Origin of the sequence: Pseudomonas sp. EL_65y_Pfl2_R96 (assembly GCF_963970905.1) — a bacterium.
Taxonomy (GTDB): Bacteria; Pseudomonadota; Gammaproteobacteria; order Pseudomonadales; family Pseudomonadaceae; genus Aquipseudomonas.
Map to the genome: position 1 here is coordinate 1 of NZ_CAXAQH010000039.1, position 52,666 is coordinate 52,666.

The following is a 52,666-nucleotide window of genomic DNA, read 5'->3' on the forward strand; positions in this document are numbered from 1 at the left end:
TGTCAGGCGACATCAATGTTGACTGTGCCGCCGCCTTCGCGAGCAAGCCCGCTCCCACAGGTTCAACGTCGGCCCAACAACAGCCCGACCACCAGACCGAATCCGGCGGAGATGGCCACGGTTTGCCAAGGATGACCGCCGATGTAGATTTCGGTGGCGTCGACCGCAGGTTGGGTCCGGTCACGAACACTGGAGACTGAACTTCGGGCCTGCTGGAGTTTCTGGGCGATTTGTCCGCGAAGGGTGTCAGCTTCTTCACCGACCAGTGAAGCGCTGCTTTTCAGCAGTTTTTCCGACTCTTCGATCAGGGCCTGAAGTTCGCTGAAGACTTGATCCTTGATTTGATCCTCGGCGACTTGATCGACGGTTTTTCGGGCCATTGGAGTACTCCTTGCAGGTGAATGGACAGTGAACAATGGAGTCTGACGCGGCTGAAAAAGTTGCAGCCATTTTGCGTGGTGACTCAACCCTGAAGAAAAATCCAGCACAGGACATTTCCTCCTACAGTGTAAGATGTCGCCTATTTTACGCAGCAGGTAACTCCCATGAGCTTCAATCTGGCCGACAAACCCCTTGCCGAGCGCGCGGCGCTTGAAGATGAAAAATCCCGTCTGTTCGAACTCTGGCAAAACAACCTGGGCAAAGCCAAGGGCGAAGCCGCGCGGTTGTTCGGTGAACGCGCCAAGCGCAAAGGCAAATGGGCCGAGTGGGTGCGCTCCGAACTCGACGGTATGTCGCCCCCGGAGTTCGCGAATATGGTGCGCAGTGAAGTCAATCGCCTGATGGCCGCTAAATAAGTTTCTACCTGACACTACTCGGCTCCTACGGGTGGGAAAAGATCGCGACAATCGCCTCGCGCACTTTCAACACCACCGGGTCGAGCTGCGTACTGGTGCGCCAGCCCAGTTCGATCGGGTAACGCGGCAGCGCTAAAGGGCAGGGCAGTAGCACCAGCCCGCTGAGCGCGGCGATACTTTGGGCCGCATGGGCCGGAATGGTCGCCACCGCCTGACTGCCTTTGAGCAGATACGGCAACGCGGCAAAGTGCGTGGTCGATGCGCAGACCCGCCGACTCAATCCCAACGCCGCCAGACCTTCATCGGTAATCCCGATAAAACCGCCCGATGACACCAGAATGTGCTCGCGGGCGACGAAGTCCTCAAGGCTGAGGGTCTGCTGCCCCTCGGCCAAGCTGAGGGGATCCGCCAGGCAGAGATAACCCCCTTCACCCAGCACTTGACGACTGAGCAAACGCTCGGCAAACCCGCCTGCCGTGATTGCCAGATCAATGCTGCGCTCCATCAAGGCCTGGGCGACGATCTGGCTATGGGTCTGGCGAAAGATCAGCCGCAGTTTCGGCGCACAGCGAGCGATCTCTTCGATCAATCGGCGGCCGTAGGCGATTTCGAAATCATCCGACAAACCCACCGTCACTGAGCGTCCGTCGTAATGGTGGGCCGCCGGATCGACCATCGCCAGGCTCTGCCGGCATTTGTTCAGTGCATCGCTGAGCACCGGTTTCAGCTGATTGGCCTTGAGCGTCGGCGCAAGACCTCGACCCGTGCGCACGAATAACTGATCGCCATACACTTCTCGCAATCGGCGCAACGCCGCGCTGACCGCCGATTGCGTCACACCCAGACGCAGCGCGGCACGGCTGGCGCTGGATTCCTCATGCAGGGCTTCGAAGACTTTGAGCAGATTGAGATCGACGCAGGCGATATTCATTTGATTCATATCATTCAGCAGTGAGCAGGGCTTTATTCATGATCCTGTGGCGCCGGAGAATGAGCAACACCTCATTACTGACGGAGTTACCGCGATGCCCAAGTCCATCGTTGCTGCACTGCAAATCGGTGCCTTGCCCGGCGGCAAGGCCGACACCCTGGAACAGATTCTTGCCTGGGAAAACGCCATTATCGAATCCGGCGCCGCACTGGTGGTCATGCCTGAAGCATTGCTCGGCGGCTACCCCAAAGGCGAGGGCTTCGGTACACAACTGGGTTATCGACTGCCGGAAGGTCGTGAAGCGTTTGCGCGGTATTTCGCCAACGCCATCGACGTGCCCGGTGTCGAGACCGAGGCCCTGGACGGTTTGTCGGCCCGCACCGGGGCCAATCTGGTGATCGGTGTGATCGAACGCGCGGGCAGCACCTTGTACTGCACCGCGTTGTACTTCGATCCGCAGGCCGGGCTGGTCGCCAAACACCGCAAGCTGATGCCCACCGGCACCGAGCGATTGATCTGGGGCCAGGGCGATGGCTCGACTCTGCCGGTCATCGACAGCCAGGTCGGGCGAATCGGCGCGGTGGTGTGCTGGGAAAACATGATGCCGTTGCTGCGTACTGCGATGTACGCCAAAGGCGTGGAAGTCTGGTGCGCGCCGACCGTGGACGAGCGGGAAATGTGGCAGGTCAGCATGCGCCACATCGCCCATGAAGGCCGCTGCTTTGTGGTCAGCGCCTGTCAGGTGCAAGACTCACCGCAAGCCTTGGGCGTGGACATCGCCAACTGGCCGGCGCAGCGCCCGTTGATTGCCGGTGGCAGTGTGATTGTCGGCCCCATGGGCGACATTCTCGCCGGGCCGCTGCGTGGCGAGGCGGGTTTGCTCACCGCTGAAATCGACACCGATGACCTGATCCGCGCCCGATACGACTACGACGTGGTCGGGCACTACGCGCGCCCGGATGTGTTTGAGTTAACGGTGGATGAGCGAGCCAAACCGGGCGTGCGGTTCAACACATAAATCTGGTGGGGGCGTGATTGTCGTCTAGTCTCTAGGCGTTTATACCCCCGTCAATGGATGGACTGCCCATGAGTGTGTTACTCGGCCCGATTCTGCAGTTTCGTGGCATCAACAGTAGTGTCTATAACGTGTCGGCTCTGGTGGTTCTACCCTTGGGCGGGTCATCGCCCAGCGTGAAGGTGCCCAAGGGTGTCACTGCCGGCAAACCGTTGGCCACCGCCGATATCCCGCTGCTCAATCCTCAGCACCGCGTCTGGCGCATTGATTTCAAAGCACCGCAAGACAAAGCCGTTGCCACCACTTACACGATCAACATAGAGGGGGCAGAGGCCAACTTTGTCGTTCCGGCCAAGGGCCAGTCGCCGCGCATCGCGTATGTGTCGTGCAACGGCTTCTCGGACCCCAAGGACATGGAGAAGGTGGACAGGAACAACGAGCGTTGGGAGCACATGTGGGGCGTTCATCAAAGCAAGCCCTATCACCTGCTGTTGATGGGTGGCGATCAGCTTTACAGCGACGACATGCGCAGCAGCGTGTCGTCCATGAAAGCATGGTTTGCCAAACCTTTCGCCGATCGTCAAAAGGCCGTCTACACCAAGGTGATCGAAGCAGATCTGGACAAGTTTTTCGCCAGGCTCTACCTGGAGTGCTGGAAACAGCCTGAGGTCGCGAAGCTATTCAGCGCCATCCCGACGGTGATGATGTGGGATGACCATGACATCATCGACGGCTGGGGTTCCTACGATGAGATGCTGCATTCAAGTCCGGTGTTCCAGGGGCTGTTTGCCACGGCCAAACGCTATTTCAGGATTTTCCAGCAGCAACTGATCCAGACCCATCCGCACCTCAAACCGTCCGCTGATACGCATCCCTGCGCGATTCCGGGTACCGCCGACGGCTTTCACCTGGGGTTCACCGGCCTGGGCGAGTTGGCATTGTTGGTTCCCGACCTGCGCAGCGAACGCGCGCCGGACTTGACGACTCCAAGGGCTCAACAGACCCGGGTGATTTCGCCCCTCAGTTGGGATGCGATTTATGCCTGGCTGGACAAGGTCAAGGCGCACAAGCACCTGTTGCTGATGTCGAGTATTCCCGTGGGTTACCTTGATTTGCAGGCGGCCGAAAAGGCGCTGGACCTGATGTCGGGGCAACAGGAGCTCGAGGACGATTTGCGCGACCACTGGCGAAGCCAGCCCCACCGAGACGAACGCAAGCGGCTGATCATGCGGCTGCTGGATTTCGCCAATGCCGAGTCATGCAAGGTCACGCTGGTGTCCGGTGATGTTCATGTGGCTGGGGCCTGTGTGATCGAATCGAAGTTGTCCCGGCATAACGTCGATGGTGCAGGAACGATCTACCAATTGATTTCGACCGGGGTCGTGCATCCTTCGCCGCCGGTGCTGGCGGTGCAATTTCTGGAGTCCATTGGCGGGCACCAGGAACAGATCGACTACGCCATCACCGGAACCATGTTGCCCATCGGCACAAGGGGACGTTACCTGATTGCCGCTCGAAACTGGCTGGCGATAGAGCCGGATGAGGGCGGCAACGGCAAAACCCGACTGTGGGCCAACTGGCACATAGAAGGTCTCAAGCATTGTGTGACGCAGGTGATCTACCCCGTTACATAACGGGGCGTTACCAGGTGCCGGAGGTCGAACCCGGCAGGCTGAGCTTGCCGCGATCGACAAAACGCAGGGTACCGAACGCGCCGCCAGCCAGCTTGCCGCGCAGTACGTAGGGCAGATTGTCCAGGGTCTGCGTCTGACTCAACCCCAGGGTCTGGCGCAGCACCGTGAACGCCGAAATGCTCACCGGCACCACTAACACTGCTTCGGAGAACCGTGGGATCGAGCCCGACTGGTTGCTGACGCCGGAGGCGAGTGGTCGGCCGTTGACTTCCAGGTCCAGCGCCACGCCGTTGTAGGCGATCGCGGTTTCGTTGGGGTTTTGCACGCGCAGTTTTACCGCGAAACGCACTTCCAGTTCCTGGCTTTGCAGCGGCTCGATACCGACCACGTTTATGTGCAGCGGATCGCGACTGGGGAACAGGGCGCAGGCGCTGAGGGAGAGCAGCAGGAAGGACAGGACGATTAATCTGCGCATGGACAGGCTCTCGGGCAGGAAGATATTCAGCACGATAGCGCACAACGCACGGACAGTGATTGGCGATTCGAAGATGGTGTGCCGCGCCTTTGGCAACTCGCGCAACACTTCAGGCACCGCAGCGCCCCCCAGGCCCATCGGCCGTCGAGGCCGTAAATCGGGGCTAAACGGTACAGAGGGGCATACACAAAACCTGTGGCGAGGGAGCTTGCTCCCGTTCGGCTGCGCAGCAGCCGCAAACCCGGAGATGCTGTGTCTGTATGCGGCTAAACACAAGATCGATCGGTAACGCGCAAACCAAAATGTGGGAGCGGGCTTGCTCGCGAAGGCGGAGTGTCAGCCAATATAAGTGTGAGATGTTAAACCGCTTTCGCGAGCAAGCCCGCTCGCACATTTGAGCTGTGTCAGGCTCTTGGAGCGAGATCACTCCTGCCAGTTTCTGGCAGCAGCCTCTGCTAAGCTCCGGCGACTTTTCAGGAAAGAGCCTGCCGACCGTGTCACGAACCACTCGTTTACTGACCTTGTTACAAGTGCTGCGGGGCAAAAGTCGTCCGGTGACTGCCGCGACATTGGCCAGCGAACTGGAGATTTCCGAGCGCACGCTGTACCGCGACATCGCGGAACTCACCGCGCTCGGCGCGCCGATCTTTGGCGAAGCGGGGATCGGTTATGTGTTGCGCAGCGGTTTGTTTCTACCGCCCTTGATGCTCAATGCCGATGAAACCGAAGCCATTGTGCTCGGTTTGCGTTACGTGGATCAGCGTGGCGATGAGGTCTTGAGCAAAGCCGCGGCCGATGCCCTGGCAAAAATCGCCGCGGTGCTCGACCCGACGGCCCAGGACGCCTTGCGCAACCCGACGGTGTTGCCGGGCCCACCGGGTTGTGGCTACCCGCAAAATGCCGTGCCCTTGAATGTGTTTCGCCAGGCCATCCGCGATCAGGCCAAGCTGCACATCGATTACGCGGACGCCAATCAGGTGCCCAGTCAGCGGCTGATCTGGCCACTGGCCCTGGGGTTTCTCAACGAGGTGCGGATCATTGTCGCCTGGTGTGAGTTACGCAGCGCCTATCGCACGTTTCGCACCGACCGGATCTCGGCCGCCACTGAACAGGGCGAACGTTATCCGGGGCGGCGCAGCGACCTGTTGCGCACCTGGCGCAAGCAGATGCAACTGGACGAAGCCGGGCGTTTCACTCCTGACAAGAACTGACACAGGCTTGTTTTAGCATGGCTCCAGAATCAACTCACAAGGAGCCGTAAACATGTCCAGTCCAGCCTCTTCACTGGCCCCTGCCATCGCCGCCTACATTGCTGCCGCCAATGCTCGCGACACGTCGAGGGTCACCAGTTTTTTCGCTGAGAATGCCAATGTGTTCGATGAGGGGCAGCATCAAGTCGGCACGCAAGCCATTGCTCAATGGATGCAAGACACCGCACAACGTTACCAACCCCGGGTCGAGGTGCTCGACGTTCAGCTGCGCACCGGCAAAGTGCTGGTCCACAACCTGATCTCCGGCACCTTTCCCGGTAGCCCGCTGGAACTGCGCTACACGTTCCGCCTCAATGAGCAGGGCAAGATCGCCCGGCTGGACATCTCTCTGTAACCCGCTCCCACATGAATTGCGATTTGCCTATACTGCCGCGCATGAATGTCGACTCTCCCTTAAGCGCCTGGCAACACGCCATCGAGCAGAAGGGCTTCGTCCAGGACGAAGCCCAGGAACACGCCGTGTGGGCGCTGCAAAAATGCCACGAAGCCTTGCATGAAGGCCGTACGCCGATCACCGGCGTGTACCTCTGGGGGCCGGTCGGGCGGGGCAAGACCTGGTTGATGGATCAGTTCTACCAAACCCTGCGCGTCCCGGCTCGGCGTCAGCATTTTCATCACTTCATGGGCTGGGTCCATCAGCGTTCCTTTCAATTGACCGGCACCGCCGACCCGTTGAACACGCTGGCGCGCGAATTGAGCCAGGAAGTACGGGTGCTGTGTTTCGATGAGCTGTTCGTCAACGACATCGGTGACGCGATCATTCTCGGGCGTCTGTTTCAGGTGATGTTCGAGCAGGGCGTGGTAGTGGTGTGTACCTCCAACCAACCACCGGATCAGCTGTACGCCGACGGCTTCAACCGCGACCGATTCCTGCCGGCCATTGTTGCGATCAAGCAACACATGCAGGTCATTGCGGTGGATGGCGGGGAAGATCATCGTCTGCACCCTGGCGCCGGTGTGCAGCGTTACTGGGTGAACGTGCCGGGTCAGCCCGGCGCCCTCGGCGAAGTGTTCAAGGCCTTGACCGTCGGCCAGTCGCTGTCCAGCGATCCGGTGAAGATCGGCTACCGTTCGGTCAGTGTCATGCAGGCCAGTCAAACCGTGCTCTGGTGCCGCTACGCCGAACTCTGCGAGCAGCCTTTTGCCGCCATGGACTTCATGGCCCTGTGCGACACCTTCACCGCTATTGTGCTGAGTGAGGTACCCAACCTCAGCGCGCAAAAGCGTGAAGGGCGCATCGCCCGTGGCACTGAAGACGGTGTCGAGCGAGTGGCGGCGGGGGATCGCGAGTTGCCCCAGTTGTCGGTGCATGACGACGGCGTGCGGCGGTTCATCGCCCTGGTGGACGAATGCTATGACCGCAAGGTGCCGCTGTACCTCGAGGCGCAGGTGCCGATGGAGGCGTTGTACACCGAGGGCTATCTGGAATTCCCGTTCCGCCGCACCCTCAGCCGTTTGCAGGAAATGCAGCTAAAACGTTTTGCCCAGACTTGATGCCCGGGAGGAGGTGCAACGGGGCGAGAGGATCCGGTTGTCGGCACCCCGGCGCTCGCGATAAGGTCGCAGGACCTTTCAGTGCGCAAGAGGCGAGCTGGGGCAACTTTATGTGTGATCGAGGGTGGAAATGGAATCCGCAGAAATTCTAGTGCTTCAGGCCAGCTACTCGAACCCGGTGCATGCCGAGGCGATTTGTCTTGTATTGAACCACTACGCCGAAGACCCGATGGGCGGCGGTCACCCGTTACCCGTCGATAGATTGCAACAACTGCCGGGGGAGCTGGCCAAACGTCCCCATGCCTTCAGCGTACTGGCGTTTGTCGGCGGTGAGCCGGCAGGGCTGGTCAATTGCTTCGAAGGCTTTTCGACCTTTGCCTGTCGGCCATTGGTCAACGTGCACGATGTGGTTGTGGTGTCGAAGTTTCGCGGGTTGGGGCTGAGTCAGAAGATGCTGCACAAGGTCGAGGACATCGCACGCCAGCGCGGCTGCTGCAAAATCACCCTGGAAGTGCTGGAAGGCAATCCAGTGGCTCAGGCGTCTTATGGCAAATTCGGTTTTTCGCCAGGCATGTTCGACCCGGCGCACGGCCGGATGCTGTTCTGGACCAAAGCGCTTTAGTCCGCAATCCGCAATCTCTGTGGGAGCGAGCCTGCTCGCGAAAGCAGTGGGTCAGGCAACATCAATGTTGACTGTACCGGCGTCTTCGCGAGCAGGCTCGCTCCCACAGGTTCTGCCCCCCCTCAAAAACTACTGCTGAACGACCGCCGGAGCGACAGGCGCGCCCTTGGGTTTCATCAGGCTGAAATCGATCAACGGCCGCTGCTCACGCTCATAAGGGTTGCCGATCATCAATGGCCGAGGCTTGAAGCTGTCGCTGACCAGGCTTTTGCTGCGGTCCAGTTCATCAAAGCTCAGGCCGGCCAGATCAGCCCAAGTGTGAATCAGCTGGGAACTGCTGTACGGCCGACCCAGGTCAGCGGCGAAACTCCAGTCATGGTTTTCACGCCATTTCGGCGAAGCCCAGGCCATGAATGGAATGGTGTACATCGGCGCGGTCGGCTTGTTCTCGTTGCGGCCCAGGGTGTTGTGGTCAGCGGAGTCGAAGACGTCTTCGCCGTGGTCGGAGAGGTACAGCAGGAAACCGTTCGGATCAGCCTTGGCGTAGTCCTTGATCAGACTCGACACCACGAAATCGTTGTACAGCACTGCGTTGTCATAGCTGTTGTACGTCGGCACCTGATCGTCACGCACGCCGTCCGGAACGCCTTTGCGGTCGGTGAACTTGTTGAACGTCGACGGATAACGGTACTGGTAACTCATGTGCGTGCCGAGCAAATGCACGACGATCAGTTTGCGTGGCGCTGCATCGGCCAGCGCCTTGTTGAACGGCTCGATCACATCGCCATCGTACTGGGCGGCGTTCTGGTTGCGGTTGTTGTTCAGGTACACCTGTTCGTCGGCCTGCTCGGAGAAGGTCGTGAGCATGGTGTTGCGTTTGGTCATGGTCTGCTGATTGGTGATCCAGAAAGTCTTGTAGCCCGCCTGCTTCATCATGCTGACCAATGACGGCGTCGTCAGGTAGAGGTCCGGATTTTCTTCGTCAGCGAACGTCAGCACCTGCTGCAACGCTTCGATGGTGTAGGGGCGTGGGGTAATGACGTTATCGAAAACCGCCAGTTGGTCCTTGAGCTTGTCCAGTTCCGGGGTGGTTTCCCGAGGGTAGCCGTACAGGCTCATGCGCTGACGGTTGGTGGACTCGCCGATCACCAGCACCAGGGTCGCCGGCTGGTTGGCCATCGAGTCGGTGAGGTTCTTGAGGGGCGGGATCTTGCTGGCGCTGTCGAGCATATCTTGCATGCCGACCAGGGTCTCGAGGTAACGGTGATAGGCCACGGCCATTTGCCACGGCACCGCGGGCTCGATGCGGGTTTCGAATTTCTCGAAGCCGTCCGCCAGGCTGCCGGTGCGCGCGGTCTGCTTGATCAGCGGGTAACCGATCACGGCCAGCAGAATCGCCGTCGCTGCAATCAGCGCCTGGGCGCGTGGCAGGTACACCGGACGCAAGCGGGTCCAAAGGAAATACGCGAACGCGGTGTGGGCGAGGAACGCCAGCACCATCCACCAGGCAAAATACTGGGTCATGTACTCGCCGGCTTCAGACACGTTCGATTCGAACATGATGAAGATGACGCTCTGGGAAAATTCCTGCTGATAAATGAAGAAATAACCCAGGCTGGCCATCGAACAGGCCCACAGCACCATGCCGATCAGCGCGGACATCACACGGGTTTGTTTGGGAAACAACAGCATCGGCGCCAGCCAGACGGCACTCATCACAAAGGCCTGGCGGAACCCGCTAAAACCGGAGGTGCCCGTCAGTTGAATCAGCAGTTGGGTGATGCCGGAAAAATACCAGAAGAACAGAAATAACCAGAGAAATCCTGCCCAGTCGAAACCATTCGCAGACGTTTTGCTGCGTTTAAACAAAGCCATTCAACACTCCCGCCGGATGATCACTTCGGCCGTCGGCACTCTCCCTGTCGCAGACGAACAAACGCCGCCCGGATACCGAGCGGCCACAATGAGCCGGAGTATCAACAAGCAGATGTGAAAACTTTGTGAGTTGCCGGAGCTGGCAGGTTTCAGCAGATCGGAAACAGCGGCGGCCGTTTCCGATTCAAGCGAGGGGATCAGGCGTGGGGAGCACGTTGGGTGACGGGCAAGGGCTGAGCCTGATTGCCTTGGGTCAGCAGGCGCAATTGCGCGACTTCCCGTTTCAACTGATCGCGCTCGTCTTTCAACTGGCGCAGTTCATCGCGACGGATCGTGACGTAAAGGGTTTGTGCTGGCAGTGCTGTATGTACGGTGCCCATTGCTCACCTCGCAAATGGCGGTATCAACTGTAAGTCTGCTCCCGAAATCGGGTGCTCACTTACTATCGGCGCCGATTTTGATTTCTTTTGCTCCTGAAGGGAACTTTTTTATTTTTCATGGTCGCTGTGTCTTCGGTGCGATTCCCGACGTTATCAATCAGGATCGGGCACAATGCCCGGAAACTTCATCCCGCCGCTCTGGACTAACCTTCACTAGTCGCGTTGGGCTATAACCTTTGACACACTTTATTCGTAGTAGGGAGCATCAGTACATGCAACTCGGGATTATTGGACTGGGCCGCATGGGCGGCAATATTGCGCGGCGCCTGATGCTCAACGGCCACACCACCGTTGTTTACGACCGCAATACCGCCTTTGTCGACACCCTGGCCGAAGAAGGCGCCACCGGCGTCGCCGATTTGCCAGCCCTGGTCGCCGGCCTGACCAAACCGCGTGCAGTGTGGGTCATGCTGCCCGCCGGCGCACCGACCGAAGACACCATCGACACCCTGAGCACCTTGCTTGAAGCCGGCGATACCATCATCGACGGCGGTAACACCTTCTATAAGGACGACATCCGTCGGGCCAAAACCCTGTCGGAAAAAGGCCTGCACTACATCGACGTCGGCACCTCCGGTGGTGTCTGGGGCCTGGAGCGTGGTTATTGCATGATGATCGGCGGCGATGCCGAGACCGTTAAGCGTCTCGATCCGCTGTTCGAAACCCTGGCCCCGGGCCTGGGCGACATTCCTCGCACCAAGGACCGCAAGTCCGATGACGATCGTGCCGAGCGCGGTTACATCCACGCAGGCCCCGCCGGCGCCGGGCATTTCGTGAAGATGATCCATAACGGCATTGAATACGGAATGATGCAGGCCTTCGCCGAAGGCTTCGACATTCTCAAGACCAAGGCCAGCACCAATCTGCCCGAAGATCAGCGCTTCGACCTGAACGTTGCCGACATCGCTGAAGTCTGGCGTCGTGGCAGCGTAGTGTCTTCCTGGCTGCTCGACCTGACCGCCGACGCCCTGGCGAGCGATCCGAAACTCGACGGCTATTCAGGCTCCGTGGCTGACAGTGGTGAAGGCCGCTGGACCATCGAGGCCGCCATGGAGCAATCGGTGCCCGTACCTGTGCTGTCGAACTCGCTGTTCTCCCGCTACCGTTCGCGCGGACAAGGCACCTTTGGCGACAAGATTCTCTCGGCCCAGCGCTTCGGCTTCGGCGGCCATGTGGAGACTGCGAAAAAATGACCCACGTGATCCGCAGGAAATCCAAGGCAGAACCCGCACCGCCCACCACGCTGTTTCTGTTCGGTGCCCATGGTGATCTGGTCAAGCGCCTGCTGATGCCGGCGCTGTATAACCTGAGTCGCGACGGTTTGCTGGGGAATGGACTGCGGATCATCGGCGTTGATCACAACGCCATCAGTGACGAAGCCTTCGCCAAAAAGCTCGAAGATTTCATTCGGGCGGAAGTGGCGGCCAAGGTCGGCAAGGGCGATCACGCCCTTGATCCGGCGTTGTGGGCCAAATTGGCCAAACACATCAGCTACGTCCAGGGCGACTTTCTGGATGAACGCACCTATGACGCGCTGGCGGCGAAAATCGCCGCCAGCGGCACCGGCAACGCGATTTTCTACCTGGCCACCGCACCGCGCTTTTTCAGCGAAGTGGTGCGGCGTCTCGGCGCTGCCGGATTACTGCAAGAAACCCCCGACGCGTTCAGAAGGGTGGTGGTCGAAAAGCCTTTCGGCTCCGACCTGTACACCGCCGAAGCCTTGAACGCGTGCTTGCTCAACGTGATGACGGAAAAGCAGATCTACCGGATCGATCACTATCTGGGCAAGGAAACCGTGCAGAACATTCTGGTCAGCCGGTTCTCCAACAGCCTGTTCGAAGCCTTCTGGAACAACCATTACATCGACCACGTACAAATCACCGCCGCCGAAACCGTCGGCGTGGAAACCCGTGGCAGTTTTTATGAAGTCACAGGCGCCCTGCGGGACATGGTGCCCAATCACCTGTTCCAATTGTTGGCGATGGTGGCCATGGAACCACCAGCCGCCTTTGGCGCCGATGCGGTACGCGGCGAAAAAGCCAAAGTCATCGGCGCGATCCGCCCCTGGTCGACCGAGGAAGCGCGCGCCAACTCGGTGCGTGGCCAATACACCGCCGGCGAGATCGATGGCAATCCGCTGCCCGGTTATCGTCAGGAAACTAACGTAGCACCCGACAGCACCACCGAAACCTATGTCGCGCTCAAAGTGATGATCGACAACTGGCGCTGGGTCGGCGTGCCGTTCTACCTGCGCACCGGCAAGCGCATGAGCGTGCGCGACACCGAGATCGTCATTTGCTTCAAACCGGCGCCGTATGCGCAGTTCCGCGATACCGAGGTCGAAGAGTTGCAGCCAACCTATCTGCGGATCCAGATCCAGCCCAACGAGGGCATGTGGTTCGACTTGCTGGCCAAACGGCCGGGGCCGGCGTTGAACATGGCCAATATCGAGCTGGGTTTTGCCTACAAGGATTTCTTTGAAATGCAGCCGTCCACCGGCTACGAAACCTTGATCTACGATTGCCTGACCGGCGATCAGACGCTGTTCCAGCGTGCCGACAACATCGAGAACGGCTGGCGCGCCGTGCAGCCGTTCCTCGACGCCTGGCAGCAGGACACGACGTTGCAGAGCTATGCGGCCGGCGAAGACGGGCCACAGAGCGCTGACGAGCTGCTGACCCGCGACGGTCGCGTCTGGCATAGCCTCGGATGAGTGACGTCACGCAACAACCCATCCGTTTTCTGCTCAGTGACATGGACGGCACGTTGTTGCTGCCCGATCACAGCCTCAGTCAGCGCACGATCGAGGCGGTCCGCGCCTTGCGCGAGGCCGGCGTACTGTTCAGCCTGGCCACCGGGCGTCCGCCCAAAGCCATGTTGCAGCAGATCGAAGCCCTGGGCGTCGATCTGCCGACGGCGGCCTTCAATGGCGGCACGATCGTCAACCCGGACGGCAGTGTGCTGGTTGCGCATTATTTGCCGGCAACCGCAGCGCTGACAGCATTGACGCTGTTTGCCGATCAGCCGGACATTGAAGTCTGGGTGTTCAGTGGCGGTGACTGGCTGTTAAAGGATTCGAACGGTCCGATGGTCCCGCGAGAGCAGCACGGCCTGGGGTATCCGCCGGTGGTGGTCGAGACATTTGAGCCTTACCTGGCCCGCATCGACAAGATCGTCGCCGCCAGCAACAACACCGAACTGCTGATCGAACTGGAAGCGCAGTTGCTGCCCAATGTCGAAGGGCAGGCGCAGGTGTCGCGTTCACAACCGGTCTATCTGGACGTGACCGCAATGCAGGCCAACAAGGGCGAGGCGCTGGCGACACTGGCCGAGTTTCTCGGTGTACCGCTGGAACAGACCGCTGCCCTCGGTGACGGCGGCAATGACCCGGCGATGTTTCATCGGGCTGGGTTGTCGATTGCCATGGGGCAGGCGGAAGAAGCGGTGAAGCGTCAGGCCGATGTGGTGACCGGGGCCAATACCGAAGACGGCGCGGCCCTGGCGATCGAGCGATACATCCTCAAACACTGAACACACAACAGACTGTAGGAGCTGTTACAACCAGTAGCTCACCGCGTACCAACCAAGAATCCCCATCACCACGGTGTAAGGCAGCGCCATCCACACCATCCGCCCGTACGACAAGCGAATCAGCGGTGCAATCGCCGAGGTCAGCAGGAACAGGAACGCCGCCTGGCCATTGGGCGTCGCCACGCTCGGCAGATTCGTTCCGGTGTTGATCGCAATCGCCAGGGCTTCAAAGTGCTCGCGGCTCATGTGGCCGGAGATGAACGCCTGCTTCACTTCGGTGATGTAAATGGTCGCCACGAACACGTTGTCGCTGATGGCCGACAGCAAGCCATTGGCAATAAACAACATGCCCGGTTGTTGATCGGCCGGCAGTGCCAGCACCCACTGGATCAGCGGCGTGAACAGTTGCTGATCGTGAATCACCGCCACGACTGCGAAAAACACCACCAGCAGCGCGGTGAATGGCATGGCGTCCTTGAAGGCGTTGCCGAGGCGGTGCTCGTCGGTGATGCCGGTAAACGCGGTGATCAGCACGATCACCATCAAACCGATCAGGCCGACTTCGGCAATGTGAAACGCCAGCCCGGCAATCAGAATCAGCGCTGCCGCCCCTTGCACCAGCAACGCAGCGCGCTGACGCGAAGTACGCTCTGCGTTGTCTTCGGCGGCGTAGTTGGCCAGTACCGTACGCACGTTGTCCGGCAGCAGCGTGCCGTAGCCAAACCAGCGCAGTTTCTCCAGCAGTACGCAGGTCACCAGGCCCGCTGCCAGCACCGGCAACGACACCGGAGCGATCTTCAGAAAGAACTCGGCGAAGTGCCAACCCATTTCATGGCCGATCAGCAGGTTCTGCGGCTCGCCGACCAGCGTGCACACACCGCCCAACGCAGTGCCGACCGCGCCGTGCATCAGCAGGCTGCGCAGGAAGGCGCGGAACTGTTCGAGGTCGGCATGGTGGAGAGTGGGCAAGTGCTGGTCATCGCAGAATGAGCTGTCATGACGCGGATCGCTGCCCGAGGCGACGCGGTGATACACCGAATAAAACCCCACGGCCGCACTGATGATTACGGCGGTCACGGTCAAGGCATCGAGAAACGCCGACAGAAACGCTGACAGGAAGCAGAACATCAACGCCAGCAGCGCCTTGGAGCGAACCCCCAGCAGCAGGCGCGAGAACAGAAACAACAGCAGGTCTTTCATGAAGTAAATCCCCGCCACCATGAACATCAGCAGCAGGATCACCGGGAAGTTGTGCACCAACTCGTCATAGAGCGCCTGGGGCGTGGTCATTTTCAGCAGCAGTGCTTCGACCAGCAGCAACCCACCGGGCATCAGCGGGTAACACTTGAGCGCCATGGCCAGGGTGAAGATGAACTCCAACACCAACAGCCAACCGGCCGCCACCGGGCCGATCGTCCACAACACCAGAGCGTTGAGAATCAGGAAACCGACAATGCTCGCCTTGTACCAGCGGGGTGAGTGCCCGAGAAAGTTGTGCGCGAAGGCTTGGGCCATTGAGCCGGACATCGGCTACTCCTTGTATTAAGAAGCGCGCAACTTGCCGTAAGCGCAAGGGAAGATCAAGTCCAAGAATAAGATGTCGGCCTAGTGTTGATAACGCGCGACGACCGCGCGGTAGTTTCCGTCCAGCGAATGGCCGCCGACGACGATGCAACCGTCGGCCTGCACGGCCAATGAAGTGGCGGTGTCCGGACCGCGACTCAGGCGTGTGCGAACCCAGCCAAGGCCATTGGCGAAGCTGCGGTCCAACGGCCCATTGGGTAAATACCGGGCGAGAATGAAGTCGGCTTCGACCCCGCCGACCGTCGCACCGACGGTCAGCACGCGGCCGTCCGGCTGTACCTGGGCGGCGGTCCACTGGCAGCCGCTGTGGCCAACCTGCAACAGTTTTGGCTGGCCACGATTGCAGCGAATGTCGGGTCGGCCGTTACTGTGAACGTTTAATGCGAGGCAGTGCATCGGGTCACGACTGCTGCCAAAACACTGCAAATGACCCTTTTCGTGCTGGACGATCTGGCAGACCTGAGCGCTGTGGCCCTGTACTTTGAAGGTCATGAAACCCTCCACGGCGAAACCGTCGTCCAGCCGGCCATCGGTGTGATAGCGCGCCAGCAAACCCTCCTCGGGAAAATTCATCGATCCGCCGACCAGGATTCGGCCATCGCGCTGCACCATCAGGCTGTTGAGCCAGGTGTTCATCAGCAAGTGCCGGACCATGACGAAACCGCGTCCGTTGAAGGTGCTGTCCAGCGAGCCGTCGGCGTTGAGCCGTATCAGCATGCCGACGTGATCGGCCAGTTCGAAGCGATGATTGGCCAGCAGCAGGATTCGACCGTCGTCCTGCACACAGGCATCACAGGCTTCGGTGCCCGGTACACCGGGCGGCAACCAGGCGTCGCGAGCGCCCTGGGAAAGATTCCCCGGCAGGCGCACCACGCAGCGGCCATGCTCACCAAAACCCTGGACAGGGCAGCCTTGCGGATCAAACATCGCCAGGGCGGGCAGCGTACGGTGAGCATTTTCGTAGTGCAGACCGGCCACCAGAATGTGCCCGTCGGCCAGCACCCGCACCGTGCCCGCCATAGCCTCGTAGCCGTGGGCGAACTGCCCGATGACGCTGCCTTGTTTGCCGAATGCCAGATCCGCCGAACCGTCCTCAAGCAGGCGGGCCAGTCCAAAGCGGCTGCCACCCGGCGTGCCGACCTTTGCCGCTACCAGCAAGCGGCCGGCGTGGTCAATCGCGACGCCATTGGCCATGCTGGAAGTACTGCCGGCGAAATACACTTGAGTCTTGCCGGTGCCAGCGAAACGCGTATCAAGTTGCCCTGCACCATGGACGGTTGCAGGTAAGGCAAAAGCAGTCTGGAGTGACATGCACGCATCTCCTTGCCAGTCGTCCTTGTCCGGGTGCCCGGAGGGTGACTGCATGAGCAGAACATTCAATCCCTGAATGCGCTGATGCACAACTGCCATTACTCTCGGGAGGCAGGGCGTTTTGTGCCAGAACAGTGTCTTTTCGAACCACTGACAAGCCTGCCAAGTAATCTGACGAGTTAGAAGATGAAACGGATGGGTGGGTGACTGTAAAAAACGTCAACTAAGGGGGGAAGAGGGGACGCGGATTACCGAGCGGTAATCCGCGAAAACGCTTAGTGCGGCATGGACCACGATTGCAGCGTGTAACCTTCCTCGCTCAGCTCGGCGCGGGCTTGTTCCAGCAAGTGTGCGAGTTGCTCTGGATCGGAATAGGCGCTGCTTGGAATTTGTTTGCGGCTGATGCGAGTGTTAGTGCGATCGATGACGGTCAGGCTGAGCTCGCCATTACCGTCTTGTGGTGCCCATGCCACGCATTGAAAGGGTTGGAATGCGCGGTCGGCAATCAAAAGAGCTTCGTTGATACGGAGCGGGGCGTTCATGGGATCTTCTCTCTGTATGCCCAATCAAGTGATGTGCCGTCGGTTGGGCTTACCGTTCGGCTGGTTACTTGTACTGATGCCCGCAACCGGGGGTTGGGTCACACACAATCAAAAGAATTTTCAACTTTCTTTCATGGCTTCGATATTCAGACTGTTTCTGAAAGCTGAATGAAAGGTTCAAGTCGTTAGGCAACTAACCAAATAAATACTTATAACTAATAGGCCAATAACCCTATAAGCAATCGATACAAGCCCGCGTCAATATTTTGCTAGTGTTACAGCCAAGTCCGCCAAATGACTGTTTTTGATAATATTTCCTAATAATTTGGCGCCAAGGAACAGTCATGATCGAAGCGCCTGCCTTACGACGTCTGTTAGTAGTGGATCCTTGCGACGACTGTCACCGTTTGCTGCCGGGTTTACGCGCTGTGGGTTGGGATGTTGACAGCTGTACCCTGGAAAACGCCGCCGAACGAACCTGTGACGTCGGCCTGTTGCGTTTGCAGCCCTTTCATCTGGAGCGCCCGGAGGCCGTCAAGGAACTGATCACCCGTAGCGGTACCGAATGGATCGCCGTGCTTAATCAGGAAGTCCTGCGAATGCAGAATGTCGGGGACTTCGTCTGTGAATGGTTTTTTGACTTTCATACCTTGCCGTTCGATGTCTCACGGGTTCAGGTCACTCTGGGGCGAGCGTTCGGCATGGCGCGCCTGCGCGGCCAGGGCACGGTTCATATCGATCAGCCTGAACACGAACTGCTCGGCGACAGCAAACCGATTCGCGAATTGCGCAAACTGTTGAGCAAACTGGCGCCCACCGAATCTCCGGTGCTGATCCGCGGCGAAAGCGGGACCGGCAAGGAAATGGTCGCCCGAGCCCTGCATCGACTGTCCCAGCGTCACAGCAACCCGTTCGTGGCGATCAACTGCGGCGCGATCCCCGAGCACTTGATCCAGTCCGAACTGTTTGGTCACGAGAAGGGGGCTTTTACCGGTGCCCATCAGCGCAAGGTCGGGCGGATCGAAGCGGCCAACGGCGGAACGCTGTTTCTCGATGAAATCGGTGATCTCCCCCTGGAATTGCAAGCCAATCTGCTGCGCTTTCTGCAGGAAAAACACATCGAGCGTGTCGGCGGGCATCAGCCTATTGCGGTGGATGTGCGGGTATTGGCGGCGACACACGTCGATCTTGAGGAGGCCATTGAGAAGAAACGCTTTCGCGAAGATTTGTACTACCGCTTGAACGTCCTGCAAGTGGTCACCGTGCCGCTGCGTGAGCGTCATGGCGATCTCTTGATGCTGGCCAACCACTTTTCCCACTTTTACAGCCATGAAACCGGTCGTCGTCCTCGCAGTTTCAGCGAAGACGCGCTGATCGCCATGGGCAAGCATGACTGGCCGGGCAATGTCCGCGAATTGGCCAACCGGGTACGTCGTGGGCTGGTATTGGCCGAAGGGCGGCAGATCGAGGCGCGAGACCTGGGGTTGATCAGTCAACACGCCACTGCTACGCCGATGGGCACCCTTGAAGACTACAAGACCCGCGCCGAGCGTCAGGCGCTATGCGATGTGTTGAACCGGCACAGTGACAATCTGAGCGTCGCCGCCAGAGTCCTGGGCGTATCGCGGCCGACTTTTTACCGATTGCTGCACAAGCACCAGATCCGCTAGGGCGGGTGAAACGAAAAGGCCCGCTGCGACATCCGTCGCAGCGGGCCTTTTCCATTGGGGTGAAACGGTTAGAAGTAGTACGGGAATTTCAGGCTGAAGGAAAAGTCTGGCGAGTCGTCGGTCAGGCCGATGGACAGGTTGGGAACGATCGTCAGGTTATCGGTTGCTGCCAGGGTCATGCCGATGTTGAAGTTGGCCGAGTTGTAATCGCTGTTGGAGATCGATTGCCAATCGCCACCGTCCGGCTTGATCTTGCTCTTGCGGGCGAACTGATCGGTGAACGAGAACGACATGCTCATTTTCTCGTTCAAGGCGAATGCAATGCCGGCGCCGACCTGCCAGGAATCGCCCAGTTTCACGTCCCCGGGCACCTTGGAGTTGACCTGAGGGCTGATGTCGCTGAAAGAGTCTTCCATGTTGTAGGTGTAGGCCAGGCTGCCGAACAGCACGGCAGGGTCGAAGCTCTTGACCAGCGAGATGCCCGGGGTTATCGACCAGACACCATTACCGGTAGGCAAGTCCTCGGGTACCGCGAGGTTATCGTTGTTCGCGGCCTGGACCAGCTTGATGCCGTAAGGGTCTTTACCGGTTGGCGCCTTGACGCGCAGTGTAACGACCGCGTCGGGCAGGTTGGCCGACTCATCCAGAAACTTGTAAGCAACGCCAAAGTTCACATCGCCGATGGTCGGGTCGCGGGTAACGGTTGCGTCCGACGTCACCGGGCCTGCGCCACCGGCACCACCGGAGGAGTACGTTGATTCGCGATAAACCACGGGAACGTTAATGTCGAACTGCCAACGTTGTGCCACGTTGTAGCGGGCGGTCAGGTCCAGGGTCCAGTTATCCGCCTTGATACGGTCGATATCGATGTTGCCGAGAAAAATCGCATCCAGTGCCAGGAAGCCGTTGAGCGTCAGTGCACGGGTATCGTAGTGGGTATAGGTCAGGCCTGTTTCGACGCTGAACTTGCCGCCGCCGAAGAACCCGCTGGCTTCGTCATACAGGTTGGAAACGCTTTGCGCAGGCTCCGAATCATCCTTGAGCGATTGGCCGTATGAACTGCCTGTGGTTCCCGGCGCACCGGCGGCCACAGTCTGGCCACCCTTGACCGTTTCTGCGGGGGATTTGGTCAGCCGTTTGGGAGCAGGTGTTGCAGGTGTTTCTTCGACTTGGCGAACGCGTTGCTCGAGTACCATCAGCGCGTTCTGTTGTGCTTCGTAACGCTGTTTCAACTCCATGAGCTCTTGTTTTAGTACTTCAACCTGGGGGTCCGGTGCTGCGTACAGCAGTGTGGCCGGGGCCAGGCTACTCAAACAAACGATAGCTCTGAACGTCAACGATCGGTGCATGGGTTAGCCGTCCCTTATCTGACTACATCTGATGACACTGAGCGTAGATCAGAATCCTTGAGTGCGAAGACCTTTGAGTTGGTCCAGGTTGCCGTTCAGCGACCCGGCTGTAGATACGTTGTCACGCAGCACGACATTGAGGGATGTGAGGTTGCGGACCTGGTTACCACCGCCGAGCAACGTCGTGTTCTGCATCAGCCCGCCCTGGGCCAGGCGTTGTACGGTACTGCCCTGGTTGTTGTTGGCCACGATGTTGAGCTGCACACCCGTACCGGTCGAGGAAACGCTCAACGAACCCGCGCCATTGGCGCCGACCAACGTCGAGCCTGTGGCCAACGCCTGGCCCTGCTGTTGCGTTGCTGGCGCTTGGCTAGCCTTTGTGACGTTGATCTCAACGTTGTTGTAGGCAGTGTTATGGTCGCCGGCAGCACGCACGACTTGAGTGACGCCTTCGGTGCTGTTGAGGCCGCTGCCGCCAGTGACGGTACCGGTGCCGGTGCTTTGCGAACGCGCTGAGCCATCGCCTTTTTCGTCGATCATCGACACATAGAACTGTGGCTTGATGGTTGATTGTTGAATTTGCATCGAGGAAGTTGCCCCGATCACTTCACCGTTGGCATTTTGCCAACTGCTGGTCATGACAATGCCGAAACTGATGATCCGTCCCGGCATGACATAGCGGCCTCGCAGGGTTGCCAATTCCTGATCCTTCAATTCAATCGGTTTGAATGTCTGTGCCTGGGTCGGCAGGCTGGCGGCCAGGCAAGCCACGGCTAGCCAGATTGGAGTCTTCATTGGATGCTCCGGGAGCGTCGTGCTCCTTGTCATTAGAAGAAGTCGCTTTGGATGAATCCGAAATCCATCAACTCTGCGTCTTGCACCGGGCTGAAGGTGTTGATGCGGTTCTTGGCGGTTAGTGGCATGGGTGGGTCGAGCAACGTGTTGGTTTTGTCGTAGCCCTGACCGATGACAGCAAAGATGATGCCGTTCCAGCCTTTTACAAAGTCGTCGACTTTGTAGCGTTTATGGCCGAGTACCGGATCCCCGATATATACCCAGCCCTTATGGACTCTTTGCATGACCACAAAATGTTTGTAGCCACGGATATCCAGGAGTACCACAACCGGAATTCTGATTTCGCTCAACGTATCCGGCGCTACCCGGTAGCCACGGGCCCGCATGCCGATACTTTCCACGTAACGCTTCATGTCGAGCATGGAGAAGCCCTGGACGCGTACAAGATCTTGATCGGAGTGCGCCAGCATGCCTTCGATAATCTGCTCTTCATTCACGTCCAGCCAATAGGCCTGGCGCAATATGGTCGCCAGCGCAGCTGCGCCGCAACTGAAGTCGGTTTTTTGTTGCACCAGGTCGGCAAACTTACGCTCGCGCATGCTCTGGATCGGCTTATACACCACCGCGCCGCCTGGCAGGACGGAAAGCGGCATTTGTGCAGCCTCGCTCACACTGGCCGCGCAAAGCAAAAATGCCAAGGCGATGATAATGCGCATGGTAGGACGCCTTCTGGGTGTGTTGAAACAGGCCCCCGTAAGGGGGCCTCCAGAGACAGCAATTAGAACGAGTTGTTGGAAATGGCCAGCGAGTTGCTTTGTTGGTTACCCACCCCGGCAGCTACGTTGACGCCCAGGTTGCCACTGCCACCATTGACCGAACCGCTCAGGGTTGCAGTGTTGGTCACAGGATTTGCCCAGCCAGTTGGAGTCAGCACTTGATAGGTGTAGGTATTGCTCAAATCATATGAGCTGCTTTCACTGTAGCTTTTCGCTTTGTCGTACGCAGATTCGGACGATTTGCTGCCCGATTTTTCGTACGAGGAGGCAGACGATTTCTCGTATGATTTATCGTACGATTTATCGAACGAGGAATCGCGCGATCTGTCGTACGAGGAGTCGCGCGATCTGTCGTACGATCTGTCTCTCGATGCGTCAAGCGTTGCATCAATCGATGCGTTAAGCGATGCGTCGGCAGTCCTGCTGCGGGTGCGATCGCCATTGCCATTATTGAAGGTACGGGAGCTGGCAGCCGCCGCAGTAGCGTCCAAAGTAGCGCTCAAGGAAGCACTCAAAGAAGCACTCGAAGAACCGCTCGCATTACTGCTGCTAGAACCGCTCGCATTACTGCTGCGAGAACCACTTATATCAACGCTTTTGGTACCGCTGGCATCAGAGCTCCTGGAACCGCTCGCGTCCCAGCTCGAAGAAGCGCTTCTACTGCCGCTAGCCTCGGATGATTTATCGCGAGAGAAACTACCGCTGGCCGAGTTGGTAACTGTCATCGTATCCAGGCGGTACGTCCGATCGGCGTTGTTATTCACTACCAGGCCAGGACCTTGTTGATCGGCAGAGGCGGTGGCTGTTGCGTTACCGAGCGGGGCATTGGTGTTGGCAATCGCCATGGTGTTTTTCTGTTGGTTGAGGTCGCCGCCAGCAATGTTGATACCCATGTTACCGCTGCCGCTATTCCCCGATCCGCTCATAACAGCAGAGGCTGTGCTACCGAAGTTGTTGACCCTGTTATTGTTGCTGTATTGCGTGACATCGGCGGTGGCTGTAGCAGTGCCGAACACGAAGCTGTTGTCCTGACTGGAGTTTGAGGCAGCATTTGCGATGGCGGCCGCGTTGTCTTGTTGGTTGCCGCTACCTGCAGCCACGTTGACGCCGACGTTGCCGCTGGCGCCTGTGGCAGAGCTGTTCATTTCAGCTTCGTTGATCGTCCCTTCGTTACGGATGCGGTTGTTGGTACTGCTCTGGTTATCCCATGCATTGGCCGTCGCATAGACAGGGATCTTTGTTGGAGGAGGGGTGTGATGGCCATTGTTCTGGCCATGGTGGTGGTCATTGTCACGCCGATCGTTTTGCCCAGCTTGTACAGCAACAGCCATGACCGCAGCAATTGCGAAAACCAGAGGCTTGAGTGCCATCGAAGGTTTCATGGTGATTCTCCGTACTTATTTTAGGTTAAGTGTTGTTTCTACCTGTTTGGGTCAGTCCATGACCCGTACGCTCAGGGTGTTGGCCGTTCGGTTTCCCACCCCGGAGCTCTGATTCAACTGGATCACCCCACGGCTACCGGTGAAGGCCTGATCGCTGGTAGCGACCTGGCGATTGCCTGGTGCAGAGTCAGTTGGATCGGAGTTGTTGATCAGCGCCACGTTCTGCTGCATGAGGACGCTGTCGTCGATACTTTGCGGCTGGGCACTGATGCTGATACGCAGTGCGTTGGCTTGCTGGTTGCTGGCGCCCGCGCTCTGGTTGACGCCCAGAGCGCCACTGCCGTTGCTGAAGGAGTCGCCTTGAATGCTGGATCGAGCATCGATCCTGGGGTCGACCTCCGTCCGCAGCCGTTGGCGAATCTGCGTGGTCGCGCTGGCTCCATGGCCAACGGCGATGGCCCGGGCGTTGGCCTGTTGCTGCAGATCGCCGGCAGCCTGGTTGACGGTGAGGTTGCCCTGGTACTGCATGCCCGAACCGTCGATTTCGGCGTTATTGATGACGGGGGGGTGGGCAAAGGTCGATGCACTGCAAAACATGGCAATCATCAGCAGCATACGATTCATCTTAACGGTCTCCCGTTACGACTCTCAGAGCACCCAGGCCTTGCTGGATGTTTGAGTTGACCATGTTGGCAATACCGTTGCCCGAATTTCCCGAACGTCCAGCGGGGAGGTTGGAAAGCTGGGTCTGGTTGGTGAGATTGCCGCTCAGGTTGTTGGTGTTTTGCGTGACCAGGCGGGAGATGCCTGCACCACTGGCGACGCTGGCAAAGTCGCCGTCGCTCAATTCGTTCGTTTGCCTGAGGACTTGTTTGGACGGGTTGGCATTGGCGGTTGTGGGGCTAGGGTCGGGAATCACCGGCGCTCGCGTTGCCATGCGCGGTTGGACATCACGTTTGATAATAATGATGCCGTTGTCAGCCTGTACAGGCAGGCAGACACTTGAGCCTAGTGCGCATCCGATCAACAGGAGGCTATAGATGCTGTTATCAAATGTCCCCACGGCGGCGATTCCTTCTTTGTTGGCGGCTGGCCCTAGTCAGCCTTGTGAAGGAGAGAGCGAAAGCCGTGCCGCTTTTTGATAATTGTTTTGATTCAAAGGGTTATCGATCAAGCGCAGTGGATCGATGATTGAGCTGCTTCAGGTCTGAGACAACGCAGGGTGCTGCAACGGGCTGAAGGGAAGGTAAAGCTCCGGATCCAAGGGTTTGCGCTGTGGTGTACCAGCGCGTTAACACATGGCATGACAAGATGATGAATGGGGTTGAAACAGGCTGTTCGAGAGGGGAGGTGTGTTTCAGAAACGGACGCATTTGAAAAAATACTGCAACAAATGCTGGGGTATTGGCCAGTGCCCGTCAGCTCCCCACAGGTTCTGATTAGCGCCCAAGCAGCAAAGTAACGGCTTGCAACGCCTGGGCCCGGCGTTCAGTCCAATGGCCTTGAATCACTTGAACAGGCTGTCGATGCTGCTCCAGCCATGCATGGGTCGCGTTGAAAAAGGCCCGGCGCTCATCCAGTTCGGGCTGACACCGCTGACCATCGTCGGTCCAGTCGACGAGTTCGGGAGACAGCAGCAAGTGCAGGTCGTAATGCCGAGCCAGCAACGCCTGTTCGAGCCAGGCCGGACAATCGCCAAACAGGGTTTGGCTCCACAACATATTGCTCAGCAAGTGAGTGTCGAGAATCAGCAGCGGCGGCTGAAAAGCTCGGGCGTCATCTTCCCACTGCAGCTGTCCGCGAGCGATGTCGGGGATATCGGCCAGGCAAGTGTCTCGCGCCTTCTGCTCAATGAACCAGCGTACGTATTCGCCCACCAGAGCGCCGCCGAATTGCTGTTGCAGTTCGGCGGCCAGCCAGCTCTTGCCGCTGGATTCGGGGCCCGTGAGTACCAGCACTTTCATGTGCGCAATGCCGGGTCGGCGCGCCACGTCCGCCAGCCTTGCACCGCCAGCACTGCGAACACCCCATAGAGGCCGGCGGTGAGGTACAGCGCTTTATAGATGAACAGGCCGACGAAGATTACGTCCAGCGCAATCCACAGCGGCCAGCATTGCAGACGTTTTTGCGCCATCCATAACTGCGCCACCAGGCTGAAACCGGTCAACGCCGCATCGAGCCAGGGCTGAGCGGCATCGGTCCAGTGGGCCATCGCGGCCCCCAGCAGCAGACTGCCGACCGCGCCGACGGCCAGACCGAGCGCTATCGACTGTCCATCGAGCTGGCTGACCTGCCGCCCGTCATGCGTCGCGCCCGCACGGGTCCACTGCCACCAGCCGTAGAGCTGCAAGGCGGCGTAGATCACTTGCAGCAGCATGTCCGAATACAGCTTCACCTCGAAAAAAATCCAGCTATACAGCAGCACCATGACCAGGCCGATTGGCCAGCACCAGGGGTTCTGTCTGACCGTCAACCAGACGGCGATCACGCCGAGGGCGGCGGCAAACAGTTCAAGCCCGGACATGGAGGTTCCTTGGTGTCGTAGAAATGAGGGGGGCGAATAGTACCCGGAAAAACCGCGTTATCGTTCATCGCGAGCAGGCTCGCCCCCACATTGGCTCAGTGATGCTCACAAAAAATGAGCAACGCCGATTAAGTGTGGGAGCGAGCCTGCTCGCGATGGGGCGACTGGTGTTCCGAACTGGCCGGGTCAGTTGCCCCTACTGAAAGTGATCAGACCCGAAACTGCGTGAGCAGCCCGTTCAACTGCTCGCTCAGTTCCTTGAGGTGAACGCTGGCCACGCTCGACTGCTCGGCCGCCAATGCCGTGCTGTGGGACAACCCCGCGGCCTGGGTGACGTTCTGATTGATGTCTTCCACCACATGGGCCTGCTGCAAGGTCGCGCTGGCAATCGAGGCGTTCAACCCGTTGAGGTTGCGCAAGGCCTGGCCGATGGCATTCAGGCTGGCGCCGGCCAGACCGGCCTGCTCGATGGTCAGTTGTGACGCACGGCTGCTGTCGCCGATCACCTTGACCGCCGCTTCGGAATGGCTTTGCAGGCGTTCGATCATCGACTGGATTTCTGCCGTCGACTTCTGGGTGCGCTGGGCCAGCAGCCGCACTTCATCGGCGACCACCGCAAACCCTCGACCCTGCTCACCGGCCCGGGCGGCTTCGATGGCCGCGTTGAGGGCCAGCAGGTTGGTTTGCTCGGCGATGGAGCGGATCACCTCCAGGACACTGCCGATCTGCGTGCTCTCGGCAGCCAGCGTACGAATCACTTCGACGGCTTGATCGATGGTCGAAGACAGCTTGTCGATCTGCTGTAAGCTGCCATCGATATTGACCTGCCCCTGCTGCGCCTGGGACTCGGCATTGCGCATTTCACTGGCCGCGTGCTCGGCGTTTTTGGCCACATCCTGCACGCCGTAGGTCACTTCATTGATCGCGGTCGCCACCAGTTCCATTTGTTGAGATTGCTGCTGGCTGCGTTGCTGGGCCTGCGCGGCATCGTTGCCCAATTCACTGGAAGACTGGCCCAGTGCGCCGGCGGACACTTGCAACTGACCGATCACCAAGCGCAGTTTGGTGGTAAAGGCATTGAAGTGCCGGGCCAGTTGCGTGACTTCGTCCTGGCCGTGGGTATCGAGGCTGCGGGTCAGGTCGCTTTCACCGCTGGCGATGTTGGCCATGGCGTTCACGGTTTCCTGCAGCGGGCGCACGATGCTGCGGGCAATCATGATCACCAGCAGCGCCATGATCAGGGCTATCACCAGGCCGACGAAAGACGCCTTCCAGACCTGAGCATAAAACTCGGCCTGCATGTCATCGATGTACACGCCCGAGCCGATCACCCAACCCCAGGGCTCGAACAGTTTGACGTAGGAAGTTTTCTCTACCGGGGCACTGGCACCCGGTTTCGGCCAGCGATAGTCGACCATGCCGGCGCCCTTGGCCTTGGCGATGGCGACCATCTCGTTGAACAGCGCGAAACCGTCGGGGTCGCGGATCGTCGACAGGTTCTGGCCTTCAAGTTTCGGATTGGTCGGGTGCATGATCATGACCGGCGTCAGATCGTTGATCCAGAAGTAGTCATTCTGGTCGTAGCGCAAACCGCGCACGGCGGTCAGTGCCTGCTTTTGCGCGGCGTCACGGGTGAGGGTGCCGGCAGTTTCCAGGCCGTGGTAGTAGGTAAGGATGCCACTGGCGGTCTGCACCACATGCTGGGTCTTTTGGGCCTTGGCCTGATAAAGGTCGTCGTGAATCTGCTTGAGCATCAACGCGCCCAACGTCAATAGCATCACCACGGCCACGATCAAGATAAGCCACAAGCGTCGGCTGATCGACACACTGCGCAAGCTGTTCATAACGCTGCTACTCCAGTTTCTTGTTCTTGTTATAAACGATCGCCAGCATCCAACCATACTTTGCTGATCGGGCCTATGCGACTCAGGTCCTATTACGCGGCAGCGTAAATGAGGCTTGTCTGATAGGATTTCGGCCCCGCACGGAAAAACCTGAGTCCAAGTCGATTTTTCACAGAATTTTTACGGTTTTGTGTGGATCTTGTGCGCGCGGGCCTTCAGCGGACGCTGATCGTGGGTAACGTTCTACAAATTATTAACGGGGCATGCCTGGGGGCATGGCTTCTTGGGGGATTGATGGATCTTTGGACAGCCTTGCAGGCATTGATTTTAGGCGTGGTAGAAGGGCTGACGGAGTTCTTGCCCATTTCCAGTACCGGGCACCAGATCATTGTGGCGGACTTGCTCGACTTTGGCGGTGAGCGGGCCATGGCCTTCAACATCATCATCCAGCTCGGGGCTATCCTGGCGGTGGTCTGGGAGTTTCGCCGCAAGATCTTCGACGTGGTCATCGGCCTGCCGACGCAGCCCAGCGCTCGACGCTTTACCGCGAACCTGTTGATCGCCTTCTTGCCAGCGGTGGTATTGGGGGTGATTTTCGCCGACTTGATCCACAAATACCTGTTCAACCCGATTACCGTCGCCACTGCATTGGTCGTGGGCGGGATCGTCATGTTGTGGGCCGAACGCCGTCAGCATGTCGTGCATGCTGAAAGCGTCGACGACATCACCTGGAAAGAGGCCCTGAAAGTCGGCTTCGCCCAGTGCCTGGCGATGATCCCCGGGACCTCGCGTTCCGGCTCGACGATCATTGGCGGTTTGCTGTTCGGGTTGTCGCGCAAGACGGCCACCGAGTTCTCGTTCTTCCTTGCCATGCCAACCATGGTCGGCGCGGCGGTGTACTCGGGCTATAAATACCGTCATCTGTTTGTGCCAGCGGACTTTCCGGTATTCGCCATCGGCTTCGTCACTGCGTTTATCTTTGCGATGATCGCCGTGCGCGGCTTGCTCAAGTTCATCGCCAGCCACAGCTACGCGGCGTTCGCCTGGTATCGCATTGTGTTCGGCCTGGTGATCCTGGCGACCTGGCAATTCGGCTGGGTCGACTGGACCGCCGCCAAGCCATGAACGACTTCGCCGCACGCAACAACCCCGGGCGCAAGTCCGGGGGAGCGATTCAGCACCCACGACTGAAACTGCTGGTGTTCGCTGTGCTGTGCGCAGTGCCGTTGTTTGGTTCAGTGTCGCTGTGGTTGCGCGGGGTATCGGTGATTCCCCTGGCGGCCTACGGCATCGTCAGCGTGCTGGCGTTTTTCCTGTACTGGAGCGACAAGCACAAGGCCCGCGCCGACAGCTGGCGCACGCCGGAGAACGTTTTGCACGCGGTGGAGCTGGCGGGTGGTTGGCCGGGCGCCTTGCTGGCCCAGCAAGTATTTCGGCACAAGACCCGCAAGGTTTCGTTTCAGCTGGTGTTCTGGCTCATCGTGCTGATGCATCAGGTGTTCTGGATCGACCAGCTGTTTCTGGGCGCTCATCTGCTCGCGCTGTTCTAAGGTCTTTAAAGCAGCAAGCCGACCTGCGTGCGCTTGGGCAACTTGCTCACCACCAGTTGGTGGGAACGTTGCAGCAAGCCTCGCAGCTCTTCGGTGCCCAGCGGGTAGGGCGTTTCCATGATGATCCACTGAGCCCGGGCCAGATACGGCGCCGGGTGAATGCCTGGCCGGTCGCAATGGCCCAGGAACAGGTCCTTGTCGACCTTGAAGGCCAGGGACTGTCCCCGCAGGTTCTGCAAGGCGAACATCTTGTTCCCGGCAATCGAGAACACCCGCACACCCCCCCACTTGTAATCTTCCCGCGCGCCGGGCAGCCCCAGGCAGAATTGCGCGACGTCCTCTTCGCTCATTGGTCTTGCCTTCATAGCAGTCGGTCCCCACAGGCATTGAATGATTCGATCAAATGGTCGATCCAGGCGCGCACCGCCGGCATCACCCCGCGTCGATGCGGGTAGACCGCTTGCAACCAGCCGCCCGGCAATGACCAGTCGGGCAGCAATTGCACCAGTGAACCGTTTTCCAGTTCCTGCTCGCAATACATCATCGGCAATATGGTGAAGCCCAGCCCGGACAGGGTGCAAGTCTTGCGCACGATAAAGTCCTCGATCCCCAATCGGGCTTCGAACGTCATGTCACAGGCCTTGCCCTGCTGGTCGAGCATGCGTAGATGTACCAGGCGATCGGCTTCCAGGGCACCCAGTATCGGTACGTTTCTCAAGTCGTCCGGCGACTTGATCTCCCGCTCACGAAGAAACGCCGGGCTGGCGACCATGACGGTCTGCGCCTGACGTAAGCGGCGGGTGACCAGCAAGGGATCTTCATCGCCCAGTTCCCGCACCCTCAAGGCAACATCGACGCCTTCGGTCACCAGGTCGACCCGACGGTTGAGCATCATGACCTCCAACTGAACCTGAGGGCATTTCTCCAGAAAGCTGCTGATCACCGTCGGCAAGATGTGGTGGGCCAACCCCACCGGACAGGACACCCGCAGTCGCCCCCGGGGTTCGCTGGACATGCTGGCCACCGCTTCGTCGGCCATCTCGGCTTCCAGCAGCATGGCCTGACAATGCCGCAGGTAGCGCTCGCCCACGGCGGTCAGGTTGAGTTGGCGGGTGGTGCGTTGCAGCAGGCGCGCGCCCAGGCGTTCTTCCAGCTCGGCGATGCGTCGTGACAATCGGGACTTGGGAATCCCCAGCAAACGCCCGGCCGCCGCGAAGCCACCGGCGTCGACCACCTTGGCGAAATAGTAGAGGTCGTTGAGGTCTTGCATGATTTAAATCCAACTGTTCTATCAGTGGGACAAACTATCGCATTGTTGCCGACTAATCAGCTATTGGTTTCGTCGGTAGGATTGTCTCCATCAGATCGCCGGGTGGCGATCCTCACCTTGGAGATCCCACATGAAATTACTGCATATCGATTCGAGCATTCTGGGTGATAACTCGGCTTCCCGTCAGTTGAGCGGTGAAGTCGTCAAAGCCTGGCAAACCGCCGAGCCTGGCGTTGTGGTGACTTACCGCGACCTGGCCGCCGATGCCATCAGCCATTTCTCCGCCACCACCCTGGTCGCCGCCGGTACCGCCGCTGAACTGCGCAACGCCGCGCAACAGCATGAAGCCGAGCTGAGCGGGCAGGCCCTGGCCGAATTCATCGCCGCCGATGCCGTCGTGATTGCAGCGCCGATGTACAACTTCACCATCCCGACTCAACTCAAGGCCTGGATCGACCGCATCGCCGTGGCCGGCCAGACCTTCCGCTACACCGAAGCCGGCCCTGAAGGCCTGTGCGGCGGCAAGAAAGTGGTCATCGTTTCGACGTCTGGCGGTTTGCATGTAGGCCAACCGACCGGCACTGCTCACGAAGACTACTTGAAGGTGCTGTTCGGTTTCCTTGGCATCACCGACATCGAGTTCGTCCGCGCCCATGGCCTGGCCTACGGTGATGACGTGCGCACCAAAGCCATGAGCGACGCCCACGTGCAGATCAGCGAGCAATTGTTCGCTGCCGCGTAAGGCTTGCGTAAAAGTCGTAAACAGCTCAGGCAATACCCCTGAAACTCTGTATTCTGGTCATCGTGATGGCCAGGTACGGAGTTTTTTGTTTCTGGCGGTGATCAGTTTCTGGCCCGGGTTATGCAGTCGAGGGTTAATATCTGCGGTCAGGTAATATAGGTGGGGCATCCCATGGTGCGTCTTTGTGCAACGCTACTGATTTGCCTGCTTGGCAGCCTGAATTCAGTGCACGCCGCGCCTGCGCCGCATCCTCACTGGAGCGTCGGCTTCCATGAGATGACGTTCCTCGATCCGCTGGACTTGAAGCCGATGCGTGCCATCGCCTTTTACCCGTCCAGTGAGAGGGAGCATTCCAGCAAGCTCGAGGGTTACACGGTCGAAGCCGGTGAAGACACCAAAGTCGCCATCGGACGCTTCCCGATGTTGATGCTCTCTCACGGCAACACCGGAACCCCGCTGGCCTTGCACGACCTCGCCACCTCATTGGCACGCAAGGGCTTTGTGGTGGTGGCGGTGATCCATCCCGGCGACAACTCCAAAGACCACAGCCGTCTCGGCACCTTGAGCAACCTTTACGGGCGGCCAATCCAGATTTCCGAAGCCATTACCGCGACGTTGGGCGACCCTATGCTCGCGCCCTTCGTCAATGCCGATCAAGTCGGGGTGATTGGCTATTCGGCGGGCGGTGAGACGGCGTTGATTCTGTCCGGTGCTACGCCGGACCTGGATCGTCTGCGCCGTTATTGCCAGGAGCGCCCGGATGATCACGATGCCTGCAACACGCAAGGTGAACTGATCGTCGACCGCGATGACTTGCAGCCAGTGCCAGACCCGCGAGTGCATGCCTTGCTGCTGATGGCGCCGCTGAGTCTGAAATTCGGCCGTCACACCCTGGCCGACGTGCATGTGCCGGTGCTGCTATACAGCGGCGATGGCGACAAACTGGTGGCGTTCGACAAAAACGCTGCAGCCCTGGCGCGCAAACTGCCGACCGCACCGGATTTCAAATTGCTGGCCGGGGCAGGGCACTTCGTGTTCCTGGCGCCGTGCAACGAAGAACAGATCGCCACCATGCCGGCGCTGTGCACCGATGCCGACGGCGTCGACCGCAAGGACATTCACCGCAACCTGATCTCCGAAGCCGGACGTTTCTTTTCCCATGCCTTGGGCAAACCGAGCCGGGCCGGCATGCAAACCGCAGATCAATAAATTCCCCGGACCCCCTGTGGGCCTGTGGGAGCGGGCTTGCTCGCGAAGGTTTCAGCACCACAAAAATCATTGGCCCAGAAATGCAAAAAGCCCTGTCACCAGGACAGGGCTTTTTACTTGCAGCCAGAAGCCGCCTTACATCAACACACCCTGACTACGCAGGTAGTCGTCATAGGTGCCGCTGAAGTCGATCACGCCATCGGCGCTCAACTCGATGATGCGGGTGGCCAGGGACGATACGAACTCACGGTCGTGGCTGACGAAGATCAGCGTGCCCGGGTAGTTCTCCAGCGCCAGGTTCAGCGCCTCGATGGATTCCATGTCCAAGTGGTTGGTCGGTTCGTCCATCACCAGCACGTTCGGCTTTTGCAGGATCAGCTTGCCGAACAGCATGCGACCTTGCTCACCACCGGAGATGACCTTGACCGACTTGAGGATCTCATCGTTGGAGAACAGCATGCGGCCGAGGGTGCCGCGAACCAGTTGCTCGCCGCCCTGGGTCCATTGGCCCATCCAGTCGAACAGGTTGCAGTCGTCTTCGAAGTCGTGAGCATGGTCCTGGGCGTAGTAGCCCAATTCTGCGGCGTCGGTCCATTTCACGGTGCCGGCGTCCGGGGTCAGTTCATTGACCAGAGTGCGCAGCAGGGTGGTTTTACCGATACCGTTCGGGCCGATGATCGCCACGCGCTCGCCAGCTTCAACCTGGAAGCTGAAGTCCTTGAACAGCGGCTTGCCGTCGAAACCTTTGGCCATGCGCTCGACGATGACCGCTTGACGGTGCAGCTTCTTGGTTTGTTCGAAACGGATGAACGGGCTCACACGGCTCGAAGGCTTGACCTCGGCCAGTTGGATCTTGTCGATCGCCTTGGCGCGGGAAGTGGCCTGCTTGGCTTTCGAGGCGTTGGCCGAGAAGCGGCTGACGAACGATTGCAGTTCCGAGATTTGCGCTTTCTTCTTGGCGTTGTCCGACAGCAGTTGCTCGCGGGACTGGGTCGCCACGGTCATGTACTCGTCGTAGTTGCCCGGGAACAGGCGCAGTTCGCCGTAATCCAGGTCAGCCATGTGGGTGCACACGCTGTTCAGGAAGTGACGGTCGTGGGAGATGATGATCATCAGGCTGGAGCGCTGGGTCAGCACGTTTTCCAGCCAACGGATGGTGTTGATGTCCAAGTGGTTGGTCGGTTCGTCGAGCAACAGCACTTCAGGATCGGAGAACAGCGCCTGCGCCAGCAACACGCGCAGTTTCCAGCCCGGCGACACTTCGCTCATCGGGCCGAAGTGCTGCTCGATGCCGATACCCAGGCCCAGCAACAACTCGCCGGCACGGGATTCGGCGGTGTAGCCGTCCATTTCGGCGAATTCGGTTTCCAGCTCGGCCACGGCCATGCCGTCTTCTTCGGTCATTTCCGGCAGCGAGTAGATGCGGTCGCGCTCGGCCTTGACCTTCCACAGCTCTTCGTGGCCCATGATCACGGTGTCGATCACGGTGAATTCTTCGTAGGCGAACTGGTCCTGGCGCAATTTACCCAGACGCACGTTCGGCTCGAGCATGACCTGGCCGCCGGACGGCTCGAGGTCGCCACCGAGGATTTTCATGAAAGTCGACTTGCCGCAACCGTTGGCGCCGATCAGACCGTAGCGGTTGCCCGCGCCGAATTTGACCGAAACGTTTTCGAATAGCGGCTTGGCGCCGAACTGCATCGTGATGTTAGCTGTAGAAATCAAAGGTTTATCCTGCGGAGCATTCAGAGTAGCTAGGGTTGCGGCAGTACCGATTCAGTACCCGTTTCCGACAATGCCGACCACGGGAAATACATCCCGGTCAGAAGCGGAAGGTCCATCTGGCAATAAGTGGACAGCAGCATGTGGAGCGCTTGGCCCGAGTCGAAGTGCGCTGAGGCGGGGTTTATCCCGTCATCAACCAAGGGGGGCGCGTAATGTTTGGCGGCGATTGTACTGGTCTGGCTCTTTAAACGATAGGGCGTTAAGGCCGCACGGGCGTTTTGGCGGCATCAGTGGACACATTTTCACAGTTGAAGGTTAACTATTGGTTACAAACTGTGGCTAGAATGCCATCTTTCGTACCCATGCCGACGGTCGGCATGGCTCAAGAACGCGCCATCGGGACGCAGTTTGTTCACCTCTAACGTGTGACGACTTCCGTGAAACTTATCATTGCCGCTATTTATGTTTTATCCATCGCCTATGTCCATCTGCGCGGTCGGGTACGCCATAAGCTGGGTCGCCAACTGAGCGACCATTCGACGTTTCTGGCGCCGATCAATTGCGTCCTATATCTGTTCTCGAAAATTCCCAGCAAACCTTATCTCGATCCGGCGGACTTTCCCGACCTGAGCCCTTTGCAGGCTCATTGGGAAGAAATTCGCGCCGAAGGCCGGAATTTGCTCAAGGCCGGGGAGATCAAGCGTTCGAATCAATACGACGACGTTGGTTTCAACTCGTTTTTCAAAAGTGGCTGGAAGCGTTTTTATCTAAAGTGGTACGGCGACAGTCACCCGTCGGCCGCCAAGCTTTGCCCGCGCACCACTGAACTGGTGCAAAGCATTGGCTCGATCAAGGCGGCGATGTTCGCCGAGTTGCCACCGGGTTCCAAACTGGTCCGGCACCGCGATCCGTATGCCGGTTCGTACCGTTATCACCTGGGGCTGGAAACGCCGAACGATGCCGGTTGCTACATTAACGTCGATGGTGAGAACTACCATTGGCGCGACGGCGAAGCGGTGATGTTCGATGAGACGTTCATTCATTACGCTGAAAACACCACCGGGCAGAACCGCATCATCCTGTTCTGCGATGTCGAACGGCCGATGAAGTATCGCTGGGCGACGGCGTTCAACCGTTGGTTCAGCCGTACGGTGATGGCGGCCGCGGGCGCGCCGAACGATGCGGGCGACAAGACCGGTGCCATCAACCGCTTGTTCACCAGAATCTACAAGGTTCGCCTGCGGGGCAAAGCGCTCAAAAAGCGTAACCGCACCCGTTACTACCTTGAGAAGTGGGCGATTTTTGGTGGGGTGCTGGCGATTTTTATTCTGATCTGAGTTTTGTGTTGCGGCGCATAACGCCATCGCGAGCAGGCTCGCTCCCACCGTCGATCTATGTCGTTCACAGAACCAATGTGGGAGCGAGCCTGCTCGCGAAGAGGCCAGTATTCTCACCGCATAACGATGGATATTTCAGTGACCGGTCAGCCACGAGAATGCTTCGTGGCTTTTTTGTCTGTGGTCGTTTTGGCTTTACTGGCCGTTTTACCGGTGCCCTTACCGCCAAGGCTGCGTTTGAGCAGTTCGGTCAGATCAATCACATCCGCCGTTTTACGCGCCTCTTCACCCGTCGCCGTTTCAACATCTTCGATCTGGCCTTCATTCGCCTTCTTCTCGACCAGCGCCATGATCTTGTCTTCGAAGCTGTCGCGGTACTCCTCAGGCGTCCAGTCGGCGCTCATGTCCTCCACCAGCCGTTTGGCCATCTCCAGTTCACCTTTGGCCAGATCCGGCCTGGTCACGTCACTGCCCAGTTCCAGTTGAGCCAGGCTGCGAACCTCGGCGGGCCAGCGCAGCAATACCAGGACCATGGCCGATTCCAATGGCATCAGCGCCGCCAAGTGCTGGCGGGTATGCAACACAACGCGGGCCAGGGCGACCTTGTCGGTTTGGCTGAGGGTCTCGCGCAACAGCGCATAGACCTTGCCGCCGCGTTTATCTGGCGTCAGATAGTAGGGCGTGTCGATGTTCTGCAGGGGGATCTGTTCGCTGTCGACAAAGGCAAAAATGTCGATGGTCTGGGTCGACAGTGGATGGGCCGAGCGAATCTCCTCTTCGCTGAGCACCACGTAACGGCCCTTTTCGTACTCGACCCCTTTGACGATGTGCGCTTGGGTGACGTCCTTGCCGGTGACTTTGTTGATGCGCTTGTAGCCCACCGGCTCCATGCTGCGGCTGTCGAGCCAGTTGAAATCGATCCCGTGGGAAGACGTTGCCGAGACCAGCGCCACGGGGATGTGCACCAGACCGAAACTGATCGCGCCTTTCCAGATTGCCCGTGCCATCGCCGTGCTCTCGTCAGTGGATTGATGTTCAGGTGACCTGTGGCCAAGGGCAAAAGTTTCAGTCGGTTGCGGTCCGGTGCTGCGGGCGGATCGGCGGTGCGGTCAACTCGTGTTACATCTTCTGGAAGAGGTTTTGGTTAACAAATCCGAACCCCAGGCGTAGCGTGGCTCTATTCATCCATGAAGCGTCGCACGCTCATTTTGAGAGGTCTCCATGAACCGATGTGTGTTCGGTGTCATTGCGCTGGCATTGAGTGGCGTGCTGAGTCATTTGGCGCTGGCAAACACCGCAGCGCCGTCCTCGCCGTTGCTGCTGGCCCAGAACCTGCCGGGCGGCGCCAACAACAATCCTTACAACAGCCCGATCCGCCGGGCCAATCCCAACAGCATGCAAGGCACGCAACCCGGCATCCCGGTGATCCGCGGGCCGAACACGGCGCCTGTGCCACGGCCGCCAACCCTCGATAACGGCGGTATCGGCAATCGCTATCCGCAGGATCGACCGGCGCCGGCCAGCCCACCGAAATTCATTCCCAACCCGCCTCATCGGGACGCAGACACCAGCAACCGTTGAACGGCAGGGCAGAGGTCTTGCCCGCCATTTTGACGACAAAAGGAATCGTGCATGTTGCGTAAGACCCTCTTGGCCACCTTCTGTACCAGCGTGTTGTTTACAGCCATGGCGCCCGTTTACGGGGCGCCGCCCCTGGTTTTGAAAAGCGAGCAGGGCACCCTTGAGGTCACGCCGATCGTTGAGGGGCTGGAACACCCCTGGGCCCTGGCGTTTCTGCCCGACCGCCAAGGGATGCTGGTGACCGAACGGCCCGGCAACCTGCGGGTGGTCGGCGCCGACGGCAAACGCTCGGCCCCGCTCAGCGGCGTGCCTCAGGTCTGGGCCAAGGGGCAGGGCGGTTTGCTCGATGTGGTGTTGTCGCCCGACTTCAAGCAAGACCGCATGGTCTATCTGTCTTACGCCGAAGGGGGCGGTGAGGGCGACAAGGCCGGCACGGCGGTCGGTCGCGGACGGTTGTCGGAAGACCTGACGGCCATCAAGGATTTCAACGTGATCTTCCGTCAGGCGCCAAAACTCTCGGTCGGCAATCACTTCGGCTCGCGGCTGGTGTTCGACCGCGACGGTTATCTGTTCATCACCCTGGGCGAGAATAACGACCGGCCCACGGCGCAGGACCTCGACAAACTGCAAGGCAAGGTCGTGCGGCTCTATCCGGACGGCAAGGTGCCGAAGGACAACCCCTTCGTCGGGCAAAAAGGCGTGCGCCCGGAAATCTGGTCCTACGGCCATCGCAACCCGCAAGGCGCGGCGCTCAACCCCTGGAGCGGCACACTCTGGGAAAACGAGCACGGCCCCCGGGGCGGCGACGAAATCAACATTATCGAACGAGGCAAGAACTACGGCTGGCCGATAGCAACCCATGGCATCAACTATTCCGGCCTGCCGATCCCGGAGGCCAAGGGCGAGACCTACGAAGGCACCGTGGGCCCACACCATGTCTGGGCAAAATCCCCTGGCCTCAGCGGCATGGCCTTCTACGACAGCAATCGCTTCAAGGCCTGGCAGCACAACGTGTTTATCGGTGCACTGGTGAACCAGGAACTGATCCGCCTGCAGTTCGACGGCGACAAAATTGTTCACGAAGAGCGGTTGCTCGGTGAGCTCAACAGACGGATTCGCGATGTGCGGCAGGGGCCGGATGGGTATCTGTATGTATTGACCGATGAAGATGACGGGGGGCTGTACAAGGTTGGCCTGAAGTAAAACGCATAACCTGTGGCGAGGGAGCTTGCTCCCGCTGGGGTGCGAAGCGCCCCCCATGCAATCGACTGCTTCGCACTCGAACGGGAGCAAGCTCCCTCGCCACAGGTTTACTCACGCCGGTAGAGAATCACCGCAGCCCGCAGCTTGCCTCGTCCGAAACTGCACATTTTGTCGAATTCCCCATGGCTGACCGGCAAGTGTTGGCAGTCCATCGGCTGACGATGCTGGCTGTGATCCACATCCGGATCGTGCAGGTAGACGAACTCTTCATCGCAATCGGTGACGATCACCCAGTGCGGCGCCTTGGAGCGGGTCAGGCGATAGCTGCTGATCAGTACCAGCGGCTGTCCGCCATCGTGCAGCAACCGTGGCAGATCCAGTGGTCCGCCGATCATTCGCTCCACGTCGGTGGCTTGCAACTGCGCTGTGAACGCCTCGTGTACCAGGCGCATTACGTCTTTTTTATGCGCATCGCGCACACCGTCGAGAAACAGCGGGCCGGCCATGCTCAGTTGCAGACGCACCCGAAATCCTCGTCGCCATGCCGCCAACGCCAGGCCTTGGGGGCTGCAACCACCGTGGCCGGACGTCATGAACACCGTGGTCGCTTCGCGCCAGATTTGCAGTTCTTCGCCACGCTCCAGCGCTCGATCGTCTTGCAGCGCGCCCATGGCCATCAGCAAGCAGGCCGGGCCACAAGTGAACTCGGTGGTCTGCGGGTAGTAAGGCACCTTGATGTTGCGTGAATCGCGGTGCTGGAGGATACGTTTTTCCAGGCGTAGCGCGTCGGCATGGTCCTGGTAATAGTCGTGAATCAGCGCGAAACGCCGGTAGCCGTTGCGCTCATACAGAGCAATCGCCGCCGGATTGTCGATGCGCACTTCCAAGCGCAGGTAGGCGCAGTCATGTTCAATGGCGCAGGCCTCGACACGTTCGAGCAATTGCTTGCCCAGTCCGTTGCCGCGAGCATCAAGGCCAATCGCAATCGAATACAGACGCGCCAGTGACGTGCCCCGGTGAAACAGCACCACCGCATAACCCAGCAATTGCTCGCCCCGTTGGGCCACCAGCAATTGCCCGTGAGCCCGAGTGATCATCCATTGAAAACTGCGACTGTTGAGCCGGTCGGTGGTGAAACATTGCTGTTCGAGTGCCAGCAGTGCCGGTATGTCTTCAACTACCGCCAAGCGAAAAACAGGGTTCATATGGCCGCCGTAAAAGTTGCGTAACGAAACGAGACTTTCGAAAAAGTTCGTGCTTAATAGGAAAGGTCTTGTTCTTCAATGGATCAATCACTATGTCAGCGGTACAAGGTCATTGGCGCGAAGTATCTGAGCAAACGTTGCCCACGGCAATAACTTCTGCAAACTATTTAAATACCTCGATCAGAACTTCCAGCCAGTTGATGATCATCGTCGAACGCAAGGAAGACTGGGCCTCCTACTTCCCCAGCGAAGACATCGTCACCGCCCAGGAATACCTCGAACAGACCCGCGACAACGAGCAGGGCAAGCGGGTTCAGGTGATCAACCTGTGCCGCAGCTACAAGTACCTCGGGCACGGCTATTACTGCTCGCTGCTGGCCGAAGCGCGGGGGCACAAAGTTATTCCGTCGGTGCGGACCATCAGCGAACTGACCCGAAAATCCCTGTATGGCCTGGCCCTGGATGATCTGGATAAAACCCTGGAAAAGGCTCTAAGCAATCACCTTTACAGCGATACCGAAGGGTTTACCCTGACACTGTACTTCGGCAAAACCTCTATCGAGCCATTACAGGATCTGGCTCGACAGTTGTTTGAGGTTTTTCCTTGTCCGATATTGCTAGTTGAGTTTCGACGAACTAACGGTTGGCATATCGAAGGTGTAAAGTTTGGCGCCTTGCATAAGTTGCGTGACGATCAGGAAGATCAGTTCGCTAATGCGCTCGACAGTTTTAGTCGCAAGATCTGGCGCATGCCGCGTTCCAGGCGATTGGCCCGTTATGACCTGGCCATTCTGCACGATCCGCAAGAAGCATTGCCGCCCTCCAATCCCAAGGCTTTGGACAACTTCGTCAGGGTCGGCAAGACGCTAGGCATCGACGTTGAGCTGATTGAGCGCAAGGACTACGCCCGAATCGCCGAATACGACGGGCTCCTGATCCGCGAGACAACGAGCGTCGACAACCACACCTACCGATTCGCCAAAAAAGCCGAGAGCGAGGGTTTGGTGGTGATGGATGACCCGACGTCGATCCTGCGCTGCACCAACAAGGTTTATCTGACTGATTTGCTCAAAAGCCATCAGTTGGGCATGCCCGCCACTGAAATCCTCTACAAGGAACGACCGGAAGATTTCGAGCGGGTAGGCGAGCGTCTGGGGTTTCCACTGGTGCTGAAGATCCCCGACGGTTGTTTCTCAAAGGGCGTCATCAAGGTCGAAAGCCAGCAAGCCTTGCTCGAGGCGACTGCCGAACTGTTCGAGCACTCGGTGTTGCTGCTGGCTCAGGAGTTCTTCTACACCGAATACGACTGGCGCATTGGCGTGCTCAACCGCAAACCGATCTTTGCCTGCCAGTACTTCATGTCCAAGGGCCATTGGCAGATCTACAACCACAAGGCCAAAGGCCAGGACATCAACGGCGAATGCCGCACCCTGGCGGTTCACGAAGCGCCGCGAGCGGTGGTTGAGCTGGCGGTGAAAACCGCGAATCTCATCGGCGACGGCCTCTACGGCGTCGACCTCAAACAGTCCGGCGACAAAGTGGTAGTGATCGAAGTCAACGACAACCCGAACATGGACGCCGGCATCGAAGACGCCTACTTGCAGGACGATTTGTATTCCTTGGTGCTGGAAGAGTTTGTCCGTCGGCTGGAGCTCAAACGCCGCGGCCAGGCCTGGTGAGCGGCCGATGATCAAGAGCTTTGAACTGAGCCACGGCGCGCTGCAAGCGGTCGAACGGCTGGACGCCGAGGTGGTGCTGTTCAGTAACCCCGATGCGGCGGAGCGGGACTTGTTGCACAGCCATTTCAAGCTCGATGAACACGCCCTGGCCTCCGCCCTGGACCCCGATGAGGTGTCGCGCATCGAGTTCCACCCCGACAACCTGTTCCTGATCTGGAAGCGTCCGGAAAACTACTCCGGTGGCGGCAGCCTGGCATTCGAAGTGTCGTCCTGCGGCTTGCTGTTTTCCCCGGGGCGTCTGCTGGTGATCGCCACCGACGACTCGCCGCTCAGCGGCCTCGGCACGCGGCAGTCACTGAAGACGCCACTGGATGTGTTGCTCGACCTGCTGTTCAACAACATTCATCACTATCTGGGCCACCTCAAGGTGATCAAGATGGTTGCCCGGGAGTTGCAGCAAAAATTCAACGCCTCGATGCAGAACCAGCACCTGATCCAGATGTTCAACCTCAGCGAAAGCCTGATCTATTACATCAACGCCATTCACAGCAACGGCGCGGTCCTGACCCGGCTGCGTAATCATGCGGCGAAGGAACACTTCAGCGCTGAAGCCATTGGTTTGATCGACGACCTGATCATCGAAAACAACCAGTGCTACAAGCAGGCGGAAATCTACTCCACGGTGTTCTCCGGGCTGATCGACGCCCGGGGCAACTTGATGAACAACAGCATGAACAACCTGCTGCGCAAACTGACCCTGATCAACGTGGTGTTTTTGCCGTTGAACCTGATTGCGAGTATTGGCGGCATGTCCGAATTCAGCATGATGACCGCCGGCACGCCGTGGTGGATTTCTTATCCGTTGTTTCTGACGGCGATGATGCTCGGGGCAGGGGTGATGGTGATTGGCCTCAAGCGCCTGGCGAAGTGATGGTGGCTATCCCAAAATCACCATCGTGTCCGGATCAGATCTGAGTCTCAGCAACAGGGCTTCTTCGAAAATTGGCCATTGACTTGCCATCAGCGTCCGGCTAATTTCCAGCCATGACTTCCACCGTATTGCGCTGCCAGCCAAGCATTATTACCGCCATTCCTTATTTGGCGGGCTAGCTCACGACTGCAGCACCCAACCCGCCCTAGAGGCGGGTTTTTACTTTCTGTCTCTGGGGCTCCGATCAAAGTCAGGAGACGACCATGAGCAGCACCCCCGCCCAGCAGCGCTTGCTAGAGCACTACGTGAAAAAAATCCTCGCCGCGCCGGTGTACGAACTCGCCGTGCGCACGCCGTTGCAAGCGGCACCGGCCTTGTCCGAGGCGTTGGGCAATCAGATCCTGCTCAAGCGCGAAGACTTGCAGCCGACGTTTTCCTTCAAGATCCGTGGCGCCTACAACAAGCTGGTGCACCTGAGCGATGAACAGAAGGCCCGTGGCGTGATCACCGCATCGGCGGGCAATCATGCCCAAGGCGTAGCGTTGGCGGCCCGCGAGTTAGGGATTGCCGCAACCATTGTCATGCCCTGCACAACGCCGGAATTGAAGGTGCTGGGTGTCCGCAGTCGGGGAGCCGATGCGGTGTTGCATGGCGAGAGTTTTCCGTTTGCCCTGGAATATGCGCTGGACCTGGCACGGACAACCGGCCGCACCTTTGTCTCGCCCTTCGACGACCCGGACGTGATCGCGGGGCAGGGCACCGTCGCCATGGAAATCCTGCGCCAGCACCAAGGGCCGCTGGACGCGATCTTCATTCCGGTGGGCGGGGGCGGCTTGATCGCCGGTATCGCCGCGTACATCAAATACCTGCGCCCTGAAGTGCGCATCATCGGCGTCGAGTCGGAACATTCCGCCTGTTTGCAGGCGGCCTTACAGGCCGGCGAGCGAGTTGTGCTGCCAACCGTCGGCACCTTCGCCGATGGCGTGGCCGTCGCTCAGATCGGCGCCCATGGTTTCGAGGTCTGCCAGTTTTGCGTCGATGAAGTGCTGACCGTCAGCAATGACGAACTCTGCGCCGCGATCAAGAACATCTACGACGATACGCGCTCGATCACCGAACCTTCCGGCGCCTTGGCCGTGGCCGGGATCAAGCAGTACGTGGCACGCACCGGCGCACGGGGGCAGACCCTGGTGGCCATCGACTCCGGCGCGAATATCAATTTCGACAGCTTGCGGCATGTGGCCGAGCGTGCCGCGTTGAACGGCGCCCTGGCGTGAGGAGGCCCAGGCGCCAGGGGCAGGCTGGCAGTGGACGCAAAAAAAGGCTCACTTCGACGTCCTTGGGCACGTAGAGCAACTATCAGCCCGGCGGTCGTGTTATGGGGCAAAGCACCCATTATGGGGCCTTGCGTGTGTGTGGAGTCAGCGGATACTGGATGAGTGGACCGCATGCTTACTGCCGTCCTCAGTCAATGCAGACCCGACATCGGGGTGTATGCAAAATGCAGGTTTGGAAACAGTCCTTTCTTGCATTTTGCACGAGTCGCTTTATAGCCATCCTCGCCAATCCTTGATTCGCCGACGAGGTGCAGAGCGAAATTCTGGGCATGTTTTATGCTGAAGCTGTCTTGAGCTGACCGCCATGCTTATTGAGTCAGCGCTGAAACAAGAAAACGGTCGGACGTTGGAACGATGAGACCCACACGGAACAAAAAAGAACGGGCGATCTGAGCTCCGACCGACATTGATTTTTGATTGGCAATCTCACATTACCGAGAGGGTGGCCATGTTTCTTTCTGCCTTGGAACTACGCAATATCGTTGAAAGCAGTTTTCTTCCGAAACGCTGCCAATGCACGCTGTCGCCGGACCTGTCGATGACCGTCAAAGTGTTTTCGGACGGCGAGACTGACCATCTCGACCTGTGCGTCACCGGCATAGACGCCCATCGCCTCAACGGGTGTCGGGAAATCAATAATCTGATCGCCGAGTTACGCACCGACCTTGAGCACAATACGCACAGCCAGCTGTTGCACCCAACGTCAAAAGCCCATTAAACGGCCGTTTCACCCAGTTCGACCGACACGCGCCGGGTCTGGATAAACCCCAGACCCAGCGCCAACTCCACCAGGATCGCCAGCAAAATACCCGGCCCGGCATGACCATTGAGCCATTCGCCGAAGCCCAGCGCTGCCAAACCGAAACAGCCCACCATAAAGCCGCTGCACATGGCGCTTCTCGCCGCCGAGGGCGGTGTCTGCCGCACGAGATAAAACATCACACCCAACGCGCCGAACAGCACCGCACTGCGCCTGGCCACAAAGCCCGCTGCGGACGAATACTCGATACTCCAGATCGCCAGCAACCCTTGCGGCATCAAACCCCAGACCAGCGCCAGCAGAAAACAAAGCGCGGCGGTGAACGTCGACAGCGTGCGAAACGAGAACTGCATGGCGAATCCTTGCGGCAGTGAGAGAACGCCAGAGCATAGCGTCAGATTCCTCGCAGGCCTACCACACAGTGCCGAATCAGAACCTTCTGTCAGTTCTGATAACTGCACGCGTCAGACATTTTTCGATAGGTGATTTCCGCAGGCTTGCCCGAGGTGCTGTCGACGTACTTCATATCAGCCGTGACCACTTTGCAGTCCAGCGTCGACGGTTCGGTCATGGAAATGACCTTGCCCACGTGCAGCGGCATGCCGTAGCGATAGGGCACGGCCTGGGACGACGATGTATCGTTGGCCTGAGCGAAACCGGCGAACGCGGTGCAGGCGAGGGCGGTGGTGATCAGTAGTGTTCGCGTGTTCATGATGAGTCTCCAGTGCAGAGGAAGTCAGCTCGACGGAAGAGCGTCGAAACTGCCGCACTGGGCGTCAGACGGGGCTGAGGGCGTGCGGTCCAGTAAAGCCTTGGACTGTGGGGTTAATCGAAGGTTAAGTAGCGGGCTAATGGGTGTTGCTATTTGAGGCGCACAACCTTGAATCCACGTCGATCTGGAGGCGTCTCTATACCAGCGGGTCCTTCCAGCTGACCCTTTCCAGCGACATAGTCATAGGCCAGAAACTTCGCCGACACTTCATACCCGATATTAGGAATGACCAGCCGGATCTGCTCTCGTCCAAGATACAGCCAGCGCGGCAGCGCCTTCTCGGCAAAATCGATTCGCTCGACCGTGTGGCTGACTGGGTTCTTGCGCAGAACCACGCCTTTCATATACGGCGAGCCGTATTCGAGGGCGAAAATCAAACTGGAGGCAGCACACTTTGCCAGAACAATCCGGCCGATGAAGTCGGATTGGGGCATGTCGGTAAAAGCGATTTGGGTTTTTCCGTCGAGTTCTATGAACAAACGTTGTCCTTCCACATCCGATTCAGCCAGCAGCGAGACGTGTGTGCTGTCGGCTAAAGGGCAGGTGAGGATGGTCTGGAGCGGTTGTGCATAGGCCGGGGCGGCTAGCAGGGCCGCGATGGCGTACGTCCATGGTGTTTGCATTCGGGGTGAATCCCTTCGGTTGTCGGGTCCTACATTACTGCCCGTGAGTCGTAATAAATCCTAAGAAAGCTTCGTCCCGTTCCTACAGGCTCGGGCGTGTTGTCGTCTTTCGCCGGCTGGTTTCCAGCGGTTACTGTTTGGCGTCGCTGCAAAATCAGCGAACAGGTTGGTCACCTGACTAACACTGCACATATCTGTGCATCATTCGCTCTGCGGACTTCTACGTCTCGTAGTGCGTTGCAATGGTGGCTGTGTGCAGGACGCTTTCGAGCGAGCCGTTTGGGTGTTAGCGGTTGACCAGGCCTGTGCACAGCCGGCTCCACGTTTGGTCACGGTGCTGGCGATTAATTACTATGCCAACGATAAATCCATTTCCCGATCGCTATCGCTCAATCAAAAGCAGCGTTACCGATTCAAGCCCCATGGTCATCGACACCCAGGCCAATCCCCAAGACATTCACGAAGCCGCTCTACAGCGGATTCGTGCTTCCAGTAATTTGCTGGAAACGCTTCATTGCCAGTGTTTCAAGAACTGTGATGTGCAGGACATTCCGCACATTACCCATGCGCTGTATCTGTTGACGCAGGACGGTTGCGATCTGTTGCAGGTTGCGCAGCAGCAGATGTTGTGCTGGAAAGCGCCTGCTTGACGCCTATTGGAACATGCCTGCTTCCTGTGGGGCAGGCTTTGAAGCTAAATGCCCGAGGGCGATGCATTCGAGGCTTTTTGGTGTCGGGCATATTCAACGAGATCTTTGGGATAAACCCTGTGATCGATTTTGCTGTCGTCGATGTCATATAGAAATGCGATAGCTCCTGCTTCTACCGCCCAGTAACCGACGTAGTTCCCATCCTCTCCCTGTAAGTGAGTGTCATGCCAAGGCGCCTGTTTGAATGCGGAATACCATTGCGTGCAGTATTTTTTAAGATAATGGGCAGCGTCCTCTCTACTGTCTGCATAAATGGCCCGAATCAAAGGTGAGTAGACCGCGTGAAACCATTGGTCCACATCGTGTCTGTTCGGCAACACCTTGATCAGCAGATCTTCATAGAGCGTATCGTCGCCAGCATAGCCTGCACGGTCGATCAGCAATACAAAGCGTTGAAGTAAATCAATGCGATGCAGCAGAACGCAGAAGCCTATGACTTGTACGCATTCTTCAAATTCGTGGGGCCAATCGCTTATCGCGAGCGGCGATATGTCAGGACTGCGCTGGTACTCCGCCAGCCTGGCTTGTTTGGTTTCGTATTTTTCTATGAGATCTTCAAGCAAAGGAATGAGAGAGACGATTTCCTCACCTGCCGTGTAAGCGGCTAAAAGCCTGTCCAGTGCCAACTGCTTGAAATGCATTGAGCGAAGTGTCGCCTCTTCTTCGGGTGAGTCAGACTGAAAGGTGTTTGTCTTGAAAAACTCAATCACATCGTCATGTTCTTTCAAAAACTTGTTGTACTGATATTCACTAAAGAATTTTTGTCGTTTGTTCATGGCGGCGACTTTTAAAAGGCAGAGATTTATTTGCTGGCCCAACGTTCAAGACCTGCCAACCGTCAAATGACCGAATCGGGTACCCGGCTTAAAAACAGCTTCAAGCCTTTCTGATACTGGTCCGCGTCCATGACATCGCTGTGTTTGGGGATGTGATAAAACTTGCCCTTACGATCCAGTTCGGCAGAAGCCACGGAGTAGAAGTCGGGCGTCTCCATGAGGCGCACGATCTTTCCCCAGGCCAACTCGCCTTTGGCGCCTCTGCCTTTGGTATTGATCAGGCTAAAGCCCTCATCGTCGAACAGCAGCCGATAAGCACCTTCAGCGGCCCTGAGGTTATTGCGCAATTTGATTTCGATGAGGTGCCGGTTCGTGATGCGAAAAGTCGTGCGTGGCTTGGCATGACTGGCGGCGAGACGTGCTTGCAGGCGGCGTAGCAGTCGACCTGAGAAGAACCACCAGACCACCATAAAGATCACTCCGTACAGCACCATCGAAATAATCTTCTGGGGGGTGAGCGGACGCTCGGGGAAATAGATCGCCAGCATGCCGCCGGCCAGGCACAGGACAAACAGCAGGGGCGCGAGCAAACGATCCTGCAAGCGTGCGACATAGCTCAACAGTCGGGCCTGCTGTTGATCATGCTTGAGCATTTCGCGCTCCAGCAGCTCGCCGATCCTGATCTCGGTGTGCTCGGGAGTAATGGTGAATTGCAATTCCATGGCGTTGAATCCGAAATCCGTTTCTTGAAGAGGGTAGAGTTTACGTGTTTGCGCGGCTCCTGGCATATTCAACCAGGTCTTTGGGGTAAACCATGTGATCGATTTTGCTGTCGTCGATGTCGTATAAAAACGCTATTGCACCCGCTTCTATAGCCCAATACCCAACATAGCTGCCACCTTCTCCCTGTAAATGGGTGTCATGCCATGGTGCCTGTGTAAATGCGTCGTACCATTCGCTGCAATATGTTTCAAGATAACCGGTGGCATCTTCTTTCGTCTTTGCATAGATGGCCTGCACTAACGGCGAATAGACGTCGTGATACCATTGATCTATATCATGTCGATCAGGTAGTACCTTGCAAAGTAAATCCTCATATAACGTGTCATCGGCTGCATAGCCGGCATTGTCTATGAGTTTTACAAATCGACCAAGAAGGTCTTTTCGATGTAGCAGGATGCATAATCCTATGACTTGTACGCATTCTTCATACTGATCCGACCACTCATCTATTGCGAGTGGAGATATTTTGGGCGCCTGCTCATAGATGGCCAATTTGTTTTGCCATGTTTCGTATTTTTCTATTAGATCCTCAAGCAGCGGAATCCTTACCCCAGCCAGGTCTTTCAGGCCAGCCTTTGGGGTCACCAGAGTTGTTGGGAGGTGTTTGTATCGCAGAGACGCCGCTCATGGCTCGTCGATAGACCTGGCCTTTAATATCTATGACGTCAGCTGTTTCGATCCAGACTTCTATGTAATTGGGTGCCGAGAAACCCGGGCGCCATGCGTCATACGGCAAAGAGCGGCTATCAACGAGTGAGCAACCGCTGAGCAAAAACGCGACTATGGCGATACGTAGGAAATTACTCATTAGGAGTGCCGAACACTCTCGCTACCAGGAGCCATACGGCACGCCAAACTTCTCGACATAGGCTTTGGAAACCGCTGAAAGGGGCCGGTAGTGACCTCCAGATTTACCTTCATACGGGCCACGCGGATCAATCACGGCTTTTACCGTCGTCACTTCAATGGATGTCATACAAGGACCGCCTACCCAGACTCTGGCAATACCTCCGGGAATCAGCCTTATACCGATTGACTGACGATATCCGGTGATCCATTTGCCATCGGCAGCGCAGAAAGCTTTTTCACCCTTGCGCATGAGCTCCCGAGTCGTCTCGGGGATTTTAATCACCATCAGATAGGTTTGCGGTTCGGCCAGCGACTGCCAACGGACATAGATCTGTTTGGGCAAGTCGGCCCCTGTCACACGCTTGCCACCGCCGATGGCTATTTTTTTTGGCCAGCCTCGTGGATCGCCAGCGTTGTTAGGAGGCGCTTGCATTGACGCGACGCCACTCACCGCACGTGGATACACCTGTTCCTGAATATCGACGACATCGGCTGTTTCGATCCAAACCTCCATGTAGTCGGGGGCCGAGAACCCCAGGTCCCAGGACTTGTAGGGTATTGACTGGCTGCTGGCGACAGTACAACCGCTCAGCAAGATTGCGGCGATAGCGATACGTAGAAAGTTACTCATTAGGCATGTCGAACACTTCTGCTACCAAGAGCCATATGGCACACCAAATTTTTTGACATAGGCTTTGGATATGTCGGAGAGCGTGTCGTACTCGCCCCCTGACTGACCTTCGTAAGGGCCGCGTGGATCAATCTCGGCTTTTACACGTGTGACTTCGATTGGCGGCAGGCAGGGACCGAGTACCCAGACTTTGGCAATGCCACCAGGAGCAAGGCCCACGACTAACGCTTCACGGTAGTCTGTTATCCATTTGCCATCAAAAGCGCAAAAAACTTTTTCTTTTTTGCGCATGAGCTCCCTGGTCGACTCGGGTATGTCGATAGCCACCTGGTAAGTTTGCGGCTCGACTAGTGATTGCCAGCGGACATAGATCTTTTTCGGCAGATCCACTCCCGTCACGTACTTACCCTTACCCCAGCCTGGTCTTTCAGGCCAGCCTTTGGGATCTCCAGAGTTGTTGGGAGGTGTTTGTATTGCAGAGTTGCCACTCATGGCACGTCGATAGACCTGTCCTTGGACATCCACCACATCAGCTGTTTCGATCCAGACCTCCATGTAATTGGGGGCCGAAAAACCCAAGCGCCATGCGTCATAGGGCAAAGAGCGACTATCAACGAGCGAGCAGCCACCGAGCAAGAGCGCAACGACGGCGATACGCAGGAAGTTACTCATCTGGAATGTCGGGCACTGCTGCTACCAAGAGCCATACGGCACGCCAAACTTTTCGATATAGGCTTTTGAAATTGCCGAAAGGGGACGGTGATGACCTCCAGATTCCCCTTCATATGGCCCACGTGGATCAACCTCGGCTTGTACTCGCGTGACTTCGATTGGCGTCAGACAAGGGCCGAGTACCCAGACTTTGGCAATGCCGCCGGGGGCAAGGCCTACAACGATCGCTTTGCGATAGCCCGTCATCCATTTTCCGGTGGCAGCACAGTAAGTTTTTTCACCCTTACGCATGATTTCCCTAGTTGACTCGGGTATATCGATAGCCATCTTGTAGGTTTGCGGCTCGACCAGTGATTGCCAGCGGACATAGATCTTTTTCGGCAGATCCGCTCCCGTCACGTATTTACCCTTACCCCAACCTGGTCTTTCAGGCCAGCCTTTGGGATCTCCAGAGTTGTTGGGAGGTGTTTGTATTGCAGAGTTGCCACTCATGGCACGTCGATAGACCTGTCCTTGGACATCCACCACATCAGCTGTTTCGATCCAGACCTCCATGTAATTGGGGGCCGAAAAACCCAAGCGCCACGCGTCATAAGGCAAGGATTCGCTGTTGGCGAGTGTGCAGCCACTGAGTAAGAACGCGACGATGAATATACGTAAATATTTACTCATTAGGATGCACCACGCGCAGAGAGTTGTCGGTAGGGCGGTTGATGAAGACCACGTCTAGATCGCTATTGTTCAAATTCTTGGCGGCATTCCAATTGTCGGACAGATGAACATAGCGTTGGAAAAGTAGCTCTTCCTCCTGCGAACTCAACCCAGTTGTAGGGCTTTTACCCAATGCGTAGGCCATAAGCTTTTTAGAGATTGGAACGAGTTCGCTAGGCAGTGCGAGTCTCGGTTCCTCCTCGTCAATCTCGCCAAATGGCACGCCATTTTCTACAGCGAGCTCACGCATGATACGTAAGTAGATCAAAGACAGATCGCTACGAACCTCGCGCTGGCTACTCACCGCCGCATACACATGTTTTTTCCGGGTTCGATCGTTCTTGTCCTGGCTGGTGAATGGGACTTCCCACGTTCTCAGCTCTAGAGGAAGGTTGTATTGGGCCATTTGGTCTAGAAGCCGTCGCAAGTCCTGTTGGGCAAGCTTGTAGCTGTTGGCTTCGGTGAGCGGGGTTGGGAGTGCAACGTCGCTTCTTCGCGGTTTGCTGACTAGTACGCGTTCCGTGGCTTTCGGTAAATAGCCACCACCCAAGTCGGAATGCACGCCAGGCAGGACAATATCGGCCGCTCCGGCACTGTTCAGGGAAAAGTTGTAACGCCGCTCATTTCGGGCGACCAGATGGACGACTTTTTTGGCGACATCAGGAGCCAGAAAGATGTTGAGCCCGGGGTTCCTAGCGTTATGACCGGAGAAATCTCCAACCAGGGGATTCGCGATGGCCGCGACCGTGTCGTAGATACCGATAAAATTGATCGAGACATCTGCTTGGACTTGCCATTTAAAAGTATCGGTTAATGCCGGAGAGCCAGCAGGTAGCGCCTTGGCGAGAATACTTTTTTCACCCTTAAGTACTTCGTTGGCAAAGTCCCGTGCGGCTGCAGCACCACGACTAAAGCCGAAAATGTCGAACTCGATCTTTTTCACCCGTTTATCCGGATTGTTGTCCTGGAAAGTTGTGATCGCTTCAACAAGCTTCGCTGGACTTTCTTCAACCCGAGTCCTGACCCCCTGCGCCCCCATGCCTGTACCTTGCGAAAAAACGGAATCTTCCCCAGTGCTGCTAGTGCCGATCCCATCCACATAAATTGACAAGCTCGCCATTTCCGCATCGACGGGCAGTGCTTCATCCACTTGGTTTATGTAAAGGTCATACAGCCTGGCCACATTGCTGACGTCATTCCCGTAGCTGTTGTCCGGGGAACTCCCCTTGCCGTCGTATCCGTAAGATGCGCAGTACTTGCGAATATCTTCCGCCATTTCCTGCAAGTTAACGTCTGGGGCAAAACAGCCATAGACACGTTCGCTGTTGCTACGGTTGTTGCCCGTCCCATCGAAGAACACCCCAACCCGCAAGGTGATGTCTTCCACCTCGACTTCTTCTTCCTCTTCTTCAAGCTCTTCTTCCACCGCAGGTGGTGTCGAATCGGCGGTGGCGTTGAGTTTTCCAACCGGTGGGGTGCTCAACAGTTGCCCCGAAATAGCGGCTGCGGCCGCTCCCGGGATAATCGGAGCGAGAATCTGGATTCCCGTACCCGCGCCAGGAGCGCCACCAGAATTCACCTTCACCTCAGCCCCACTAATCGTCACCCCACCCGCATCAACCGTAAGCGCTCCATGAACCCCACATTCAAAGCGCTTAGCTGATCCCGGATGCTGTGCTCCCGATTCCCTCAGGAGCCAGCCCGCCATGATGCGACCCGATGCTAAAGTCGAAAAAGTCTATCTCTAC

53 protein-coding genes and 2 pseudogenes are annotated in these 52,666 nt (G+C 58.0%); 23 read left to right on the top strand and 32 right to left on the bottom strand.

Annotated elements, in window-relative coordinates; translation table 11 throughout:
* Window positions 1-62: 62 nt before the first annotated feature.
* Complete coding sequence (locus tag AACY49_RS26620; protein ID WP_258695982.1) at window positions 63-380, bottom strand: DUF883 family protein; 318 nt, start codon at window positions 378-380, stop codon at window positions 63-65.
* Window positions 381-545: 165 nt separating this feature from the next.
* On the opposite strand from AACY49_RS26620, the gene AACY49_RS26625 reads away from it, so the two are divergent.
* A complete protein-coding gene (locus AACY49_RS26625) occupies window positions 546-797 on the top strand; it encodes a hypothetical protein (RefSeq protein WP_007937833.1) in 252 nt (83 codons plus the stop codon).
* Between the two features lie 25 nt (window positions 798-822).
* On the opposite strand, the gene AACY49_RS26630 is transcribed toward AACY49_RS26625, so the two are convergent.
* On the bottom strand, window positions 823-1,737 hold the full coding sequence (locus AACY49_RS26630) for a LysR family transcriptional regulator (RefSeq protein ID WP_339527346.1): 915 nt from the start codon (window positions 1,735-1,737) through the stop codon (window positions 823-825).
* A gap of 85 nt (window positions 1,738-1,822) precedes the next feature.
* Between AACY49_RS26630 and AACY49_RS26635 the strand changes: the two genes are divergently transcribed.
* Window positions 1,823-2,746 carry a carbon-nitrogen hydrolase family protein gene (locus AACY49_RS26635; protein ID WP_339527347.1) on the top strand — a complete coding sequence of 308 codons (924 nt, stop codon included), beginning with the start codon at window positions 1,823-1,825 and terminating at the stop codon, window positions 2,744-2,746.
* A gap of 68 nt (window positions 2,747-2,814) precedes the next feature.
* Window positions 2,815-4,377, top strand: coding sequence for an alkaline phosphatase D family protein (locus AACY49_RS26640; protein WP_339527348.1), 1,563 nt, complete (start codon window positions 2,815-2,817; stop codon window positions 4,375-4,377).
* Between the two features lie 7 nt (window positions 4,378-4,384).
* Here the strand turns inward: AACY49_RS26640 and AACY49_RS26645 are convergent, their stop codons facing one another.
* A complete protein-coding gene (locus AACY49_RS26645) occupies window positions 4,385-4,852 on the bottom strand; it encodes an LEA type 2 family protein (protein WP_339527372.1) in 468 nt (155 codons plus the stop codon).
* A 494-nt stretch (window positions 4,853-5,346) separates the two neighbouring features.
* On the opposite strand from AACY49_RS26645, the gene AACY49_RS26650 reads away from it, so the two are divergent.
* The 4 genes from AACY49_RS26650 to AACY49_RS26665 all read left to right on the top strand — a co-directional run bounded on the left by AACY49_RS26650 (window position 5,347) and on the right by AACY49_RS26665 (window position 8,239).
* Entirely contained in the window at window positions 5,347-6,063 is a 717-nt protein-coding gene (locus AACY49_RS26650; protein ID WP_339527349.1) for a helix-turn-helix transcriptional regulator, read from the top strand.
* 52 nt (window positions 6,064-6,115) lie between these two features.
* Window positions 6,116-6,457 (top strand): nuclear transport factor 2 family protein, encoded by a 342-nt coding sequence (locus AACY49_RS26655; RefSeq protein ID WP_339527350.1) that lies wholly within the window; start codon window positions 6,116-6,118, stop codon window positions 6,455-6,457.
* 41 nt (window positions 6,458-6,498) lie between these two features.
* Window positions 6,499-7,617 carry a cell division protein ZapE gene (gene zapE / locus AACY49_RS26660; RefSeq protein ID WP_339527373.1) on the top strand — a complete coding sequence of 373 codons (1,119 nt, stop codon included), beginning with the start codon at window positions 6,499-6,501 and terminating at the stop codon, window positions 7,615-7,617.
* A gap of 130 nt (window positions 7,618-7,747) precedes the next feature.
* A complete protein-coding gene (locus AACY49_RS26665) occupies window positions 7,748-8,239 on the top strand; it encodes a GNAT family N-acetyltransferase (protein ID WP_258695976.1) in 492 nt (163 codons plus the stop codon).
* Window positions 8,240-8,368: 129 nt separating this feature from the next.
* On the opposite strand, the gene AACY49_RS26670 is transcribed toward AACY49_RS26665, so the two are convergent.
* Both AACY49_RS26670 and AACY49_RS26675 read right to left on the bottom strand, forming a co-directional pair.
* Entirely contained in the window at window positions 8,369-10,114 is a 1,746-nt protein-coding gene (locus AACY49_RS26670; protein WP_339527351.1) for a phosphoethanolamine transferase CptA, read from the bottom strand.
* Between the two features lie 197 nt (window positions 10,115-10,311).
* Window positions 10,312-10,494 carry a DUF6026 family protein gene (locus AACY49_RS26675; protein ID WP_008069248.1) on the bottom strand — a complete coding sequence of 61 codons (183 nt, stop codon included), beginning with the start codon at window positions 10,492-10,494 and terminating at the stop codon, window positions 10,312-10,314.
* 272 nt (window positions 10,495-10,766) lie between these two features.
* On the opposite strand from AACY49_RS26675, the gene gnd reads away from it, so the two are divergent.
* Genes gnd through AACY49_RS26690 form a run of 3 tightly spaced genes read left to right on the top strand, consistent with a single transcriptional unit; the run spans window position 10,767 to window position 14,085 of the window.
* Window positions 10,767-11,747 carry a phosphogluconate dehydrogenase (NAD(+)-dependent, decarboxylating) gene (gene gnd / locus AACY49_RS26680; protein WP_339527352.1) on the top strand — a complete coding sequence of 327 codons (981 nt, stop codon included), beginning with the start codon at window positions 10,767-10,769 and terminating at the stop codon, window positions 11,745-11,747.
* Window positions 11,744-13,267, top strand: a complete 1,524-nt coding sequence (zwf, locus tag AACY49_RS26685; protein WP_258695973.1) for a glucose-6-phosphate dehydrogenase — start codon at window positions 11,744-11,746, stop codon at window positions 13,265-13,267. Before gnd ends, zwf begins: the two co-directional genes overlap by 4 nt.
* Window positions 13,264-14,085 carry an HAD family hydrolase gene (locus AACY49_RS26690; RefSeq protein WP_258695972.1) on the top strand — a complete coding sequence of 274 codons (822 nt, stop codon included), beginning with the start codon at window positions 13,264-13,266 and terminating at the stop codon, window positions 14,083-14,085. The genes zwf and AACY49_RS26690 overlap by 4 nt, the downstream gene beginning before the upstream one ends.
* A 24-nt stretch (window positions 14,086-14,109) precedes the next feature.
* Here the strand turns inward: AACY49_RS26690 and nhaB are convergent, their stop codons facing one another.
* The 3 genes from nhaB to AACY49_RS26705 all read right to left on the bottom strand — a co-directional run bounded on the left by nhaB (window position 14,110) and on the right by AACY49_RS26705 (window position 17,522).
* On the bottom strand, window positions 14,110-15,612 hold the full coding sequence (nhaB, locus tag AACY49_RS26695) for a sodium/proton antiporter NhaB (protein ID WP_339527353.1): 1,503 nt from the start codon (window positions 15,610-15,612) through the stop codon (window positions 14,110-14,112).
* A 78-nt stretch (window positions 15,613-15,690) separates the two neighbouring features.
* Complete coding sequence (locus AACY49_RS26700) at window positions 15,691-16,980, bottom strand: hypothetical protein (RefSeq protein ID WP_339527354.1); 1,290 nt, start codon at window positions 16,978-16,980, stop codon at window positions 15,691-15,693.
* A gap of 275 nt (window positions 16,981-17,255) precedes the next feature.
* Window positions 17,256-17,522, bottom strand: coding sequence for a hypothetical protein (locus AACY49_RS26705; RefSeq protein ID WP_320390742.1), 267 nt, complete (start codon window positions 17,520-17,522; stop codon window positions 17,256-17,258).
* A 344-nt stretch (window positions 17,523-17,866) separates the two neighbouring features.
* Between AACY49_RS26705 and AACY49_RS26710 the strand changes: the two genes are divergently transcribed.
* Window positions 17,867-19,192, top strand: coding sequence for a sigma-54 dependent transcriptional regulator (locus AACY49_RS26710; protein WP_339527355.1), 1,326 nt, complete (start codon window positions 17,867-17,869; stop codon window positions 19,190-19,192).
* Window positions 19,193-19,260: 68 nt separating this feature from the next.
* On the opposite strand, the gene AACY49_RS26715 is transcribed toward AACY49_RS26710, so the two are convergent.
* The 9 genes from AACY49_RS26715 to AACY49_RS26755 form a co-directional block, all read right to left on the bottom strand.
* A complete protein-coding gene (locus tag AACY49_RS26715) occupies window positions 19,261-20,541 on the bottom strand; it encodes a hypothetical protein (protein WP_258695967.1) in 1,281 nt (426 codons plus the stop codon).
* Window positions 20,542-20,589: 48 nt separating this feature from the next.
* Entirely contained in the window at window positions 20,590-21,336 is a 747-nt protein-coding gene (locus tag AACY49_RS26720; RefSeq protein WP_258695966.1) for a hypothetical protein, read from the bottom strand.
* 32 nt (window positions 21,337-21,368) lie between these two features.
* Window positions 21,369-22,052: a C39 family peptidase gene (locus AACY49_RS26725; protein WP_339527356.1), complete on the bottom strand. Its 684-nt coding sequence runs from the start codon at window positions 22,050-22,052 to the stop codon at window positions 21,369-21,371.
* Between the two features lie 62 nt (window positions 22,053-22,114).
* Window positions 22,115-23,494, bottom strand: coding sequence for a heme utilization protein (locus tag AACY49_RS26730; RefSeq protein ID WP_258695964.1), 1,380 nt, complete (start codon window positions 23,492-23,494; stop codon window positions 22,115-22,117).
* 51 nt (window positions 23,495-23,545) lie between these two features.
* On the bottom strand, window positions 23,546-24,118 hold the full coding sequence (locus AACY49_RS26735; RefSeq protein WP_258695963.1) for an adhesin: 573 nt from the start codon (window positions 24,116-24,118) through the stop codon (window positions 23,546-23,548).
* A gap of 1 nt (window position 24,119) precedes the next feature.
* Window positions 24,120-24,557, bottom strand: a complete 438-nt coding sequence (locus AACY49_RS26740; protein ID WP_258695962.1) for a hypothetical protein — start codon at window positions 24,555-24,557, stop codon at window positions 24,120-24,122.
* Between the two features lie 376 nt (window positions 24,558-24,933).
* Window positions 24,934-25,458, bottom strand: a complete 525-nt coding sequence (locus AACY49_RS26745; protein WP_320390734.1) for an AAA family ATPase — start codon at window positions 25,456-25,458, stop codon at window positions 24,934-24,936.
* The gene (gene pnuC / locus AACY49_RS26750; RefSeq protein ID WP_258695960.1) at window positions 25,455-26,018 is read right to left on the bottom strand and encodes a nicotinamide riboside transporter PnuC; all 564 of its coding nucleotides are present in this window, start codon (window positions 26,016-26,018) and stop codon (window positions 25,455-25,457) included. Before pnuC ends, AACY49_RS26745 begins: the two co-directional genes overlap by 4 nt.
* 209 nt (window positions 26,019-26,227) lie before the next feature.
* On the bottom strand, window positions 26,228-27,862 hold the full coding sequence (locus tag AACY49_RS26755) for a methyl-accepting chemotaxis protein (protein WP_339527357.1): 1,635 nt from the start codon (window positions 27,860-27,862) through the stop codon (window positions 26,228-26,230).
* A 294-nt stretch (window positions 27,863-28,156) separates the two neighbouring features.
* Between AACY49_RS26755 and AACY49_RS26760 the strand changes: the two genes are divergently transcribed.
* Window positions 28,157-28,987, top strand: coding sequence for an undecaprenyl-diphosphate phosphatase (locus AACY49_RS26760; RefSeq protein WP_320390731.1), 831 nt, complete (start codon window positions 28,157-28,159; stop codon window positions 28,985-28,987).
* Window positions 28,984-29,412 (top strand): DUF1294 domain-containing protein, encoded by a 429-nt coding sequence (locus tag AACY49_RS26765; protein ID WP_320390730.1) that lies wholly within the window; start codon window positions 28,984-28,986, stop codon window positions 29,410-29,412. The genes AACY49_RS26760 and AACY49_RS26765 overlap by 4 nt, the downstream gene beginning before the upstream one ends.
* Window positions 29,413-29,417: 5 nt before the next feature.
* On the opposite strand, the gene AACY49_RS26770 is transcribed toward AACY49_RS26765, so the two are convergent.
* Window positions 29,418-29,777, bottom strand: a complete 360-nt coding sequence (locus AACY49_RS26770; protein WP_258695956.1) for an MmcQ/YjbR family DNA-binding protein — start codon at window positions 29,775-29,777, stop codon at window positions 29,418-29,420.
* Window positions 29,774-30,682 (bottom strand): LysR substrate-binding domain-containing protein, encoded by a 909-nt coding sequence (locus AACY49_RS26775; protein WP_258695955.1) that lies wholly within the window; start codon window positions 30,680-30,682, stop codon window positions 29,774-29,776. Before AACY49_RS26775 ends, AACY49_RS26770 begins: the two co-directional genes overlap by 4 nt.
* A gap of 130 nt (window positions 30,683-30,812) precedes the next feature.
* Between AACY49_RS26775 and AACY49_RS26780 the strand changes: the two genes are divergently transcribed.
* Both AACY49_RS26780 and AACY49_RS26785 read left to right on the top strand, forming a co-directional pair.
* Window positions 30,813-31,424: an FMN-dependent NADH-azoreductase gene (locus AACY49_RS26780; RefSeq protein ID WP_339527358.1), complete on the top strand. Its 612-nt coding sequence runs from the start codon at window positions 30,813-30,815 to the stop codon at window positions 31,422-31,424.
* 171 nt (window positions 31,425-31,595) lie between these two features.
* Window positions 31,596-32,633, top strand: a complete 1,038-nt coding sequence (locus AACY49_RS26785) for an alpha/beta hydrolase family protein (RefSeq protein ID WP_339527359.1) — start codon at window positions 31,596-31,598, stop codon at window positions 32,631-32,633.
* 135 nt (window positions 32,634-32,768) lie between these two features.
* Here AACY49_RS26785 and AACY49_RS26790 read toward each other — a convergent pair whose 3' ends face one another.
* Entirely contained in the window at window positions 32,769-34,358 is a 1,590-nt protein-coding gene (locus AACY49_RS26790) for an ABC-F family ATPase (RefSeq protein WP_258695952.1), read from the bottom strand.
* A 437-nt stretch (window positions 34,359-34,795) separates the two neighbouring features.
* Here AACY49_RS26790 and lpxO point away from each other — a divergent pair, with 437 nt between their 5' ends.
* Window positions 34,796-35,695 (top strand): lipid A hydroxylase LpxO, encoded by a 900-nt coding sequence (gene lpxO, locus AACY49_RS26795; protein ID WP_339527360.1) that lies wholly within the window; start codon window positions 34,796-34,798, stop codon window positions 35,693-35,695.
* A 146-nt stretch (window positions 35,696-35,841) separates the two neighbouring features.
* On the opposite strand, the gene ku is transcribed toward lpxO, so the two are convergent.
* Complete coding sequence (gene ku / locus AACY49_RS26800; RefSeq protein ID WP_320390725.1) at window positions 35,842-36,702, bottom strand: non-homologous end joining protein Ku; 861 nt, start codon at window positions 36,700-36,702, stop codon at window positions 35,842-35,844.
* A 214-nt stretch (window positions 36,703-36,916) separates the two neighbouring features.
* Here ku and AACY49_RS26805 point away from each other — a divergent pair, with 214 nt between their 5' ends.
* Entirely contained in the window at window positions 36,917-37,276 is a 360-nt protein-coding gene (locus AACY49_RS26805) for a hypothetical protein (protein WP_320390724.1), read from the top strand.
* A gap of 51 nt (window positions 37,277-37,327) precedes the next feature.
* Window positions 37,328-38,479: a PQQ-dependent sugar dehydrogenase gene (locus tag AACY49_RS26810; RefSeq protein ID WP_339527361.1), complete on the top strand. Its 1,152-nt coding sequence runs from the start codon at window positions 37,328-37,330 to the stop codon at window positions 38,477-38,479.
* Window positions 38,480-38,586: 107 nt separating this feature from the next.
* Here the strand turns inward: AACY49_RS26810 and AACY49_RS26815 are convergent, their stop codons facing one another.
* Window positions 38,587-39,684 (bottom strand): peptidase C39 family protein, encoded by a 1,098-nt coding sequence (locus tag AACY49_RS26815; protein WP_339527362.1) that lies wholly within the window; start codon window positions 39,682-39,684, stop codon window positions 38,587-38,589.
* A 200-nt stretch (window positions 39,685-39,884) separates the two neighbouring features.
* Between AACY49_RS26815 and AACY49_RS26820 the strand changes: the two genes are divergently transcribed.
* From AACY49_RS26820 to AACY49_RS26835, 4 genes and pseudogenes are all read left to right on the top strand, one after another.
* On the top strand, window positions 39,885-41,363 hold the full coding sequence (locus tag AACY49_RS26820; RefSeq protein ID WP_339527363.1) for a RimK family protein: 1,479 nt from the start codon (window positions 39,885-39,887) through the stop codon (window positions 41,361-41,363).
* A 7-nt stretch (window positions 41,364-41,370) separates the two neighbouring features.
* Window positions 41,371-42,294 carry a magnesium transporter CorA family protein gene (locus AACY49_RS26825; protein ID WP_320390721.1) on the top strand — a complete coding sequence of 308 codons (924 nt, stop codon included), beginning with the start codon at window positions 41,371-41,373 and terminating at the stop codon, window positions 42,292-42,294.
* A 263-nt stretch (window positions 42,295-42,557) separates the two neighbouring features.
* Window positions 42,558-43,553: pseudogene (gene ilvA, locus AACY49_RS26830) on the top strand (threonine ammonia-lyase, biosynthetic); the annotation flags it as partial.
* 526 nt (window positions 43,554-44,079) lie between these two features.
* Complete coding sequence (locus tag AACY49_RS26835; RefSeq protein WP_258695944.1) at window positions 44,080-44,349, top strand: DUF1652 domain-containing protein; 270 nt, start codon at window positions 44,080-44,082, stop codon at window positions 44,347-44,349.
* Here the strand turns inward: AACY49_RS26835 and AACY49_RS26840 are convergent.
* The 3 genes from AACY49_RS26840 to AACY49_RS26850 all read right to left on the bottom strand — a co-directional run bounded on the left by AACY49_RS26840 (window position 44,346) and on the right by AACY49_RS26850 (window position 45,786).
* On the bottom strand, window positions 44,346-44,744 hold the full coding sequence (locus AACY49_RS26840) for a hypothetical protein (protein WP_339527365.1): 399 nt from the start codon (window positions 44,742-44,744) through the stop codon (window positions 44,346-44,348). The genes AACY49_RS26835 and AACY49_RS26840 overlap by 4 nt on opposite strands.
* An 89-nt stretch (window positions 44,745-44,833) precedes the next feature.
* Window positions 44,834-45,103, bottom strand: a complete 270-nt coding sequence (locus AACY49_RS26845; protein ID WP_339527366.1) for a DUF2790 domain-containing protein — start codon at window positions 45,101-45,103, stop codon at window positions 44,834-44,836.
* Window positions 45,104-45,252: 149 nt separating this feature from the next.
* Entirely contained in the window at window positions 45,253-45,786 is a 534-nt protein-coding gene (locus AACY49_RS26850) for a hypothetical protein (protein WP_339527367.1), read from the bottom strand.
* Between the two features lie 353 nt (window positions 45,787-46,139).
* On the opposite strand from AACY49_RS26850, the gene AACY49_RS26855 reads away from it, so the two are divergent.
* Window positions 46,140-46,436, top strand: coding sequence for a hypothetical protein (locus AACY49_RS26855; RefSeq protein WP_339527368.1), 297 nt, complete (start codon window positions 46,140-46,142; stop codon window positions 46,434-46,436).
* Window positions 46,437-46,480: 44 nt separating this feature from the next.
* On the opposite strand, the gene AACY49_RS26860 is transcribed toward AACY49_RS26855, so the two are convergent.
* The 7 genes and pseudogenes from AACY49_RS26860 to AACY49_RS26890 all read right to left on the bottom strand — a co-directional run bounded on the left by AACY49_RS26860 (window position 46,481) and on the right by AACY49_RS26890 (window position 52,626).
* Complete coding sequence (locus tag AACY49_RS26860; RefSeq protein ID WP_258695939.1) at window positions 46,481-47,272, bottom strand: PoNi-like cognate immunity protein; 792 nt, start codon at window positions 47,270-47,272, stop codon at window positions 46,481-46,483.
* A 62-nt stretch (window positions 47,273-47,334) separates the two neighbouring features.
* Complete coding sequence (locus tag AACY49_RS26865) at window positions 47,335-47,994, bottom strand: hypothetical protein (protein ID WP_339527369.1); 660 nt, start codon at window positions 47,992-47,994, stop codon at window positions 47,335-47,337.
* Between the two features lie 40 nt (window positions 47,995-48,034).
* A pseudogene (locus AACY49_RS26870) lies at window positions 48,035-48,598 on the bottom strand (PoNe immunity protein domain-containing protein); the annotation flags it as partial.
* 286 nt (window positions 48,599-48,884) lie between these two features.
* Window positions 48,885-49,535: a DUF2931 family protein gene (locus tag AACY49_RS26875; RefSeq protein ID WP_258695936.1), complete on the bottom strand. Its 651-nt coding sequence runs from the start codon at window positions 49,533-49,535 to the stop codon at window positions 48,885-48,887.
* A 21-nt stretch (window positions 49,536-49,556) separates the two neighbouring features.
* A complete protein-coding gene (locus tag AACY49_RS26880) occupies window positions 49,557-50,207 on the bottom strand; it encodes a DUF2931 family protein (protein WP_339527370.1) in 651 nt (216 codons plus the stop codon).
* A gap of 21 nt (window positions 50,208-50,228) precedes the next feature.
* Entirely contained in the window at window positions 50,229-50,879 is a 651-nt protein-coding gene (locus AACY49_RS26885; protein WP_258695934.1) for a DUF2931 family protein, read from the bottom strand.
* Complete coding sequence (locus AACY49_RS26890; RefSeq protein ID WP_339527371.1) at window positions 50,872-52,626, bottom strand: T6SS phospholipase effector Tle1-like catalytic domain-containing protein; 1,755 nt, start codon at window positions 52,624-52,626, stop codon at window positions 50,872-50,874. Before AACY49_RS26890 ends, AACY49_RS26885 begins: the two co-directional genes overlap by 8 nt.
* Between the last annotated feature and the right edge of the window lie 40 nt (window positions 52,627-52,666).

Coding starts and splice junctions, on each gene's coding strand:
- AACY49_RS26620 (WP_258695982.1), bottom strand. CDS start 380: ATGGCCCGAAAAACCGTCGATCAAGTCGCCGAGGATCAAATCAAGGAT.
- AACY49_RS26625 (WP_007937833.1), top strand. CDS start 546: ATGAGCTTCAATCTGGCCGACAAACCCCTTGCCGAGCGCGCGGCGCTT.
- AACY49_RS26630 (WP_339527346.1), bottom strand. CDS start 1,737: ATGAATCAAATGAATATCGCCTGCGTCGATCTCAATCTGCTCAAAGTC.
- AACY49_RS26635 (WP_339527347.1), top strand. CDS start 1,823: ATGCCCAAGTCCATCGTTGCTGCACTGCAAATCGGTGCCTTGCCCGGC.
- AACY49_RS26640 (WP_339527348.1), top strand. CDS start 2,815: ATGAGTGTGTTACTCGGCCCGATTCTGCAGTTTCGTGGCATCAACAGT.
- AACY49_RS26645 (WP_339527372.1), bottom strand. CDS start 4,852: ATGCGCAGATTAATCGTCCTGTCCTTCCTGCTGCTCTCCCTCAGCGCC.
- AACY49_RS26655 (WP_339527350.1), top strand. CDS start 6,116: ATGTCCAGTCCAGCCTCTTCACTGGCCCCTGCCATCGCCGCCTACATT.
- zapE (WP_339527373.1), top strand. CDS start 6,499: ATGAATGTCGACTCTCCCTTAAGCGCCTGGCAACACGCCATCGAGCAG.
- AACY49_RS26665 (WP_258695976.1), top strand. CDS start 7,748: ATGGAATCCGCAGAAATTCTAGTGCTTCAGGCCAGCTACTCGAACCCG.
- AACY49_RS26670 (WP_339527351.1), bottom strand. CDS start 10,114: ATGGCTTTGTTTAAACGCAGCAAAACGTCTGCGAATGGTTTCGACTGG.
- AACY49_RS26675 (WP_008069248.1), bottom strand. CDS start 10,494: ATGGGCACCGTACATACAGCACTGCCAGCACAAACCCTTTACGTCACG.
- gnd (WP_339527352.1), top strand. CDS start 10,767: ATGCAACTCGGGATTATTGGACTGGGCCGCATGGGCGGCAATATTGCG.
- zwf (WP_258695973.1), top strand. CDS start 11,744: ATGACCCACGTGATCCGCAGGAAATCCAAGGCAGAACCCGCACCGCCC.
- AACY49_RS26690 (WP_258695972.1), top strand. CDS start 13,264: ATGAGTGACGTCACGCAACAACCCATCCGTTTTCTGCTCAGTGACATG.
- nhaB (WP_339527353.1), bottom strand. CDS start 15,612: ATGTCCGGCTCAATGGCCCAAGCCTTCGCGCACAACTTTCTCGGGCAC.
- AACY49_RS26700 (WP_339527354.1), bottom strand. CDS start 16,980: ATGTCACTCCAGACTGCTTTTGCCTTACCTGCAACCGTCCATGGTGCA.
- AACY49_RS26705 (WP_320390742.1), bottom strand. CDS start 17,522: ATGAACGCCCCGCTCCGTATCAACGAAGCTCTTTTGATTGCCGACCGC.
- AACY49_RS26710 (WP_339527355.1), top strand. CDS start 17,867: ATGATCGAAGCGCCTGCCTTACGACGTCTGTTAGTAGTGGATCCTTGC.
- AACY49_RS26715 (WP_258695967.1), bottom strand. CDS start 20,541: ATGCACCGATCGTTGACGTTCAGAGCTATCGTTTGTTTGAGTAGCCTG.
- AACY49_RS26720 (WP_258695966.1), bottom strand. CDS start 21,336: ATGAAGACTCCAATCTGGCTAGCCGTGGCTTGCCTGGCCGCCAGCCTG.
- AACY49_RS26725 (WP_339527356.1), bottom strand. CDS start 22,052: ATGCGCATTATCATCGCCTTGGCATTTTTGCTTTGCGCGGCCAGTGTG.
- AACY49_RS26730 (WP_258695964.1), bottom strand. CDS start 23,494: ATGAAACCTTCGATGGCACTCAAGCCTCTGGTTTTCGCAATTGCTGCG.
- AACY49_RS26735 (WP_258695963.1), bottom strand. CDS start 24,118: ATGAATCGTATGCTGCTGATGATTGCCATGTTTTGCAGTGCATCGACC.
- AACY49_RS26745 (WP_320390734.1), bottom strand. CDS start 25,458: ATGAAAGTGCTGGTACTCACGGGCCCCGAATCCAGCGGCAAGAGCTGG.
- pnuC (WP_258695960.1), bottom strand. CDS start 26,018: ATGTCCGGGCTTGAACTGTTTGCCGCCGCCCTCGGCGTGATCGCCGTC.
- AACY49_RS26755 (WP_339527357.1), bottom strand. CDS start 27,862: ATGAACAGCTTGCGCAGTGTGTCGATCAGCCGACGCTTGTGGCTTATC.
- AACY49_RS26760 (WP_320390731.1), top strand. CDS start 28,157: ATGGATCTTTGGACAGCCTTGCAGGCATTGATTTTAGGCGTGGTAGAA.
- AACY49_RS26765 (WP_320390730.1), top strand. CDS start 28,984: ATGAACGACTTCGCCGCACGCAACAACCCCGGGCGCAAGTCCGGGGGA.
- AACY49_RS26770 (WP_258695956.1), bottom strand. CDS start 29,777: ATGAAGGCAAGACCAATGAGCGAAGAGGACGTCGCGCAATTCTGCCTG.
- AACY49_RS26775 (WP_258695955.1), bottom strand. CDS start 30,682: ATGCAAGACCTCAACGACCTCTACTATTTCGCCAAGGTGGTCGACGCC.
- AACY49_RS26780 (WP_339527358.1), top strand. CDS start 30,813: ATGAAATTACTGCATATCGATTCGAGCATTCTGGGTGATAACTCGGCT.
- AACY49_RS26785 (WP_339527359.1), top strand. CDS start 31,596: ATGGTGCGTCTTTGTGCAACGCTACTGATTTGCCTGCTTGGCAGCCTG.
- ku (WP_320390725.1), bottom strand. CDS start 36,702: ATGGCACGGGCAATCTGGAAAGGCGCGATCAGTTTCGGTCTGGTGCAC.
- AACY49_RS26805 (WP_320390724.1), top strand. CDS start 36,917: ATGAACCGATGTGTGTTCGGTGTCATTGCGCTGGCATTGAGTGGCGTG.
- AACY49_RS26810 (WP_339527361.1), top strand. CDS start 37,328: ATGTTGCGTAAGACCCTCTTGGCCACCTTCTGTACCAGCGTGTTGTTT.
- AACY49_RS26815 (WP_339527362.1), bottom strand. CDS start 39,684: ATGAACCCTGTTTTTCGCTTGGCGGTAGTTGAAGACATACCGGCACTG.
- AACY49_RS26820 (WP_339527363.1), top strand. CDS start 39,885: ATGATCATCGTCGAACGCAAGGAAGACTGGGCCTCCTACTTCCCCAGC.
- AACY49_RS26825 (WP_320390721.1), top strand. CDS start 41,371: ATGATCAAGAGCTTTGAACTGAGCCACGGCGCGCTGCAAGCGGTCGAA.
- AACY49_RS26835 (WP_258695944.1), top strand. CDS start 44,080: ATGTTTCTTTCTGCCTTGGAACTACGCAATATCGTTGAAAGCAGTTTT.
- AACY49_RS26840 (WP_339527365.1), bottom strand. CDS start 44,744: ATGCAGTTCTCGTTTCGCACGCTGTCGACGTTCACCGCCGCGCTTTGT.
- AACY49_RS26845 (WP_339527366.1), bottom strand. CDS start 45,103: ATGAACACGCGAACACTACTGATCACCACCGCCCTCGCCTGCACCGCG.
- AACY49_RS26850 (WP_339527367.1), bottom strand. CDS start 45,786: ATGCAAACACCATGGACGTACGCCATCGCGGCCCTGCTAGCCGCCCCG.
- AACY49_RS26855 (WP_339527368.1), top strand. CDS start 46,140: ATGCCAACGATAAATCCATTTCCCGATCGCTATCGCTCAATCAAAAGC.
- AACY49_RS26860 (WP_258695939.1), bottom strand. CDS start 47,272: ATGAACAAACGACAAAAATTCTTTAGTGAATATCAGTACAACAAGTTT.
- AACY49_RS26865 (WP_339527369.1), bottom strand. CDS start 47,994: ATGGAATTGCAATTCACCATTACTCCCGAGCACACCGAGATCAGGATC.
- AACY49_RS26875 (WP_258695936.1), bottom strand. CDS start 49,535: ATGAGTAACTTTCTACGTATCGCTATCGCCGCAATCTTGCTGAGCGGT.
- AACY49_RS26880 (WP_339527370.1), bottom strand. CDS start 50,207: ATGAGTAACTTCCTGCGTATCGCCGTCGTTGCGCTCTTGCTCGGTGGC.
- AACY49_RS26885 (WP_258695934.1), bottom strand. CDS start 50,879: ATGAGTAAATATTTACGTATATTCATCGTCGCGTTCTTACTCAGTGGC.
- AACY49_RS26890 (WP_339527371.1), bottom strand. CDS start 52,626: ATGGCGGGCTGGCTCCTGAGGGAATCGGGAGCACAGCATCCGGGATCA.